This window comes from Pseudomonas sp. 86_A (assembly GCF_017491705.1).
Taxonomy (GTDB): domain Bacteria; phylum Pseudomonadota; class Gammaproteobacteria; order Pseudomonadales; family Pseudomonadaceae; genus Aquipseudomonas; species Aquipseudomonas koreensis.
Genome location: NZ_JAFGYS010000001.1, coordinates 188849 through 244463, shown reverse-complemented (window position 1 = coordinate 244463; position 55615 = coordinate 188849). Strand labels below are relative to the sequence as shown.

At 60.5% G+C, this 55615-nt stretch carries 54 protein-coding genes (2 of these 54 cut by a window edge); 30 read left to right on the top strand and 24 right to left on the bottom strand.

Features of this window, described 5'->3' with window-relative positions; all coding sequences use genetic code 11:
• Together J5M57_RS01125 and moaA are read right to left on the bottom strand one after the other, a co-directional pair.
• Positions 1–885 carry the 5' portion of a bestrophin family protein gene (locus J5M57_RS01125; protein WP_103368906.1) on the bottom strand. The gene continues 15 nt to the left of window position 1, outside the view, so the window shows 885 of its 900 coding nt (coding positions 1–885); its start codon is at positions 883–885; its stop codon lies off the left edge, out of view.
• Between the two features lie 35 nt (positions 886–920).
• Positions 921–1919 (bottom strand): GTP 3',8-cyclase MoaA, encoded by a 999-nt coding sequence (gene moaA, locus J5M57_RS01120; protein WP_169841329.1) that lies wholly within the window; start codon positions 1917–1919, stop codon positions 921–923.
• A gap of 357 nt (positions 1920–2276) precedes the next feature.
• Here moaA and J5M57_RS01115 point away from each other — a divergent pair, with 357 nt between their 5' ends.
• From J5M57_RS01115 to J5M57_RS01100, 4 genes are all read left to right on the top strand, one after another.
• Positions 2277–4598, top strand: a complete 2322-nt coding sequence (locus J5M57_RS01115) for an FdhF/YdeP family oxidoreductase (protein WP_207849845.1) — start codon at positions 2277–2279, stop codon at positions 4596–4598.
• A 107-nt stretch (positions 4599–4705) separates the two neighbouring features.
• Positions 4706–6109 carry a cytochrome ubiquinol oxidase subunit I gene (locus tag J5M57_RS01110; RefSeq protein WP_095136770.1) on the top strand — a complete coding sequence of 468 codons (1404 nt, stop codon included), beginning with the start codon at positions 4706–4708 and terminating at the stop codon, positions 6107–6109.
• A 3-nt stretch (positions 6110–6112) separates the two neighbouring features.
• Positions 6113–7129, top strand: a complete 1017-nt coding sequence (cydB, locus tag J5M57_RS01105; RefSeq protein WP_169841330.1) for a cytochrome d ubiquinol oxidase subunit II — start codon at positions 6113–6115, stop codon at positions 7127–7129.
• Positions 7116–7271 (top strand): DUF2474 domain-containing protein, encoded by a 156-nt coding sequence (locus J5M57_RS01100; RefSeq protein ID WP_169841331.1) that lies wholly within the window; start codon positions 7116–7118, stop codon positions 7269–7271. The genes cydB and J5M57_RS01100 overlap by 14 nt, the downstream gene beginning before the upstream one ends.
• Positions 7272–7911: 640 nt before the next feature.
• On the opposite strand, the gene J5M57_RS01095 is transcribed toward J5M57_RS01100, so the two are convergent.
• Positions 7912–8763 carry a CAP domain-containing protein gene (locus tag J5M57_RS01095; RefSeq protein WP_207849844.1) on the bottom strand — a complete coding sequence of 284 codons (852 nt, stop codon included), beginning with the start codon at positions 8761–8763 and terminating at the stop codon, positions 7912–7914.
• A 199-nt stretch (positions 8764–8962) separates the two neighbouring features.
• Between J5M57_RS01095 and J5M57_RS01090 the strand changes: the two genes are divergently transcribed.
• Positions 8963–9583 (top strand): cell wall hydrolase, encoded by a 621-nt coding sequence (locus J5M57_RS01090; protein ID WP_207849843.1) that lies wholly within the window; start codon positions 8963–8965, stop codon positions 9581–9583.
• Here J5M57_RS01090 and J5M57_RS01085 read toward each other — a convergent pair.
• Positions 9580–10467 (bottom strand): LysR family transcriptional regulator, encoded by an 888-nt coding sequence (locus J5M57_RS01085; RefSeq protein ID WP_207849842.1) that lies wholly within the window; start codon positions 10465–10467, stop codon positions 9580–9582. The genes J5M57_RS01090 and J5M57_RS01085 overlap by 4 nt on opposite strands.
• Positions 10468–10570: 103 nt before the next feature.
• Here J5M57_RS01085 and J5M57_RS01080 point away from each other — a divergent pair, with 103 nt between their 5' ends.
• Positions 10571–11959: an MFS transporter gene (locus J5M57_RS01080; RefSeq protein WP_207849841.1), complete on the top strand. Its 1389-nt coding sequence runs from the start codon at positions 10571–10573 to the stop codon at positions 11957–11959.
• On the opposite strand, the gene J5M57_RS01075 is transcribed toward J5M57_RS01080, so the two are convergent.
• The gene (locus J5M57_RS01075; protein WP_207849840.1) at positions 11907–12620 is read right to left on the bottom strand and encodes a murein L,D-transpeptidase catalytic domain family protein; all 714 of its coding nucleotides are present in this window, start codon (positions 12618–12620) and stop codon (positions 11907–11909) included. The two genes, J5M57_RS01080 and J5M57_RS01075, sit on opposite strands and share 53 nt — an antisense overlap.
• A 149-nt stretch (positions 12621–12769) precedes the next feature.
• Here J5M57_RS01075 and J5M57_RS01070 point away from each other — a divergent pair, with 149 nt between their 5' ends.
• The 3 genes from J5M57_RS01070 to J5M57_RS01060 all read left to right on the top strand — a co-directional run bounded on the left by J5M57_RS01070 (position 12770) and on the right by J5M57_RS01060 (position 17172).
• Positions 12770–14386, top strand: coding sequence for a L,D-transpeptidase family protein (locus J5M57_RS01070; protein WP_207849839.1), 1617 nt, complete (start codon positions 12770–12772; stop codon positions 14384–14386).
• Between the two features lie 196 nt (positions 14387–14582).
• The gene (gene glsB / locus J5M57_RS01065; protein WP_027611723.1) at positions 14583–15491 is read left to right on the top strand and encodes a glutaminase B; all 909 of its coding nucleotides are present in this window, start codon (positions 14583–14585) and stop codon (positions 15489–15491) included.
• A gap of 178 nt (positions 15492–15669) precedes the next feature.
• Positions 15670–17172 (top strand): aldehyde dehydrogenase family protein, encoded by a 1503-nt coding sequence (locus J5M57_RS01060; RefSeq protein ID WP_207849838.1) that lies wholly within the window; start codon positions 15670–15672, stop codon positions 17170–17172.
• Between the two features lie 128 nt (positions 17173–17300).
• Here the strand turns inward: J5M57_RS01060 and J5M57_RS01055 are convergent, their stop codons facing one another.
• From J5M57_RS01055 to cynS, 3 genes are all read right to left on the bottom strand, one after another.
• Entirely contained in the window at positions 17301–17960 is a 660-nt protein-coding gene (locus J5M57_RS01055) for a carbonic anhydrase (protein WP_207849837.1), read from the bottom strand.
• Between the two features lie 12 nt (positions 17961–17972).
• A complete protein-coding gene (locus J5M57_RS01050) occupies positions 17973–18209 on the bottom strand; it encodes a DUF2790 domain-containing protein (RefSeq protein ID WP_083368747.1) in 237 nt (78 codons plus the stop codon).
• Between the two features lie 80 nt (positions 18210–18289).
• Positions 18290–18757 (bottom strand): cyanase, encoded by a 468-nt coding sequence (gene cynS / locus J5M57_RS01045; protein WP_064588016.1) that lies wholly within the window; start codon positions 18755–18757, stop codon positions 18290–18292.
• 120 nt (positions 18758–18877) lie between these two features.
• Between cynS and cynR the strand changes: the two genes are divergently transcribed.
• Positions 18878–19756, top strand: coding sequence for a transcriptional regulator CynR (gene cynR, locus J5M57_RS01040; protein WP_207849836.1), 879 nt, complete (start codon positions 18878–18880; stop codon positions 19754–19756).
• A gap of 185 nt (positions 19757–19941) precedes the next feature.
• Here the strand turns inward: cynR and J5M57_RS01035 are convergent, their stop codons facing one another.
• The 3 genes from J5M57_RS01035 to J5M57_RS01025 all read right to left on the bottom strand — a co-directional run bounded on the left by J5M57_RS01035 (position 19942) and on the right by J5M57_RS01025 (position 23405).
• Positions 19942–20271, bottom strand: coding sequence for a hypothetical protein (locus J5M57_RS01035; protein ID WP_085602835.1), 330 nt, complete (start codon positions 20269–20271; stop codon positions 19942–19944).
• Positions 20272–20782: 511 nt separating this feature from the next.
• Positions 20783–21286, bottom strand: a complete 504-nt coding sequence (locus J5M57_RS01030; protein WP_207849835.1) for a GNAT family N-acetyltransferase — start codon at positions 21284–21286, stop codon at positions 20783–20785.
• Between the two features lie 187 nt (positions 21287–21473).
• Positions 21474–23405, bottom strand: coding sequence for a DNA topoisomerase III (locus J5M57_RS01025; protein ID WP_207849834.1), 1932 nt, complete (start codon positions 23403–23405; stop codon positions 21474–21476).
• Between the two features lie 276 nt (positions 23406–23681).
• Here J5M57_RS01025 and J5M57_RS01020 point away from each other — a divergent pair, with 276 nt between their 5' ends.
• Together J5M57_RS01020 and J5M57_RS01015 are read left to right on the top strand one after the other, a co-directional pair.
• Positions 23682–25088: a serralysin family metalloprotease gene (locus tag J5M57_RS01020; protein WP_207849833.1), complete on the top strand. Its 1407-nt coding sequence runs from the start codon at positions 23682–23684 to the stop codon at positions 25086–25088.
• A gap of 149 nt (positions 25089–25237) precedes the next feature.
• On the top strand, positions 25238–25606 hold the full coding sequence (locus J5M57_RS01015) for a DUF427 domain-containing protein (protein ID WP_207849832.1): 369 nt from the start codon (positions 25238–25240) through the stop codon (positions 25604–25606).
• A 166-nt stretch (positions 25607–25772) separates the two neighbouring features.
• Here J5M57_RS01015 and J5M57_RS01010 read toward each other — a convergent pair whose 3' ends face one another.
• Complete coding sequence (locus tag J5M57_RS01010) at positions 25773–27395, bottom strand: MFS transporter (protein WP_064588008.1); 1623 nt, start codon at positions 27393–27395, stop codon at positions 25773–25775.
• A 139-nt stretch (positions 27396–27534) separates the two neighbouring features.
• On the bottom strand, positions 27535–29187 hold the full coding sequence (locus tag J5M57_RS01005) for a GMC family oxidoreductase N-terminal domain-containing protein (protein WP_207849831.1): 1653 nt from the start codon (positions 29185–29187) through the stop codon (positions 27535–27537).
• A gap of 133 nt (positions 29188–29320) precedes the next feature.
• Between J5M57_RS01005 and J5M57_RS01000 the strand changes: the two genes are divergently transcribed.
• From J5M57_RS01000 to J5M57_RS00975, 6 genes are all read left to right on the top strand, one after another.
• Positions 29321–30205: a LysR family transcriptional regulator gene (locus J5M57_RS01000; RefSeq protein WP_064588006.1), complete on the top strand. Its 885-nt coding sequence runs from the start codon at positions 29321–29323 to the stop codon at positions 30203–30205.
• A 181-nt stretch (positions 30206–30386) separates the two neighbouring features.
• Positions 30387–30734 (top strand): metalloregulator ArsR/SmtB family transcription factor, encoded by a 348-nt coding sequence (locus tag J5M57_RS00995; RefSeq protein WP_207849830.1) that lies wholly within the window; start codon positions 30387–30389, stop codon positions 30732–30734.
• A gap of 25 nt (positions 30735–30759) precedes the next feature.
• Positions 30760–31230 (top strand): arsenate reductase ArsC, encoded by a 471-nt coding sequence (locus J5M57_RS00990; RefSeq protein WP_207849829.1) that lies wholly within the window; start codon positions 30760–30762, stop codon positions 31228–31230.
• A gap of 9 nt (positions 31231–31239) precedes the next feature.
• Entirely contained in the window at positions 31240–31935 is a 696-nt protein-coding gene (arsH, locus tag J5M57_RS00985) for an arsenical resistance protein ArsH (RefSeq protein ID WP_169841346.1), read from the top strand.
• A 102-nt stretch (positions 31936–32037) separates the two neighbouring features.
• Positions 32038–32877 (top strand): AraC family transcriptional regulator, encoded by an 840-nt coding sequence (locus J5M57_RS00980; protein WP_207849828.1) that lies wholly within the window; start codon positions 32038–32040, stop codon positions 32875–32877.
• A gap of 68 nt (positions 32878–32945) precedes the next feature.
• Positions 32946–33524, top strand: a complete 579-nt coding sequence (locus J5M57_RS00975; RefSeq protein ID WP_169841347.1) for a LysE family translocator — start codon at positions 32946–32948, stop codon at positions 33522–33524.
• Here the strand turns inward: J5M57_RS00975 and J5M57_RS00970 are convergent.
• The 7 genes from J5M57_RS00970 to J5M57_RS00940 are packed head-to-tail and all read right to left on the bottom strand — an operon-like array spanning position 33495 to position 39816.
• Complete coding sequence (locus J5M57_RS00970; RefSeq protein WP_207849827.1) at positions 33495–34889, bottom strand: ATP-binding protein; 1395 nt, start codon at positions 34887–34889, stop codon at positions 33495–33497. The two genes, J5M57_RS00975 and J5M57_RS00970, sit on opposite strands and share 30 nt — an antisense overlap.
• Complete coding sequence (locus J5M57_RS00965; RefSeq protein WP_169841349.1) at positions 34886–35548, bottom strand: response regulator; 663 nt, start codon at positions 35546–35548, stop codon at positions 34886–34888. The genes J5M57_RS00970 and J5M57_RS00965 overlap by 4 nt, the downstream gene beginning before the upstream one ends.
• Positions 35549–35559: 11 nt before the next feature.
• Entirely contained in the window at positions 35560–36204 is a 645-nt protein-coding gene (locus tag J5M57_RS00960) for a tetratricopeptide repeat protein (RefSeq protein ID WP_064588000.1), read from the bottom strand.
• Positions 36201–37010: an SDR family oxidoreductase gene (locus tag J5M57_RS00955; protein ID WP_207849826.1), complete on the bottom strand. Its 810-nt coding sequence runs from the start codon at positions 37008–37010 to the stop codon at positions 36201–36203. Before J5M57_RS00955 ends, J5M57_RS00960 begins: the two co-directional genes overlap by 4 nt.
• Positions 36997–37671 (bottom strand): iron-containing redox enzyme family protein, encoded by a 675-nt coding sequence (locus tag J5M57_RS00950; protein ID WP_169841350.1) that lies wholly within the window; start codon positions 37669–37671, stop codon positions 36997–36999. The genes J5M57_RS00955 and J5M57_RS00950 overlap by 14 nt, the downstream gene beginning before the upstream one ends.
• Positions 37668–39149, bottom strand: coding sequence for an AMP-binding protein (locus J5M57_RS00945; RefSeq protein WP_207849825.1), 1482 nt, complete (start codon positions 39147–39149; stop codon positions 37668–37670). The genes J5M57_RS00950 and J5M57_RS00945 overlap by 4 nt, the downstream gene beginning before the upstream one ends.
• Complete coding sequence (locus tag J5M57_RS00940) at positions 39139–39816, bottom strand: thermostable hemolysin (RefSeq protein ID WP_083368765.1); 678 nt, start codon at positions 39814–39816, stop codon at positions 39139–39141. The genes J5M57_RS00945 and J5M57_RS00940 overlap by 11 nt, the downstream gene beginning before the upstream one ends.
• 207 nt (positions 39817–40023) lie before the next feature.
• Between J5M57_RS00940 and J5M57_RS00935 the strand changes: the two genes are divergently transcribed.
• The 12 genes from J5M57_RS00935 (at position 40024) to J5M57_RS00880 (ending at position 49358) form a co-directional block, all read left to right on the top strand.
• On the top strand, positions 40024–40572 hold the full coding sequence (locus J5M57_RS00935; RefSeq protein ID WP_083368766.1) for a cytochrome b: 549 nt from the start codon (positions 40024–40026) through the stop codon (positions 40570–40572).
• A gap of 189 nt (positions 40573–40761) precedes the next feature.
• Positions 40762–41673: an SEL1-like repeat protein gene (locus J5M57_RS00930; protein ID WP_207849824.1), complete on the top strand. Its 912-nt coding sequence runs from the start codon at positions 40762–40764 to the stop codon at positions 41671–41673.
• Between the two features lie 64 nt (positions 41674–41737).
• Complete coding sequence (locus J5M57_RS00925; protein ID WP_207849823.1) at positions 41738–42616, top strand: tetratricopeptide repeat protein; 879 nt, start codon at positions 41738–41740, stop codon at positions 42614–42616.
• A gap of 107 nt (positions 42617–42723) precedes the next feature.
• On the top strand, positions 42724–42936 hold the full coding sequence (locus J5M57_RS00920; RefSeq protein ID WP_064587993.1) for a DUF4287 domain-containing protein: 213 nt from the start codon (positions 42724–42726) through the stop codon (positions 42934–42936).
• 13 nt (positions 42937–42949) lie between these two features.
• Complete coding sequence (locus tag J5M57_RS00915; protein ID WP_207849822.1) at positions 42950–43429, top strand: GNAT family protein; 480 nt, start codon at positions 42950–42952, stop codon at positions 43427–43429.
• A gap of 191 nt (positions 43430–43620) precedes the next feature.
• Positions 43621–44220 (top strand): GIY-YIG nuclease family protein, encoded by a 600-nt coding sequence (locus J5M57_RS00910; protein WP_207849821.1) that lies wholly within the window; start codon positions 43621–43623, stop codon positions 44218–44220.
• 52 nt (positions 44221–44272) lie between these two features.
• On the top strand, positions 44273–44794 hold the full coding sequence (locus J5M57_RS00905) for a GNAT family N-acetyltransferase (protein ID WP_207849820.1): 522 nt from the start codon (positions 44273–44275) through the stop codon (positions 44792–44794).
• Between the two features lie 507 nt (positions 44795–45301).
• Positions 45302–45664 carry a DUF6124 family protein gene (locus J5M57_RS00900; protein ID WP_064587989.1) on the top strand — a complete coding sequence of 121 codons (363 nt, stop codon included), beginning with the start codon at positions 45302–45304 and terminating at the stop codon, positions 45662–45664.
• A 140-nt stretch (positions 45665–45804) separates the two neighbouring features.
• Positions 45805–47346 (top strand): DUF2235 domain-containing protein, encoded by a 1542-nt coding sequence (locus J5M57_RS00895; protein ID WP_207849819.1) that lies wholly within the window; start codon positions 45805–45807, stop codon positions 47344–47346.
• A complete protein-coding gene (locus J5M57_RS00890) occupies positions 47346–47999 on the top strand; it encodes a DUF2931 family protein (protein ID WP_207849818.1) in 654 nt (217 codons plus the stop codon). Before J5M57_RS00895 ends, J5M57_RS00890 begins: the two co-directional genes overlap by 1 nt.
• Positions 48000–48010: 11 nt before the next feature.
• Positions 48011–48670 carry a DUF2931 family protein gene (locus J5M57_RS00885; protein WP_207849817.1) on the top strand — a complete coding sequence of 220 codons (660 nt, stop codon included), beginning with the start codon at positions 48011–48013 and terminating at the stop codon, positions 48668–48670.
• Positions 48671–48701: 31 nt separating this feature from the next.
• Positions 48702–49358 (top strand): DUF2931 family protein, encoded by a 657-nt coding sequence (locus J5M57_RS00880; protein ID WP_207849816.1) that lies wholly within the window; start codon positions 48702–48704, stop codon positions 49356–49358.
• Between the two features lie 287 nt (positions 49359–49645).
• Here J5M57_RS00880 and J5M57_RS00875 read toward each other — a convergent pair whose 3' ends face one another.
• The 4 genes from J5M57_RS00875 to J5M57_RS00860 form a co-directional block, all read right to left on the bottom strand.
• Entirely contained in the window at positions 49646–51601 is a 1956-nt protein-coding gene (locus J5M57_RS00875; RefSeq protein ID WP_207849815.1) for a UvrD-helicase domain-containing protein, read from the bottom strand.
• Positions 51594–53900 carry an ATP-dependent endonuclease gene (locus J5M57_RS00870; protein ID WP_347709575.1) on the bottom strand — a complete coding sequence of 769 codons (2307 nt, stop codon included), beginning with the start codon at positions 53898–53900 and terminating at the stop codon, positions 51594–51596. Before J5M57_RS00870 ends, J5M57_RS00875 begins: the two co-directional genes overlap by 8 nt.
• A 208-nt stretch (positions 53901–54108) precedes the next feature.
• Entirely contained in the window at positions 54109–55218 is a 1110-nt protein-coding gene (locus J5M57_RS00865) for a DNA alkylation repair protein (protein WP_207871949.1), read from the bottom strand.
• Positions 55219–55220: 2 nt separating this feature from the next.
• A protein-coding gene (locus tag J5M57_RS00860; RefSeq protein ID WP_207849810.1) for a glutathione S-transferase crosses the window boundary here: on the bottom strand, positions 55221–55615 show its 3' portion. It continues 211 nt past the right edge of the window; the window shows 395 of its 606 coding nt (coding positions 212–606); its start codon lies off the right edge, out of view; it ends in the stop codon at positions 55221–55223.

Here is a 55615-nt window from a genome sequence, read left to right as displayed (position 1 = left end):
GTCAACCGGCAGCAACATCGGCGGCAGGTCGGTTTCGCCCAGTTCGCTGAGAATGTCACGCTCGATGGTGCGCACCAGCGAGTCGGTCGCCAAATCGTTTTCGTCGCGGCCGAACGGGTCTTCCAGTTCATCGGCAATCGCATCCAGACCAAAGAACGTGTAGCTGACAATCGCCGTGAACAGCGGGGTCAGCCAGCCCAGCGGTTCGGCCATGGCGAACGGCAGCAGGATGCAGAACAGGTAAATCGTGCGGTGCAGCAGCAAGGTGTAGGGGAAGGGCAGCGGGGTGTTCTTGATCCGTTCGCATACCGCTTGTGCCTGAGTCAGGCTGGTCAGGTGATTGGCCAGCAGCATGTAGCGCCACTCGCTCAGTTCGCCGCTTTGATGCAGATCCGAACACTGCTGGCCGACCTGCTGCAGAATCCGTCCGCTGTAGTCCGGCACCTGCGCATCGTGTTGCGGGGTGATCCACTTGCTGCTGGCCGCCGCTTCGCTTTCCCGGCGCAATCGCGCATTCAGCGCATGAGCAAACCCGCAGAGGTTGAGCAGCAACGGCTTGCGCTGCGCCGATTCGCGGATGACATGGGTTTCGCGAATCACCGAACGGATGTGCACCAGCACATCCCCCCAGGCCTTGCGCGCTTCATACCAGCGGTCGTAGCAGGCGTTGTTGCGAAAATTCATGAAGATCGACAGCGACAGCCCGAGCAGGGTGAACGGCGTGGCGTTGACCTTGGTGAAGTTGCTCGGATGGAGCATTTCAATCAGCACGATGGCAGAAGCCAGCAGGGTGACCATCAGGGTGCGCAGGGCGATGCGTTTGGCAATCGACCCCTTGAGGGTGAAGAGGATGGCGAATTGGTTGACCTTGGGTCTGATGATCATGCTGGGCGATCCCGGTTACGCAGGGTGAGGGCGGCTCAGCCGCCGGTCATGTTCATGAAGCGCACGACCTGAACGTCGTCGTTCACTTCGAAATTGTGCCGATACGGCTTGAGTTTCATCGCTTCGATGATGGCCTTCTCCAGCCGCTCTGGTTGCCCCGGATGAGCGCGCAGCACGGCTTTGAGATCCACCGAATGCTCGTTACCCAGACACAGTAGCAGGCGCCCCTCGACAGTCAGCCGCACCCGGTTGCAAGTACCGCAGAAATTGTGGCTGTGCGGCGAGATAAAGCCCAGACGAATGTCTGGCGCCTCGGCCAGCCGCCAGTAGCGCGACGGGCCTTGGGTCGATTCGGCGGAATCGATCAGGGTGTAGCGCTCGGCGATTTTTTCGCGCACCTGGGCGCTGGAGAAAAACGACTCCGCGCGGCTGTGTTCGCTGATGATCCCCAGCGGCATTTCCTCGATGAAGGAGACGTCGAGCTGGCGGTCGATGGCGAAGCTCACCAGATCGTTGATCTCCTGATCGTTGCGCCCCTGCATCACCACCACGTTGAGTTTGGTTCGGGTGAAACCGGCCTTGCGTGCCGCATCGATGCCGCTGATCACCTGCGCCAGATCACCGGTGCGGGTCATTTGCTTGAAACGATCCGGGTCGAGGCTGTCGAGGCTGATGTTCAGCCGCTTGACCCCGGCGTCGAACAGCGGCGCGGCGAGTTTGCCCAGCAGCGAGCCATTGGTGGTCATGCACAGTTCACGCAGGCCGGGCAGGGCGGCGATCTGCTCGCACAGCTTGACCACGCCCGGACGAATCAGCGGCTCGCCGCCGGTCAGGCGAATCTTGCGCGTGCCCAGCGCCACGAAGCTCTGCGCCAGTTGATAGATCTCCTCCAGCGTCAGCACTTGCTGGCGCGGCAGAAACTGCATGTCCTCGGCCATGCAATACACGCAGCGGAAGTCGCAGCGGTCGGTGACCGACATGCGCAGATAGTCGACGCGGCGGTTGTAACCATCGATCAAGACACGCTCTGACATGACAGCCTCGCAGGAGTGATAAGTCCGCATTTACGAACCAGGTTGCCGCAGGTTATGGGCAACTTCAGATCTCGTCCAATCACTGTTTATGACTGCTTGATTGAGCGCGTCGATGATCAATTATTTTCTCTGGAAAGTTACCGCCTTAGTTCCGCAACGCCCCGTAAATAAAAGGTTTTTCGCCGTGATAGAGGGTTTCGATAATGTGGTCATAAATAGCGATTAGACAATGTTTTGTAACGGTTCATATCCTTGCTCCGGCAACTGAAACGACCACTTTATTGCTGTGCAAAGTCGGCCGTCGCTGTTTAACCAAGATCAGGTTCATGCCTGTGTGCATCGTCATGGAGATGTCCCATGTCACAAGTCGACCGTTACAAACCTTACAAGGGTGCCGCTGCCGGTTGGGGGGCTGTGATCAGCCTGACCAAGAGCTGGCTGGGCAGTGAAAACGCCCTGAAAAACATCCGCGCCATGCTCAAGACCAACCAGAACGGCGGCTTCGACTGCCCGGGCTGTGCCTGGGGTGAAGCGCCCGGTGCGAGCATGCTCAAGTTCTGCGAGAACGGCGCCAAAGCGGTGAACTGGGAGGCGACCGGGCGCTTGGTCGATCCGGCGTTCAACAAGTACACGGTATCGAGCCTGGCCGAGCAGAGCGACTACTGGCTGGAATATCAGGGCCGGCTGACCCACCCGATGCGTTACGACGCGCGGGTCGACCGCTATGTGGAAACCACCTGGGAAGATGCGTTCGCGCTGATCGCCGAACATCTCAAGGGCCTGAAATCGCCGCACGAGGCCGAGTTCTATACCTCGGGCCGGGCCAGCAACGAAGCGGCGTTTCTCTATCAGTTGTTCGTCCGCGCCTACGGCACCAACAACTTTCCCGACTGCTCGAACATGTGCCACGAAGCCAGTGCGGTGAGCATGGGCGAGACGCTGGGCGTGGGCAAGGGCACCGTGGTCTACGAGGATCTGCATCATGCCGACGCGATTTTCGTCATCGGCCAGAACCCCGGCACCAACCACCCACGGATGCTCGAACCGCTGCGTGAAGCGGTGAAACGCGGCGCGCAGGTGGTGTGCATCAACCCGCTGAAAGAACGTGGCCTGGAACGTTTCCAGAACCCGCAGAACCCGCTCGAGATGCTCAGCAACGGTTGGGAAGCGACCAACACCGCGTACTTCCGCCCGGCGCTGGGTGGCGACATGGCGATGATTCGCGGCATGGTCAAATTCCTTCTGCAGTGGGAGCGTGAAGCCCAGGCCAGCGGTGGCGAACCGGTGTTCGACCATGCGTTTATCGCCGAGCACACCTCGGGTCTGGACAGCTACCTGGCAGAAGTCGACGCCACGACTTGGGAGCACATCCTCGAGCAGTCCGGCGTGCCGTTGCACGACATCGAACTGGCGGCGCGCATGTATGGCCGCGCCAAAAGCGTGATCATGTGCTGGGCCATGGGCCTGACCCAACACGTGCACTCGGTGCCGACCCTGCAGGAAGTCATCAATCTGCAACTGTTGCGCGGCAACGTCGGCCGTCCGGGCGCCGGCCTGTCGCCGGTGCGCGGTCACAGCAACGTGCAGGGCGACCGCACCATGGGCATCAATGAACTGGCGCCGAAGGAGCTGATGGACGCGCTGGAAAAACGCTTCAACTTCAAAGTGCCGCGCATGCACGGCCACAACACCGTCATGGCGATTGGCGCGATGGAGCGGGGCGAAGCCAAAGTGTTTATCGGTCTGGGCGGCAACTTCGCTCAAGCCACGCCGGACACCCCGCGCACTCACGAAGCGATGCGCAAACTCGACCTGACCGTGCACATTTCGACCAAGCTCAACCGCAGCCATCTGGTCACCGGAAGCGACGCATTGATCCTGCCGTGCCTCGGTCGCACCGACATCGACATCCAGGCCGAAGGCCCGCAAGGCGTGACCGTGGAAGACACCTTCAGCATGGTGCACTTGTCGTTCGGTCAACTGAAGCCGAAGTCGGCGCACTTGAAATCCGAGCCGGCGATCATTGCCGGAATCGCCGCCGCCACGTTGGGCAAACACCCGATCGACTGGGAGTGGGCGGTGGGCGACTACGGGCGCATTCGCAACCTGATCGGCGATGTGATTCCGGGCTTCGAGAACTTCAACGAAAAACTGCTGACCCCGGGCGGCTTCCACCTCGGCAACGACGCCTCGGATCGGGTCTGGAACACTGAGTCGGGCAAAGCCCAGTTCACCCCGTGCGTGCTGCCGGAACACCTGATCAGCGAAGGCGTGCGCAACCTGCCGGTCAAGCCGGATCTGATCCTGCAGACCATGCGCTCCCACGACCAGTACAACACCACGCTGTACGGGCTCGACGACCGTTATCGCGGGGTCTATGGCATGCGCGACGTGATCTTCGCCAACGAACAGGACATCCAGCGACTCGGTTTCGAACCGGGACAGAAGGTCGATCTGGTGGCGCTGTGGGATGACGAGCGCGAGCGTCGGGTCAGCGGTTTCACCCTGATCGCCTACGACATTCCGCCCGGTCAGGCCGCGGCGTACTACCCGGAAACCAACCCGCTGGTGCCGCTGGAAAGCTACGGCGACCGGACCTACACGCCGACCTCGAAATTCGTCGCGATTCGCCTCGAAGCGGCCAAGGTCAGCAACCTGATCCCGTCGTCGCTGGCCTGACCCGCTACCTATAAAAATTCATAGCAATTTGACTGGCTGCAGGCGTTCGCGCCTGGCGGTGGCCCGGCGACGTGCTGCCGCTTTTCAGCCTGGATGAGGACATCATCATGCTCAACATGGAGGCACTGGACCTGGCGCGAATTCAATTCGCGTTCACGGTTTCGTTCCACATTATCTTCCCGGCGATCACCATCGGCCTGGCGAGTTTCCTCGCGGTACTCGAAGGCCTGTGGCTGAAAACCCGTGACGACACCTACCGCGATCTCTACCACTTCTGGTCGAAGATCTTTGCCGTCAACTTCGGCATGGGCGTGGTCTCGGGGCTGGTCATGGCGTACCAGTTCGGCACCAACTGGAGCGGGTTTTCCGACTTTGCCGGGAGCATCACCGGGCCGTTGCTGACCTATGAAGTACTGACGGCGTTCTTCCTTGAGGCAGGTTTCCTCGGGGTCATGCTGTTCGGCTGGAACCGCGTCGGCCGTGGCTTGCACTTCTTTGCTACGGTGATGGTCGCTATCGGCACGTTGATTTCAACGTTCTGGATTCTCGCCTCCAACAGCTGGATGCAGACGCCGCAGGGTTTTGAAATTGTCGACGGGCGGGTGATGCCACTGGACTGGCTGGCGATTGTGTTCAACCCGTCGTTTCCGTTCCGTCTGGCGCACATGGCGATTGCCGCGTTCGTCGCCACGGCCTTCTTCGTGGGCTCGTCGGCGGCCTGGCATTTGCTGCGCGGCAACAATACCGCGCCGGTGCGCCGGATGTTTTCCATGGCGTTGTGGATGGCGCTGATCGTGGCACCGATTCAGGCGGTGGTCGGTGACGCCCACGGCTTGAACACCCTGGAACATCAACCGGCAAAAATCGCCGCCATCGAAGGCCACTGGGAAAACGCCGACAACGGCCCGACGCCGCTGGTGCTGTTCGGCATCCCCGACATGCAGGCGGAGAAGACCAAATATGCGCTGGAGATTCCGTACCTCGGCAGCCTGATCCTGACTCACAGCCTCGACAAGCAGATCCCGGCGCTCAAGAGCTTCCCGAAAGAGGACCGGCCGAACTCGACCATCATCTTCTGGAGCTTCCGCGTCATGGCTGGGCTGGGCATGTTGATGATCCTTGTCGGTGTGCTCGGTCTGGCGCTGCGCCGTGGCGGCAAGCTCTATCAGCATCGCGGCTTCCAGCGTCTGGTATTGCTGATGGGGCCGAGCGGGTTGATCGCGTTGCTGGCCGGCTGGATCACTACCGAAGTCGGGCGTCAGCCGTGGGTGGTTTACGGCCTGATGCGCACCCATGACGCCGCGTCGCACCACTCGGTGGCGCAGATGAGCACCTCGCTGTTGCTGTTCGTGGTGATCTACTGCTCCGTGTTCACCGTGGGCATCGGCTACATGATGAAACTGGTGCGCAAGGGCCCGCAGCCCCATCACGAACATCCGCCGGAGGGCGATCAGTTGCAGACCCCGCGCCGGCCTATTTCGGCGGCTACCGCCCCGATGAAGGAGCATTGAGTCATGGGTATTCAAGGTATCGATCTCTCGTTGATCTGGGGTGTGATCATCGCCTTCGGGGTGATGATGTACGTGATCATGGACGGCTTCGATCTGGGCCTGGGCATCCTGTTTCCGCTGATCCTGGATGAGCAGGAGCGCGACGTGATGATGAACACAGTCGCCCCGGTGTGGGACGGCAACGAAACCTGGCTGGTGCTCGGTGGTGCGGCGTTGTATGGCGCCTTTCCACTGGCCTACGGGGTGATTCTGGAGGCGCTGTACCTGCCGCTGATCCTGATGCTCTGCGGGCTGATTTTCCGTGGCGTGGCGTTCGAGTTTCGCTTCAAGTCGTCAGCGCAAAAGCGTCACTGGTGGGACAAGGCGTTCATCGGCGGTTCGCTGCTGGCGACGTTCTCCCAGGGTGTGGCGATCGGCGCCTACGTGTCGGGCATTCCCGTGGTGAATCGGCAGTTTGCCGGTGGCGGCCTGGACTGGCTGGCGCCGTTTCCGCTGGTGTGCGGCGTCGGTCTGGTGGTGGCGTATGCGCTGCTGGGCAGCACCTGGTTGCTGGTCAAGACCGAAGGCATGCTCGAGTCGCGGATGCGTCTGTTCACCCGGCCGCTGGCGTGGTTGCTGACGGCGATGGTGGTGGTGATTGGCACGTGGACACTGAAGTTGCACCCGGAACTGGCCACTCGCTGGTCGACCAGCGGACACCTGATGGTGTTCGCCGGGTTGGTGGTGCTGGCGCTGCTGGCGTTGTTCGGGCTGCTGCGCACCTTGCGTCAGCGTCACACCCACTGGCCGTTCGTGTTCACTCTGGTGTTGATGCTGCTCGGTTACATCGGCCTGGCGCTGAGCATCTGGCCGAACATCATCCCGCCCTCGGTGAGCCTGTGGGCGGCGGCGTCTCCGCCTTCGAGCCAGTTGTTCGCCTTGATCGGCGCACTGTTCATCCTGCCGGTGATCCTGATGTACACCTTCTGGAGCTACTACGTATTCCGCGGCAAAGTGAGGATTGGCGATGGCTACCATTGATTCGCGTGAGGTCAAAACCAGCCGCTGGTACCAGCGTCTGGGCTGGTTGTTGCTGATTTGGCTGGGCAGCGTAGTGTCACTCGCCGTGGTGGCGAGTCTGCTGAAACTGGCAATGTATGCAGCGGGAATGAGAACCCACTAACCCTGAAAAACCGGAGCCATGGCTCCGGTTTTTTTGTGCCCGCAATTCTGAACATCGCAGATGTCCCCTGTGGGAGTGGGCTTGCTCGCGAAGGCGTCCGCTCAGTCGACATCGATGCTGAATGTGCCGGCCCCTTCGTGAGCAAGCCCACTCCCACCCTTGATCGCGGCCAGCGCCGAAATCTTCATTCAGCGACAATCCCCTGTGGGAGCGGGCTTGCTCGCGAAGGCGTCCGCTCAGTCGATACCGATGCTGAATGTGCCGGCCCCTTCGTGAGCAAGCCCACTCCCACCCTTGATCGCGGTCAGCCCCGAATCCTTCACCCAGCACCTATCCCCAGTGGGAGCGGGCTTGCTCGCGAAGGCGTCCGCTCAGTCGACATCGATGCTGAATGTGCCGACCCCTTCGTGAGCAAGCCCACTCCCACCCTTGATCGCGGCCAGCCCCGAATCCTTCACCCAGCACCTATCCCCAGTGGGAGCGGGCTTGCTCGCGAAGGCGTCAGGCCAGTCGACATCGATATTGAATGTGCCGACCCCTTCGTGAGCAAGCCCACTCCCACCCTTGATAGCGGCCAGCCCTGAATTCTTCATCCACCACCAATCCCCACATCGGATCTTCGGTGTTTTCTGAAGGGCTGTTACTGCGCCCCAAACATCGCCGTCCAGTAAATCCCGGCGCTGCTCTTCGGATCGGTCGCGTAGGCGGCACCGAGTTCCTTGTATTGCGGGTTCATCAGGTTGGCGCAGTGGCCGGGGCTGGCGAGCCAGCCGTCGACGACCTTGCGTACGGTGTCTTGCCCGGCAGCGATGTTTTCGCCGACCAGTTGCCCGCTGTAGCCGGCCAGTTCCGCGCGGTCACCGGGGGTGCGGCCGTCGCGGTCCTTGTGGTCGAAATAGTTGTTGTTGGCCATGTCCCGGCTATGGTCCTGGGAGATGCTGCCCAGGCTGGCGTTCCAGGCCAGTGGTGCGGCGGCGGTAAAGGCTCGGCCGCCGCATTGGCGCGGCTGGGCGCGGGCGGCGTTGAGTTGTTCGAGCAACTTCTGGCCTTCGCTCTGCGCATCGCCCAGCTTCGCCGAGAGCAGCGGGCGCGCCAACACGATGCGCCAGTCGCGATCGGCGCGGCTGACGCCGACATCGACGAACTGCGGATCCAGCACCACCTGACAGAAACTTTCCTGAATCGCTTGCATCGCCGACGCCGCATCACGCGGACCGTTGAGGGTGATCGCCTGCACGTTGACCATCGGGTAGCTGGCGCTGGCCATCGCCTGTTGCAGATCGACCGCACCGGCGGCCGGCAGTCTCAGCCGTGGGTCGGCCGACAGCGGTGGCAGCTCGTTGGAGGCCTGGCTGCCACAGCGCTGCGGTTGGCTGCGGTAGGCGTTGATCGACTCGATCAGTTGCGACTCGTCGGCAGCCAGGGCCGAGGCGGCCACGGCCAGCCCCACGGACAGCGCGGCAAAACGCAAAACGGATGGCATGAAACGCATGGAAATCTCCCTTGAGCGGAATGCGCTCATGATGCGCGAAATGGCCCGGGGGAATGCAATGTCTTTTTCTTCATCGAGCCGGTTTTTCTGCGGAACATTGCGCGAGTATTTGCCGTCTACACTCTCCGAAGGCCCCGGGAACCGGGCGTCTCCCCCACGAAACACCTTGCCCGGAACGGGCGTTGCCGGAAGAACAGACATGGGATTGAAATGGTTGGCTGGCTGTTTCGCATTAACCCTGATGGCCGGTGTGGTGATGGCCACCGATCAGGCCCCGATCAAGGCCAAGGCCGAAGAGAAAGCCCAGGTGCTGGAAGAAAAAGCCGCCGACAACGTCAGCGCGGCGCCGGCACCCAAATCCGAAGCGATCACCCCCACTGAAGTGCAGGCGGTCGACCCCGCCGGCACTGCGCCGCTGGACGATCCGATCACCTGCCTGGCGCGCAGTATCTATTGGGAAGCCAAAGGCCGCGATACGTCGGAAATGGAAGCCGTGGCCAGCGTGGTGATGAACCGCCTCGGCCACGACGGCTTCCCCAATTCCGTGTGCGAAGTGGTCAAGCAAGGTTCGGAAACCAAGAGCTGCCAGTTTTCCTGGTGGTGCGATGGCAAGGCGGATCAGGTCAAGGAGGACGCCGAATACACCTTGGCCAAGGATATCGCCGGCAAGGCACTCAATCGCCAGTTGCCGGATCGCACCCGTGGCGCGCTGTATTTTCATGACCGCAACGTGCACCCGAGCTGGGCCAGGGAATACCGCAAGACCGCCAGGGTCGGCAAATTCCTGTTCTACAAACCCGCCGGCGGCGATGCGCGCTAGACGCAGACTTCGCGTACACAGTTGCGCAACCAGCGGTGCGCCGGGTCAGCGTCCATGCGCGGGTGCCAGAGCATCGACACGCTGATCGGCGGCATCTTGAAGGGCAGGGAGAAGCTGTGCAGGCCGGTGCGCAGCTTGTTGGTGTGACGCTGCGGAACGGTGGCGATCAGGTCCGATTCGCGGACCAGCGTCAGCGCGGCAGAAAAGCCGCCGAAGGAGGTGACGATATCTCGCGTCAGCCCCAGGGCGAGCAACGCCTCGTCCACCGGACCGCTGCTGCGCCCACGGCGTGAGATCAGAATGTGCTGGCCGCCGGCAAAGCGTTTGCTGCTGATCTTGCCCGTACTCAACGGATGCCCCTCGCGGACCACGCCGATCCAGTGATCCTGAAACAGGATGCGGCTGTGCAGCGCCGGGTCGGTGCTGTCGTCGACCACGCCGGTCTCCAGGTCCACCCGACCTTCCCGCAGCAGTGTGCTGTCCTTGTCGGCTTTTTGCACAAAGCGCAGGCGCACGCCGGGTGCCTCTTCAGCGATGCGCACCAGCAACGCGGCCGCGAAGGTTTCAACAAAGCCATCGGTGTTGCGCAAGGTGAAGGTGCGTTGCAACTGGCCGGGGTCGAGAATCTCGGCGGGACGCAGCGCCGCCTCGGCTTCCTGCACCAGGCCACTGACACGCTCGCGCAATTCCAGCGCCCGCGGCGTCGGCACCAGGCCACGACCGGCGCGTACCAGCAACGGATCGCCAGTGGTTTCGCGCAGCCGGGCGAGGGCGCGGCTCATGGCCGACGGGCTCAGCCGCAGACATTGCGCGGCGCGGGCGACGCTGCCTTCACGCAACAACACGTCGAGGGTGATCAACAGGTTCAGATCCGGTGCACTCATGACATGGCGTTCCATGCAGGTATCAAGTGCAAAGCATGCGTCTTGCGCCTGGCGTTGTCGAGACTCAGGCTATGCCGTCTGACCTTTGCACCAGGAGCGCCCGATGCCCGGATCCCCCTTGACCCCCCAAGCCCGCTGGGCGCTGACCAGTCTGGCGCTGTCGATGTTGATGCCGTCGCTGGACACCAGCATCGCCAACGCCGGGTTGCCGACGTTGGCCACGGCGTTTGACGCGACGTTTCAACAGGTGCAATGGATCGTGCTGGCGTACCTGCTGGCAGTCACCACGTTGATCGTCAGTGTCGGGCGTCTGGGCGACGGGGTCGGGCGGCGGCGACTGCTGCTGATCGGGATCGGCATTTTCACCAGCGCTTCGCTGTGCTGTGCACTGGCCCCGGGGCTGGGCTGGTTGATCGGCGCCCGGGCGGTGCAAGGGCTCGGCGCGGCGATCATGTTCGCCTTGACCGTGGCGTTGGTGGCGGATGCGGTGCCCAAGGCGCGGGCGGGCAGCGCGATGGGGTTGCTGGCAACCATGTCGGCCACCGGCACCAGCCTCGGGCCGTCGCTGGGTGGTCTGCTGATCGCGCACGTCGGCTGGCCGTCGATCTTTGTCCTCAACGTGCCGTTGGGCCTGCTCAATGCGTGGCTGGTTTATCGTTATTTGCCGGCCGATCGCCCGGCGAAATCAGCTGCCGCGTTTGATTACTTCGGCACCGTGGTGCTGGTGTTGACGCTGGCGGCCTATGCGCTGGCGATGACGCTCGACGGCTATACCCTGCTGTTGCTGCTGCTCAGCCTGTGCGGGGCCGGGGTGTTTGTCGCGGTCGAGATGAAAGCCCGGGCGCCGCTGATTCGCTTGTCCTTGTTCGCCGATGCGCGACTGAGCAGCAGCCTGGCGCTGACGTTGCTGGTGACGACGGTGATGATGACCACGCTGGTGGTCGGGCCGTTTTACCTGAGCCGGGGCTTGGGACTGGGCAGCACCGTGGTCGGTCTGGCGTTGTCGGTCGGGCCGCTGCTGGCGGCGTGCGGCGGGGTGCCGGCGGGGCGTCTGGTGGATCGCTTTGGCGCACAGCGCGTGGTGCCCGGCGCGTTGCTCGGGTTGGCCGGTGGTTGCAGTTTGTTGGCGTTGTTGCCGATGAATCTCGGTCTGCCGGCGTATCTGCTGCCGATGGCGGTCATTGCCAGCAGTTACGCGTTGTTCCAGGCAGCGAACAATACCGGGTTGATGGCGACGGTCAGTCAGGACCAGCGCGGCGTGGTCTCGGCCTTGCTCGGGCTGTCGCGCAATCTGGGCTTGATCACCGGCGCGGCGGTGATGGGGGCGGTGTTTGCCTTCGCCACAGGAAACCCGACGCAAGCCCCGGCCGAGGTCATCGGCAGCGGCTTGCACAGCACGTTCAGTGTGGCGGCGGCGCTGATGGTCGTGGCTCTGATCGTCAGCTGGCGTGGGTACTCAAGATACTCGCCACCTGCTGCGGCTGGCAGTTGAGGTACGGCGAGGATTTCAGCCAGCGCTGGTCCGGGTACCAGGAGAACATGAACTGGCCGTCCTTGAGTTTGTCGATCACCTGCTTTGCCACTTGCGGGCGTACCGCCGGGCAACCCTGGCTGCGCCCGATGCGCCCCTGACGTTTGCTCCACAGCGGATTAACGTAGTCGGCGGCATGGATCACGATCGCCCGGTCGCGGGCCAGGTCATTGAAGCCCGGTTCCAGACCGTCCATGCGCAGCGAATAACCGTGAGTGCCCTCGTAGCTTTCCTGAGTGCGGAACAGGCCGAGGCTGGACTGGTAACTGCCTTCGCGGTTGGAAAACTGGGTGGCGAAGTTTTCCCCGGAATTGGAGCCGTGGGCGACCAGGTCGCGCAGCACCAGTTTCTTTCTGCTCAAATCGAAGATCCACAGCCGGCGGGCGGTGGAGGGCTGCGAATAGTCGATGATCGCCAGGTGTCGGGACGGTTTCGCGCCGTTGTTGACCGCGCATTGCATGGCGTTCAAGGCACCTTTCAGCGCTTGGGGATTGAGTTCCGGCGCGGCGTGGGCGAGGCTGGTTAAAAGAACCGGCGATGGTTTGCCGGCGGCGAAAGCGGGGCTGCTCACCACGACGAGGGTCGCGGTGGTCAGCAGAAGTCGGCGCAAAAACGTCAACATGTATAAAGAGTCCTCACTTGCTACTTATTTGGCACTTTGGCTCCTGACTCCCAGTCATACCCACAGACCCCTGATTCGGGCCTGACTGTTCAGCGCACCTGATGTAATGTTGACCGTCATCGAGACGGCCACGGATTGGAGTAAAGCAGTTGTTCAAAAAGTACGCATGCTACTTGAGCATTTGTTTGCTCGCTGCGCCGTTTGTCGCTTGTGCCGATGAGCCGCTGCCGCCGTTGCAGACCCTGCCGACGCCGCCGGCACCAATGCCGGTCGAACCGCAAAGCCCGCTGCAGGCGGTATTGATCGGATTGCCCCAGGCATGCCCGGCGATTGCCGCGCACCTGAGTGCTCCGGCGCTGGCGCAGTTGCAGGCGTTCTACCAGCAGCAGGACTGGCTGCCGGTGTGGGCCAGCGAGTCGGGCCGTTTGCCGGCCTTGCGCGGGCAATTGCAGCTGTTGGCCGATGACGGACTCAATCCCCAGCGCTACCCGGTGGCGCTCAATCCGCCGCAGGACGGTGAACTGTGCGCCGATATCGACATCACTCGCTATTACCTGCAAGCCCTGCAGGACCTGCATTACGGGCGCCTGCTGCAGTCGCATTTCGAGCCGCTGTGGCATGCCGATGACACCCCGCGCGATCGCCAGGCCGAATTGCTCGCCATCGCCGTGCCCGGTCTGCACGACATCAAGGCCGCGTTCGATCTGGCGCGGCCGCGTCTGGCGCAGTACCAGAGCCTGCGTCATCTCTACGCCAGCCAACGGCAACAAGCCTTGCCGCATTGGCAGGCGGTCGGCAACGGTCCGTTGCTGCGCCCGGCCATGGAAGACAAGCGCGTGCCGGAACTGGCCCAGCGCCTGTACAACGAAGGCTATCTGACACATGCCATCGGCACCCCCGGCAATGCCTATGAAGGCGTGCTGGTGGAGGCGGTGAAAAGTTTCCAGGCCAACCATTCGTTGCAGGCCGACGGCGTGGTCGGGCCGGGAACGATTGCCGAGCTCAACATCAGTCCTTTGACGCGCCGCGAACAATTGCGCGTCAACCTCGAACGCTTCCGCTGGATGGCCCAGGACCTGGAGCCCGACGGCTTACTGGTCAACGTCGCTGCGGCCGAGCTGACCCTGTATCAGGGCGGCAGAGCGGTCTGGCAGACCCGCACCCAGGTTGGTCGCGCCGAACGGCAGACCCCGCTGCTCAAATCCCGGGTCACGCGCCTGACCCTGAACCCGACCTGGACGGTGCCGCCGACCATCTGGAAAGAAGACAAGCTGCCGGCGATCCGCAAGGACCAGACCTTCCTCAGCCGCCAGAACCTGCAAGTGCTCGACGCCCACGGTCAGCCGTTGGCCGCAGCGGACATCGACTGGGACAACCCCGGCAATATCATGCTGCGCCAGGACGCCGGACCGCGTAACCCGCTGGGGCAGATCGTCATCCGTTTCCCCAACCCGTTCGCCGTGTACCTGCATGACACGCCGAGCAAAGCCCTGTTCGACAAAGGCCCGCGCGCCTTCAGCTCCGGCTGTGTCCGGGTCGAGCACCCGATGCAATTGCGTGACCTGCTGCTGACGTCGGCGGAACGCGCCCGCACCGACACCTTGCTCGCCACCGGCAGCACCCACGAATTCCGTCTGTCGGCACCGGTGCCGATCCTGATGACCTACTGGACAGCGCAGGTGGGCAGTGACGGGCAGGTGCGCTATGCGCCGGATATCTACAGCCGTGACAGCGCGCTGCTGGCGGGGCTGGACGGGGCGCACTGAACCCCAGTCATCCATATAACCCTGTAGGAGTGAGCCTGCTCGCGATAGCGGTGTATCAGACAAGATCTGCTTCACAGACACACCGCTATCGCGAGCAGGCTCACTCCTACAAAGGTTCTGTGTGATTCCGCAAGCGTGTGCAGCGTCTAGCCCCAGTGTCCCCGCAATCCCATGGGGCGAGACTTCGGAACCCGGCATGCAAGCGCTGTTGAACGAGATTCTTGACGCAGTCCGGCCCCTGATCGGGCAGGGCAAAGTGGCTGACTACATTCCCGCCCTCGGCACCGTGCCGGCCAATCAACTGGGGATCGCGGTGTATGGCAATGACGGCGAAATGTATTGCGCCGGCGACGCCGAGACGCCGTTCTCGGTGCAGAGTATTTCCAAGGTGTTCAGCTTGGTGCAGGCCATCGAGCATTCCGGCGAGGCGATCTGGGAGCGCCTGGGCCACGAGCCGTCGGGCCAGCCGTTCAACTCGCTGGTGCAGCTGGAATTCGAACGCGGGCGTCCGCGCAACCCGTTCATCAATGCCGGGGCGCTGGTGATCTGCGACATCAACCAATCGCGCTTCGCCGCGCCGGCCTTGTCGATGCGTGACTTCGTGCGGCGCCTTTCGGGCAATCCGCAGGTGATCGTCGACGGCAAGGTCGCCGAGTCCGAATACCAGCATCGCGCCCGCAACGCGGCGATGGCGTACCTGATGCAATCGTTCGGCAACTTCCACAACGACGTCGAAGCAGTGCTGCGCAGCTACTTCAGCCACTGCGCGTTACGCATGAACTGCATCGACCTGGCCCGGGCGTTCTGCTTCCTCGCCAACGATGGCTTCTGCAAGCACAGCGGCGAACAGATCCTCACCCGTCGTCAGACCCAGCAGGTCAACTCGATCATGGCCACCAGCGGGCTGTACGACGAGGCCGGCAACTTCGCCTATCGCGTCGGTCTGCCGGGCAAGAGCGGGGTCGGCGGCGGCATCGTCGCGGTGGTGCCGGGGCAGTTCAGCGTGTGCGTGTGGTCGCCGGAACTCAATGCCGCCGGCAACTCGCTGGCGGGGATGGCGGCGCTGGAGATGCTCAGTTCGCGGATTGGCTGGTCGGTGTTCTAAAAAACACCGCGATACCTGTAGGAGTGAGCCTGCTCGCGATAGCGGTGTGTCATTCAATATGACAGCGTCTGACACACCGCTATCGCGAGCAGGCTCACTCCTACAGGGGATTGTGTTGCCTGGGAGAGTGCTGTTCCTATACATTTTCCGGCCGCCCCTCATTTGGTGAATCCGCTTCATGTCTCTCGCGCTCGAACGTCTAATCGCTGGCACGCCGATCCCTTTCGCTGGTAACCGCGTGACCGTGGTCAGCCCTGAACTGGCCGCGCGCTTTCAGCCCGGTGACCACCTGCTGGTGGAGCAGGTGAGTGGCGAGTTGTTGCTGATTCCGGTGGTCGATCAACAGGCCGCTGCCATTGCCATCGAGCGTGCGGCGAGCGCTTTTACCGCGCTGTCGGCGGTGCCTGACGAGGCCATCAGCCGCTTCTTCGATCTGTTCGCCCAACGTCTGGAAGCCGCGGATTGCTGGGCCTTGATCGAAGCGGCGAATCTGGCCGACATCGAACGCGCCAAGGCCCGTGGCCGCTCCACCACCCGATTGCTCGCCGACGAGCGCATGCGCCGCGACATGATCGCCGGCCTGCGCGCCTGGCGGGATGCGCCGGCCACGCGCGGCAAGGTCATCAGCAGCGTCGAGCATGACGGCTGGAAGGTCGAGCAAGTGGTGTCGCCGCTGGGCATCGTCGCCTTCGTGTTTGAAGGGCGGCCGAATGTCTTCGCCGACGCCGCCGGGGTCTTGCGCACCGGCAACACCGCGGTGCTGCGCATCGGCAGCGACGCGTTGGGCACGGCGCAAGCGATCGTCACTCACGCCTTGAATCCGGCGCTGGCCGATGCCGGTCTGCCGCCGGGTGCGGTGTCGCTGGTGGAGAGCGTCAATCACGCTGCCGGTTGGGCGATGTTCGCCGACCGGCGTTTGTCACTGGCCGTGGCCCGAGGTTCGGGCCGCGCGGTCAGCCAGTTGGGCAGCATCGCCCAGCAGGCCGGCACGGCGGTCAGCCTGCACGGTACCGGTGGCGCGTGGCTGATTGCTGATCGTGACGCCGACGCCACGCGCTTCGCCGCCGTGGTGCGCAACTCGCTGGATCGCAAAGTCTGCAACACACTGAACGTGTGCCTGATTCAACGTGATCGCGCTGCCGAACTGGTGCCGCTGTTCCTCGACGCCTTGCAACAGGCCGGCACCGCGCGTGGGCAGGGCTGCAAATTGCACATCGTCGAAGGCAGCCAAAGTTGCCTGCCGGCTGAGTGGCTGAACGCGACGGTCGAGGTCTACCGCGCCGAGGGTTATCAAACCGAAGCCCTCGCCGAAGCGCTGGCGGAAGCTGAACTGGGCCGCGAGTGGGAATGGGAAGAAACCCCGGAGGTCAGCCTGATGATCGTCGACGATCTGGATCAGGCGATTGCGTTGTTCAACCGCTACAGCCCGCAGTTCACGGTGTCGCTGATCAGCGAGGATGCTGCTGCGCAAGAGCGGTTTTACAACGCGGTGAACGCGCCGTTTGTGGGTAACGGGATTACCCGTTGGGTGGACGGTCAGTACGCGCTGAACAAGCCGGAGCTGGGTCTTTCGAACTGGGAGAGCGGGCGCTTGTTTGCGCGCAGTGCGATTCTGTCGGGGGATGGGGTGTTCACGGTTCGTAGCCGCATGACCCAGGTGGATCTCAGCGTAAAACGCTGATGTGAACACCAGACCTGTGGCGAGGGAGCTTGCTCCCGCTGGTCTGCGCAGCGGACCTGAAAAGGCGAGGGCCGCTGCGCGCCCCAGCGGGAGCAAGCTCCCTCGCCACAGGGATGCAGTGTTTTCCTTCAAGCTGCTTCGGTGGTGTTTGCCTGCACCGCGCAAGTCGCCGGCTGCTCAGCCAGCGGTACAAAGGTGCGACGATCCGCCGCCAGCGCATCGATCGATCCCGTCTCGATGTCATACACCCAGCCGTGCAGGTTCAGCAGGCCTTTCTCCTGGGCCAGGCGCACGCTCGGGTGGGTCTGAATGTTCGCCAGTTGCGCGATCACATTTTCCCGCACCATCGAACTCAACCTGGCCGCGTCATTGGCATGCGCTCGCGCCTCGTTCACCACTTTTGCCGACTCGGCATGTTGCAGCCAGCCGCTGACCGCAGGCAGATGGTCCATGCATTTGCACTGGGCAATCGCGGTCATCGCGCCGCAATCGGAGTGGCCGCAGATCACGATGTCAGTCACCCCCAGCACCGCCACCGCGTACTCCACCGTCGCCGACACCCCGCCCGGGTGCGGGCTGTAGGACGGCACGATATTGCCCGCGTTGCGGATCACAAACAGTTCGCCGGGCTCTTGCTGGGTCAGCAGCTCCGGTACCACGCGGCTGTCGGAACAGGTGATGAACAAGGTCCCTGGCTGCTGGGTCGTCGCCAGGTGTTTGAACAGTTCGGTGCGTTGCGGGAAGGCTTCGTTCTGGAACTTCAGGAAACCGTCGATCAGGCTTTTCATGGTGTAGTCCTCTTAGTTCGAGCAACCGTTGCCGAATTCGCTGTATTGCAGAATGTGTTTGCCACCGTTGCTGTCCAGATACGTCATCTCCACCGGCACCACGCCGCAGACGTCGGCAACCGGGGTAATGCTCACGACTTTGGCGATGTCCAGCTGCATGCCGTAGCGGTAGGCGACGGCGCCTTCATCGGCGTGGGCCTGAGCGGACAGGCCGGCAAGCAGGGCAAGGGCCAGCAGAATTTTTTGCATGGGGCAGCCTCCAGACGTATTGGGATCGGGTTGCAATGAGAGTGTGGGGTGGCCCGCCCCTCGAGGCGGGCCGGGATGGATCAGAACGGACGCAGCGGCAGGAACTTGCCGTCGAGGGTGACCACGGCGCGGGAACCGCCTTCCGGGTCTTCGACTTTCTTGATGTCGAGCTTGAAGTTGATGGCGCTGATGATGCCGTCGCCGAACTGCTCGTGCACCAGGGCTTTGAGGGTGGTGCCGTAGATCTGGATCATCTCGTGGAAGCGGTAGATGGTCGGGTCGGTCGGGACGCCGCTGAGGCTGCCGCGCAGCGGGATGATCTGCAGGGCGGCAACGGCGTCGGCGTCCAGTTCAAGTTTGTCGCCGACCACTTGCGCGGCGTCTTGCGGCAGCGGGTGCTGGCCGAGCAGGGCAGCGGTGACGTAGGCCAGGCTCAGGCCGGTGTTGTCGGCCAGGTCCTGCCAGGACAGACCTTTGCGGGCCTTGATGTCGAGAATGCGGGTGGTCAGGGCCAGGCTGGCATCGTTGTAGGCGTGGGACTGTTGCATGGTGTCACTCCTTTCAAGGTGGGCTTGCTGTGTGGGAGTAATCTTCTGCCGATTGATCCATAGCGTCCAAGACCGATATACAATGCTTTGCATAAGCCCTGCCTATAGATGGTGAATCACATGCTGTTGCGACATTTGCGTTATCTGCTGGCCGTGGCCGACCACGGCGGGTTCACCCGGGCGGCGGAGGCGTTGCACGTGTCGCAGCCGACCCTGTCGCAACAGATTCGCCAACTCGAAGACACCCTGGGGGTGGCGCTGTTTGATCGCACTTCGCGCACGGTCAAAGCCACTGATGCTGGCGAGGCCTACATCGAATGCGCGCGGCGGGTGCTGGTGGAGCTGGAGGCAGGCAAGCGGGCGTTGCATGACGTGAAGGATCTGTCGCGCGGCACCTTGCGCCTGGCCATGACCCCGACGTTCATGGCCTATCTGGTCGGGCCGTTGGTGCGTGATTACGCGGCGCGGTTTCCCGGGATTCACCTGCAGATTTTCGAGCTGTCGATGGACGACATCGAAGCGGGACTGGCGGACGACTCGCTGGACATCGCGATTGCCTTTACCCCGGTGCGCCACCCGGACATCGAGTGCATCCCGGCGTTTACCGAAACCCTGGGGGTCATGGTCGGGCGCGAGCATCCGCTGTACGACAGCACCGCGGTGCTGACATCGAGTGATCTCGCGCAACTGGATTTCGCCTTGCTGGCACCGGATTTCATCACGCGGTTATCGATCGATGAGTATTTCCGTCAGCAGGGGATTACGCCGCAGGTGCGGATCGAGGTGAACTCGGTGAGTACGTTATTGGAAATGGTGCGTCATTCGCCGATGGCGACGATGTTGCCCGAGGCCATTGCGACCGAGGACCGGGCACTACGCAGGCTGCGGATCGAGAACGAAGCGCCGCAGCGTGGGGCGGCGTTGTTGCGGCGCAGGAATAATTATCACAGTGCGGCGGCAGTGGCATTCATGAATCTGGTCATGGAAATGAAAATCTAACTAACGACACATTCACCCTGTAGGAGTGAGCCTGCTCGCGATTGCGGTGGGTCATTCAATACTGAAGTGCCTGATCTACCACTATCGCGAGCAGGCTCACTCCTACAGGTTATGTGTTGAGTTCTTGATGTAAAAAGGGCCTGCTTCTTTTGGAAGCAGGCCCTTTCAATTATTGAAGTTGTAACTCAGTAGAACCGGTCAATCACCCGAACTTCATTCTTGTTCTGCATCGAATCCCACGCCTGTTTCAGCGTCTGCAGGACATTGCCGATGAAGTCTTTGTCGGCTGCGGCTTTCTTGCCGACATAACCGTGGCCGCGGCGGTACATCTTCAGGCGGGCCAGCAGGTTCTGATTGTTGCGGTCGAATTCTTCTTCACCCGCGTGGGGCGACAGGCAGTCGATATGCACCTGACCCGACTTGCTGATCCAGAGAATGTGGCTGTCGTGGCTGTCTTTTTGCGCAGCGAACATACGAGCCAGTTCTTCGATAGTAGGTTGATTGTTCAGATTCATAATGTTTGCCCCTTGACCAGTTTGGTGATCTTTCAAAGTTGATTCGCTAATACAGGTAGCCCATCGGTTAGTTGATCCCTGGCACCGAAACCAGGACGTCAGCGGTCGCCCGTGAGAAGTACGGGGTCATGCGTCTGTTGCATGTAGTCGTGTTGAATAACTGCTACGCAATAGCGTCACAACGAGGAGAAGCAGCGAAAACCGGGAGGCTCCATGACGACGTTTTCAGAGTCGACCACAAGCGTCTTGAGAATTTTCGCCAGCGCTTCTCGTCCTTGTACTGGACGTTCAGGCCAGGTCAGCTTCTTCAATCTGCCTTGTGGGCAGCGTGTATCCGGAAAAAACAACTCGGCGGTCAGACGAGTTTGCTCAAGCGTGTTACCGATGTTCCCGATCGGGGAACGTCTTCATCATGCAAAAGCAAAACGGTGCCGTCAACGGTTTTGTAGTGATTATTTTTGTTCACTACATATTGTCGGACAAAGCTGTTTTGGAATGAGAAAAGTTCCGCTCAGGCAACGGGCGTGGGGGCGTGCAGCACGTAGACGGTGCACGGGTAACCGTCCACTTCGCGTGGCTGGCAGGTGAAGGCGCCAGCGCTTAATTCGGGGATCAACCTGGCCCAGAAGCGCTGCGCCGGCAGGTTGGCGTCGATGTGGAAAATCTGCCACCGACCGGGCAATCGGCTCAAGAGGGCAGAGACGACAAACTGCGCGACGCCTTGGCCACGAAAGCGTCGGGCGAGGAAGAAGTAGCTGATGTTGTGTTCGGCATCGTCGATGTGGATGTCGTTGTCGACGATCACGAACCCGGCGATTTCACCGTCGACGCGGATCAGGAACGGTTGGGTGGCCGGGTGGCGCCAATAGTCGTCTTTGAGGTGAACACTGAAGAAGCCATGCTCGGCGATGTTCAGCGGCAGCCATTGGCTGAAGTCGTGCATGTAGAACTGCATGAGGTTTTCGATGGTTTGCAGTTCGTCGCGCTGGGCGGGGTGCAGTTCGATGGTGGGCATGGTCAATGAACTCCAAAAGGGAGACTTAAGAACCCTGTGGCGAGGGAGCTGGCTCCCGCTGGGGCGCGAAGCGGCCCTAAAGCCTGCAATCGCGATGTTTCAGATAGACCATAGTTGCAGGTTTTGCGACTGCTGCGCAGCCGAGCGGGAGCGAGCTCCCTCGCCACAGGAGCTCAGCTGGTTTGAGTTATTTGGCGGTACGCTTGGTCGCACTGGTGGTTTTACTGCGCGTCGATTTGCGTTTTTTCTTCCACGGCGCCGCAGCCTTGCCAGCGGGAGGCGGGCCGCTGATGGTCAGGCTCAGTGCGGAGCAACGTGTGACCTGCTTGCTCATCCACGCCGCCTGTTTGGTGACGAATTCTTCCAGGCTCATCTCGCCGCTCTGCACCATGTCCAGCGCCTGCTCCCAAATGGCGGTGGTGCCGGGGTCGGCGATTGCCCGGGGCACGGCGTCGATCAGGCTGAAGGCGGCGGGGGTCGCGGCCAGTGCCTTGCCGTTTTTCAGCAGATAACCACGGTCCAGCAGACCTTGAATGATCGAGGCGCGGGTGGCTTCGGTGCCGATGCCGGTGGTGTCCTTGAGCTTCTGTTTCAGCAGTGGATCTTCCACCAGTTTGGCGACGTTCTTCATCGCCTTGATCAGGTCGCCCTCGGTGTAGGGCTTGGGCGGTTGCGTCCACAGGTCCTTGAGGTTCACGCCGGCCACGGCGCAGTCGATGCCCTGGCTCAGCGTCGGCAGGGTTTGCGGGGCCGGTGCTTCACGGCCCTTGGCCGGGGCGAGGGCTTCGGGCAAGGCGCGTTTCCAGCCCGGCTCGATGATCTGCTTGCCAACCGCGCGCAGGGCTTCACCGGCGCAATCGAAATCGGCCTGGGTGCGATCGTATTCATGGTTGGGCAGAAACTGCGCCAGGTAGCGGGCACGAATCAGGGTGTACACCGCTCGGTGTTTGCCGCTCAGGCGCTCGAGATTTTTCGCCGCCGCCGTGGGGATGATGCCGTGGTGGGCACTGACCTTGGCATCGTTCCACGCCCGCGAGCGGCGCTGCGGGTCAAGATGACCGTTCAGTGCTTCAAGGCCAGGATCGGCCTGGCGCAATGCCGCGAGTATCGCCGGTGCCTCGCTGTGCTGGCTCAGCGGCAGAAAGCCGCAATCGCTGCGCGGGTAGGTGATGACCTTGTAGGTTTCGTAGAGCGCCTGGGCGATGTCGAGGGTTTCCTGAGCGCCGAGGCCGAGCTTCTTCGAGCAGACTTCCTGCAGGGTGCCCAGGTCGAACGGCAGCGGCGCCACTTCGCGCATGCGTTCGGTGCGCAGCTTCACCACCTTCGCACTGGCGGCATTGCTGATTGCAGCCGCCGCTTGCTGCGCCAGCGCCTGATTCAGACAGCGGTCCTGATCGTCGCAAACATCGCCGGGTGCACGCCATTGCGCAGTGAACGGCGTGCCGTTGTGCAGCAGTTGCACATCGATCGCCCAATACGGCACCGGCACGAAATCGGCGATGCTGCGGTCGCGATCCACCACCAGTCGCAACGTCGGGGTCTGCACCCGACCGACCGGCAGCACGCCCTGATAGCCGGACTGACGGCCCAATAAGGTGAAGAGGCGACTCATGTTCATGCCGATCAGCCAGTCGGCCCGCGAGCGCCCCAGCGCCGAGTGATAGAGGCTGAAGGTTTCCGCCCCCGGCTTGAGTGCGGCCAGGGCCTTGCGGATCGACGCCTCGTCCAGCGCCGACAGCCACAAGCGGCGGATCGGCCCGCGATAGCGGCAGTGCTCGACCAGTTCCCGGGCAATCATCTCGCCCTCACGGTCGGCGTCGGTGGCGATGATCAGCTCGCTGGCTTCGCCCAGCAGGCGCTTGACCGCTTTGTACTGGCTGGCGGTGCGCGGCTTGACGGTCATTTTCCACTTGTCCGGGATGATCGGCAGATCCGCCAGCACCCAGCGCTTGTAACGCGCGTCGTAGGCGTCCGGCGGCGCTGTTTCCAGCAGGTGGCCGATGCACCAGGTCACCGTGACGTCCGTTCCCAGCCAGCAGCCGTCGCCCCGACGCTTGGCGCCGAGCACGGCCGCAATGTCTTTGGCCTGGGAAGGTTTTTCACAGAGGTACAGCCGCATAACCACCGTCGTCGATCAGTTCACTGGAGCTGCACAGAATGGCTGCTGTTGGCGCCCGGGGCAACTTTTATCTGTATGGATATACAGATAAAAGCGTTGCCGGGGATGACCGGTATTTCCGGGACGCCATGCACCACTATCGAGAAATCGAATGGTGCGCCGGTTGCCGGGCATGGCAGGTTCAGCGGGCCTTTTTAGAAACGCGAGCGACAGGACGATCTCGCCAGAAGATCGCCGTCTCTGCGCACACTGAACTCTGACACAAGGAAGTCCACCATGGCTCAAGCCAAAGCGAAAACCAGCAGCGCCTACGACGAAGTGAATGCCTTCAGCCATCTGTATGACCGCGGCGTCGGCCTGGTCAACGGCAAACCGTCGTTCACCGCCGACCAGGCAGCCGACGAAATCCTGCGCAAAAACCTGTCGTGGCACGACAAGAACGGCGACAGCAAAATCTCCCTGACCTACACCTTCCTGACCGAGAAGCCGGCGAACTACAACCCGAATCTCGGCAACTTCAGCCAGTTCAGCGCGCAGCAAAAGGCTCAGGCCATACTGGCGATGCAATCCTGGGCCGACGTGGCCAAGGTGACGTTCACTGAAGGCAAGGGCGGCGACGGCCACATGACCTTCGGCAACTACGACGTCAGCACCGGCGGCGCGGCGTTCGCCTACCTGCCGAGCGGCGGCAGCTACGACGGCCAGTCGTGGTACCTGATCAACAATCAATATCAGGTCAACAAGACCCCGGACACCAACAACTACGGGCGGCAGACCCTGACCCACGAGATCGGCCACACCCTCGGCCTGTCGCACCCCGGCGCCTACAACGCCGGCAATGGCAGCCCGACCTACAACGACGCCAAATACGCCGAAGACACCCGTGGCTATAGCCTGATGAGCTACTGGAGCGAAGCCAACACCGACCAGAACTTCAGCAAGGACGGCAGCGGCGCCTACGCCTCGGCGCCGTTGCTCGACGATATCGTTGCGGTGCAGAAACTCTACGGCGCCAACTATGAGACTCGCGCCGATAACACCACCTACGGTTTCGGCTCCAACGCCGGGCGCGATTACTACAGCGCGACATCGGCGTCGTCGAAACTGGTGTTCTCGGTGTGGGACGGCGGCGGCGATGACACTCTGAACTTCTCCGGCTTCACCCAGAACCAGAAGATCAACCTCAATGAAGGTTCGTTCTCTGACGTCGGCGGCTTGGTGGGCAACGTGTCGATTGCTTACGGCGTGACCGTGGAAAACGCCGTGGGCGGTTCGGGCAATGACTTGCTGATCGGCAATTCGGCGGTTAACCATCTGTTCGGCGGTGCCGGCAACGACATCCTCTACGGCGGTGGCGGCGCGGATGTGCTGTGGGGCGGCGAGGGCGCAGACACCTTCGTGTTCGGCGCGGCCAGCGACTCGACCGACAACCAGCCGGACTGGATCATGGATTTCAAGAGCGGCGTGGACAAGATCGACCTCTCGGGCATCGCCGCGTTTGCCACGGGGGCGGCGTCGCTGAACTTCGTCAGCAGTTTCACCGGCCACGCGGGCGATGCGATCCTGACTTACTACGCGCAGAACGGTCAGACCGGGCTGCTGGTCGATCTGACCGGGCAGGGGCAGGTTGACTTTGCCGTGGGTGTGGTGGGGCAGGCGGTGGCGACTGACATTGTTGTCTGATGCCTGAAGAGCGGCCCTCACCCTGACCCTCTGCCAGTGGCAGAGGGTCAGGGTGAGGGGCTTCTGGCCGTTCGGCTGCAAAATCGCCCTGACCTGACCCTATGGGCTATACCTGATCCGGTCTCTGCGCCGTATTCAGGAGAAACCTCATGAGCACCACCGGTCTCAACCCCGTCATCACCCTCGAACAACTCCCCGATTGCCTGCTAGTGAAATTCCACGGCATCCAGGTCGCGGCGTCCTCTCACGTGCTGGTCCTCAAAGAGGCCAACTACCCGCCGGTGTACTACGTCCCCCGTGAGGATATAGACGAGAAATACTTCGCCCGCACCGACCACACCAGTTACTGCCCGTACAAGGGCGATGCCAATTACTTCAGCCTGCAAGTGCCGGGGCATGAGGGGGCGAACGCGGTGTGGACGTACGAGAAACCGAAAATCTCGGTTGAACAGATCAAGGACTATGTGGCCTTTTATCCGGATCAGGTGAAGTTCGAGGTGATCGAGGCTGACGCGTAAATTCAGCCAAACCATCATTTGTGGCGAGGGAGCTTGCTCCCGCCGGGCCGCGAAGCGGCCCCCAATCACCGCAATTGCAGGGTTTGCGACTGCTACGCAGTCGAGCGGGAGCAAGCTCCCTCGCCACAGGTAAGCTCAGTCCTTATAGGTGGTGGTCAGCTCGCATTCAGTTCTTGTCCAGATCGATATTCTTCGTCTCACGCAGACAGATCATCCCCACCACCAGGCTCACCCCGGTAATCAGCACCGGGTACCACAGCCCATAGAAAATATCCCCGGTGTACACCACCAGCGCGAACGACACAGTGGGCAGGAACCCGCCGAACCAGCCGTTGCCGATGTGATACGGCAGGGACATCGAGGTGTAGCGGATGCGGGTCGGAAACAGTTCGACCATCAGCGCAGCCAGCGGGCCGTAGCACATGGCCGAGATGATGATCAGCGCGACGATCAGGGCGACGATCATCGGCTTGTTGATCTGTTGCAGGTCCGCCTGTTGCGGGTAGCCGGCGAGGGTGACTGCGCCGCGCAGGGCAGACTCATCGTAGCCGTCGATCTTCATGTCGCCGATGCTCACCTGAACGCCGCTGCCGGCCGGGGCGGCGGCGCTGGTGTAGGGCAGGCCTTGCTTGACCAGGAAGGTCTTGACCTTGTCGCACGGGCTGTCGAATTTGGCCTTGCCCACCGGGTCGAACTGGAAGGTGCAGGTCGCCGGATCCGCCAGCACGGTGATCGGTGCCTGACGGCTGGCCTGATCGATCGCCGGGTTGGCGTAGTGGGCCAGGGATTTGAAGATCGGGAAGTACAGCGCCGTCGCCAGCAACAGGCCGAGCATCAGCACCGGTTTGCGTCCGACCTTGTCCGACAGCCAGCCGAAAAAGATGAAGAACGGCGCGCCGATCACCACGCTGATGATCAGCAGACTGTTGGCCACCGCCGGGTCCATTTTCAGGAACTGCGTGAGGAAAAACAGCACATAGAATTGCGCGGCGTAGAAGGTCACCGCTTGCCCGGCATTGATGCTGAACAGCGCGATCAGCACAACCTTGAGGTTTTCCCATTTGCCGAAGGATTCGCGGATCGGCGCCTTCGAGGCTTTGCCTTCCTCTTTCATTTTCAGATAGGCCGGCGACTCGTGCAGGCTCAGGCGAATCCAGGTGGAGATGCCCAGCAGCACGATCGACAGCAGAAACGGAATGCGCCAGCCCCAGACTTCGAACTGATCGCCGGTGAAGTAGCGGCAACCGAGCACCACCAGCAGCGACAGCAGCAGGCCGAGGGTGGCGGTGGACTGAATCCAGCTGGTGTGGAAACCGCGTTTGCCGATCGGCGCATGCTCGGCGACGTAGGTCGCGGCGCCGCCGTATTCACCGCCCAGCGCCAGACCCTGGAGCATGCGCAGCACCACCAGGATGATCGGCGCGGCGATGCCGATGCTGGCGTAGGTCGGCAGCAGGCCGACGCAGAAGGTCGCGATGCCCATCAGGATGATGGTCGCGAGGAAGGTGTATTTGCGTCCGATCATGTCCCCCAACCGACCGAACACCAGCGCCCCGAACGGCCGCACGATAAACCCGGCGGCGAAAGCCATCAGCGCGAAGATGAACGCGGTGGTGTCGTTGACCCCGGCGAAGAACTGCTTGCTGATCACCGCCGCGAGGGCGCCGTAGAGGAAGAAGTCATACCACTCGAACACCGTCCCCAAAGACGAGGCGAAGATGACTTTCTGCGTGGCATTGCTGGTGCTGGCGCCGCTCGCGGCGTCCAGCGGCTGAGCGTGTTCTGACATGTCGGTATCCCTCACAGTGATTGTTTTTGTTGTTCCACTGGTGTTGCGTGTCCGGGTGAAGCCTTGAATTAAACGCGGTCCCCTGTAGGAGTGAGCCTGCTCGCGATAGCGGTGTATCAGCCAACGCAGATGTTGAATGTTATTCCGTCATCGCGAGCAGGCTCACTCCTACAGGGGTTGTGTTTACAACATTGGGATTGAGGATCAGCTGTGCCGCCTTCTCGGCAATCATCAGCGTAGGCGAACAGGTGTTGCCCGAGGTGATGCGCGGCATGATCGAGGCGTCGGCGATGCGCAGGCCCGGTACGCCATGCACGCGCAGTTGCGCATCGACCACCGCGTCAGCGTCCTGGCCCATGCGGCAAGTGCCGACCGGGTGAAAAATCGTCGTGCCGATTTTTGCCGCGGCTTCGTGCAGTTGCTCCTCGCTTTGCAGGCTGGCGCCGGGCAAGTACTCGACCGGTTTGAACGCTTGCAGGGCCGGGGCGCTGACGATGCGGCGGGTCAGGCGGATGGCGTCGGCGGCCACGCGCAGGTCTTCGGGATGGCTGAGGTAATGGGGTTGAATCAGCGGCGCGGCTTGCGGGTCTGCCGAGCGGATGTCGATCCGCCCACGGCTCTGTGGGCGCAGGTCGCACACCGACGCGGTGAACGCCGGGAAACTGTGCAGCGGCTCGCCAAAACGCTCCAGCGACAATGGCTGCACATGGTATTCGAGGTTGGCCGAAGTCTGCTCCGGCCCGGAACGGGCAAACGCCCCGAGCTGACTCGGCGCCATCGACAACGGCCCGCTACGGTCGTACAGGTAACGCAGGCCCATGCCCATCTTGCCCCAGACGCTGCCGGCGATCTGATTCAGGGTGCGCGCGTTTTGCAGTTTGTAGATCAGGCGCAGTTGCAGGTGATCCTGCAGGTTGCCGCCAACCCCCGGCAATTCATGAATCATCCCGATGCCGAGGCCTTCCAGCAACGAACGCGGGCCGATCCCGGAGCGCTGCAGAATGCCCGGCGAGCCCACGGCGCCGGCGCAGAGGATGATCTCCTTGCGCGCCGTGAAGCTTTGCACCTGGCCTTCGTGACGTGCGCTGACCTTCGACGCACGACCGTTTTCCAGCAGCACCCGATCCACCTCGACCCCGGTCAGCACGGTCAGATTGGCCCGGTCACGAACCGGTTTGAGAAAAGCCTTGGCGGCGTTCCAGCGCACCCCGGCCTTCTGGTTGACCTGAAAGTAACCGCAACCCTCGTTGTCGCCCTGATTGAAGTCATCGATGCTGGCGATGCCGCTTTGCTCGGCGGCGCTGCGGAAGGCGTCGAGAATCGGCCACGACAGGCGCTGTTGCTCGACCCGCCATTCGCCCTGGGCGCCGTGAAATTCGGCAGCGCCGGCAAAGTGGTTTTCGCTTTGTTTGAACAGCGGCAGTACGTCGTTCCAGGCCCAGCCCGGATTGCCCTCGGCCGCCCAGCCGTCGTAGTCGCCGGCCTGGCCGCGCATGTAGATCATGCCGTTGATGGAGGAGCAGCCACCCAGCACTTTGCCGCGCGGGTAGCTCAGGCTGCGGCCCTGCAGGCCGGGTTGTGCTTCGGTCTTGAAGCACCAGTCGGTGCGCGGGTTGCCGATGCAGAACAGATAACCGACGGGGATGTGAATCCACGCATAGTTGTCGCGTCCGCCGGCTTCGAGCAGCAAGACGCGCTGCTGTTTATCCGCCGACAGCCGATTGGCCAGCAAACACCCGGCAGGGCCGGCGCCGACCACGATGTAGTCGTATTGCTCAAGGGAAGTCTGCATTCCCTGACCTCGCTTTTTGTTTTTATTGTCGGACACTCTAGTTGTTAGCTTTCGTCAAAAGAATGTTAGTTTTTGCGCAGCCGCTGTGCGTTTTCAAACAGCCGCAACTGACCTTAGCTGACAAGGACCTGCCATGTTCGACTGGAACGACCTGCGGTTTTTTCTCGAACTGCAACGCAGCGGTCGCCTGCTCACCGCCGCCCGGCGCCTGAACACCACCCATGCCACTGTTGCCCGGCACATCGAGGCCATCGAAAAAAGCCTCGGCACCGCGCTGTTCGTCCAGCATGCGCAGGGCTACGAGATGACCCCGGCGGGGGAGGCGCTGCTCAAGCACGCCGAAGCGATGGAAAACGTCGCGCTGCTGGCCCAGGAAGAAATCACTCAGTCCACTGCGCCGCTGGGCAAGATCCGCGTTGGCGTCACCGAAGGACTCGGCGTCAAATTTCTCGCCAGCCGCATGATCGGCCTGTTTGAACGCTATCCGGGACTGGAAGTGGAACTGGTCGCCGTGCCGCGCTTCGTCAGCATCCTCAACCGCGAGGCGGAAATCAGCATTCATCTGGAGCGCCCGGCCGCCGACATGCTGGTCACGCGCAAACTCACCGACTACCGGCTCGCGCTCTACGCCAGCCAACGCTACCTCGACAACGCGCCGCCGTTGCGCAGCCGCGAAGACCTTGGGCGGCACGCGTGGATCGGTTATGTGGATGATCTGCTGTTCAGCCAGGAACTGATGTTCCTCAACAGCTTCTGCCGCAGCCCGCGCGTCGTGTTCCACAGCACCAGCGTCATCGCCCAGCAGGAAGCGGCGCGTTCGGGGTTGGGCATTGCTGTGCTGCCGTGCTACATGGCCGCGTCCGATCCCGATCTGGTGCCGTTGTTGCCAGACGAGGGCATCGAGCGCAGCTACTGGATCAGCACCCGGCGCGAGTTGCACAAATCGGTGCGGCTGCGGGTGGTCTGGGATTATGTGGTGGGGTTGTGCGAGGCGGAGCAGGGGTTGTTGCGGGGATAGTCCTGACAACAAAAAAACCTGTAGGAGTGAGCCTGCTCGCGATAGCGGTGTGTCTGTGAAACAGAAGTCGTCTGATACACCGTTATCGCGAGCAGGCTCACTCCTACAAGAGGTCGCATTCGGGGTTGAATAATATATGGATGTCCGTATATTCGGTTTTCCATATGTTTGAGTCCGCCCCATGCTCACCCCCACCGAACTCTTCAAAAGCCTGGCCGACGAAACCCGTGTCCGCGCCACCCTGTTGATTGCCGAGCAGGGTGAGCTGTGTGTCTGCGAGTTGATGTGCGCCCTCGATGACCGTCAGCCGAAAATCAGCCGCCACCTGGCGCAACTGCGCAGCAACGGTTTGCTGCTTGATCGCCGTCAGGGCCAGTGGGTGTATTACCGACTCAATCCGCAGTTGCCGGACTGGGTGCACGAAATCCTGCACGTCACCGCCAAGGCCAACGCCGATTGGCTCAAGGACAATGCCTGTCGCCTGCAGAACATGGACGGCCGTCCTGGCCGCGAAACCGCCTGCTGCTGAACCGTTCATTTTTCCGGAGCCACCGATGCGAGTCCTGTTCATGTGCACGGCCAACAGTTGCCGCAGCATTCTTTCCGAAGCGTTGTTCAACCACCTCGCGCCGCCGGGTTTCGAGGCGCTGAGTTCCGGCAGTTTCCCCAAGGGCCAGGTGCTGCCGCGCAGCCTGAGCACCTTGCAGCAGGCCGGGATTTCAACCGAGGGCTTGTCCAGCAAAGGCAACGACGCCTTTGAAGGCAACCCGCCGGACATCGTCATCACCGTGTGTGACAAGGCCGCCGGCGAAGGCTGCCCGGTGTATTTCGGCCCGGCACTGAAAAGCCATTGGGGGCTGGAAGATCCGTCCGATGTGCAGGGTGACGAAGCGGCCATCGACGCGGCGTTCCGTACCACGCTGGCGCACATCGAGCGACGCTGCAAAGCCTTCCTCGACCTGCCGTTCAATCGCCTCAGCCGCACCGAACTGAAAACTGCGCTCGATGACATCGGCGCGCTGTAAGGAGGATCCATGTCAGAGCATTTGCCCAATCTCGACCTGAGCCTGTTCGAGGGTCGAACCATCACGCCTGATCAGCACAAACCACGGATTCTGTTGCTCTACGGCTCGACCCGCGAACGCTCCTTCAGCCGTTTGCTGGTGGAGGAGGCCGCGCGCTTGCTGGAGCACTTCGGTGCTGAAACCCGGGTGTTCAATCCGTCCGGTTTGCCGTTGCCGGACGATGCGCCGGTCGATCATCCCAAGGTCCAGGAACTGCGCGAGCTGGTGTTGTGGTCGGAGGGCCAGGTCTGGTGTTCGCCGGAGCGTCACGGCGCGATGTCGGCGGTGTTCAAGGCGCAGATCGACTGGATTCCGCTGGAGCTCGGCGCGGTGCGTCCGACCCAGGGCAAGACCCTCGCGGTGATGCAGGTCTGCGGTGGTTCGCAGTCGTTCAACGTGGTCAATCAATTGCGCGTGCTGGGGCGCTGGATGCGCATGTTCACCATCCCCAATCAGTCCTCGGTGCCCAAGGCCTACATGGAATTCGACGAGGCGGGGCGGATGAAACCGTCGCCGTTCTATGACCGCGTGGTCGATGTGATGGAAGAGCTGGTCAAGTTCACCGTGCTGCTGCGTGACCGCCAGGCATTTCTGGTGGATCGCTATTCCGAACGCAAGGAAAGCGCCGAGCAGTTGATGGCGCGGGTCAATCAGCGCTCGATCTGAAACGCCGCGCCACGCGTTCATCGGTCGGGCAATGCACAAACGTTCTAGCCGTTCAGGGGCATTTGTGGATTACTGACCCCAGCCCATCAGCGTATTCAAGCCATGAGTAACTGGATCGACCTTGCCCACGACCGGGAAACCGGCATCGAAACCCTGCACGCGCATTTCGCCGGGCACGCGCACGCCTACGATCCGCATTGGCATGAGACCTACCTGATCGGCTTCACCGAGCAAGGCGTGCAGCGCTTCAACAGCCGTCGGGCACGGCATGACAGCACCCCGGGCAAAGTCTTCATGCTCGAACCCGGGGACATTCATGACGGCGATGCGCCGAGCCCGGACGGCTTTACCTATCGCATGCTGTACCTGCAACCGGCGTGGCTCGAACAGGCGCTGGACGGCCTGCAACTGGACGGCTGCGCTGGCGGCTTGCCGGGCATTGGCACGGTGCTCAACGACGATCCCGAATTGGCCCGCGCCACGCTATTCGCGTTCAACTCGCTGCATAAACAGGACGTGCGCATGGTCCGCGAAGTGGCGCTGGATGCGCTGCTTGAACGCCTGGCGCTGCACCTCTATCGGCGCCCGCAACCCTGCGCCAATTTGCGTGCACCGCTGATTGCCCGCCAGGCCCGGGACTACCTGATGGCCTATCACGAGCAGGACATCAGCCTGCACACCCTCGCCGAAGTTTGCGGCACCGATCGCTTTCGTCTGACCCGCGCTTTCAAGGCTGCTTATGGCCTGGCGCCGCACGCGTGGTTGATCCAGTTGCGCCTGACCCGTGGCCGGCAATTGCTCGCTGCCGGGGTGCAACCGGTGGAGGTGGCGAGCAGGCTCGGGTTTGCCGACCAGAGCCACTTGGGCCGCTGGTTCGTGCGCGCCTATGGCATCACCCCGGGCGTCTATCAGCAACGCGCGATCGGCACCTTTCGCCGCTGAACAAACGTTCAAGACCGCAGCTTTATGCAACCGCCACAGTAGGCCCTGACTTTCTACAGGGCCGTGCCATGCTTGCGTTCATTCTCTTTGCCTTCGTTGCCTCGATCACCCCGGGGCCGACCAACCTGATCGTCCTCAGCACCAGCGCCCGACGCGGCTGGCGGCCGTGCCTGCCGATCATTCTCGGTGCGGGAGCGGGCGCCGCGTCACTGGTGTGGGTAGCCGGTGCGGGGGCCAGCACGCTGATGCTGCCCGGCGTGCGCCCGGTGATCAGTGCGCTGGGGATGTGCTGGATGTTGTGGCTGGCGTGGCAGATTTTCACGGCGCCGGCCACCGCCATCGATCCCGCCGCCGGCGAGGAAAAGCCCGAACTGGGCCTGCTCGGCGCCGCGCTGTTGCAATGGGTCAACCCCAAGTCGTGGATGATGGCGATTGCCGTGATCAGCGTGTTCACCGCGCAGGGGCAGGGCTTGAATGCGTTGTGCCTGGCGTTCTTTCTGGTGTCGTTGCCGTGTCTGGCGCTGTGGGCGCTGCTCGGTCGGGGCGCGGCACGCTGGCTGAGCAATCCGGCGCAGTTGCAGTGGCTGAACCGGATCCTCGCGGTGCTGCTGGTGCTTTCATCCGCCGCTGCGCTGCTCCACAGCTAAGCTGAGCGGCACCGACAACGTTGCGCACAACCCACCTTCAGCCCGGTTGACCAGGGTAATCCGCCCACCCAGGCGCAACGCGATGGTGTTGACGATGGTCAGCCCCAGGCCCGCACCGTTGACGTTGCCGCGGCTGTAAAAGCGTTCGAACAACCGCGCCCGGTCCGCCTCGTCGATGCCCGGGCCCTGGTCTTCGACCTTCAGCAGGCACCAGCCGTCGGCCTCGCTCAGCTTGACGGTGATCACGCCGTTCTCCGGGGAGAAGTTGGCGGCGTTGGTGATCAGGTTGCTCAGGGCGATGTCGATGGCGGCGGTGCTGGCCATGACGTGCAGCGCTTGCTCGCTGTCTTCGAAGGCCAGTTCCAGGTGTTTGCTCAGCAGCCACGGCGTCAGTTGCACGAGGCTGTTGCGCACGGTTTCGCTGAGGTCGATGCGTTGCAGCGGCGGCGGGTTGGATTTCGGTTCCAGGCGGGCCATGGTCAGCAACTGGTTGACCAGACGGCTGGCGCGGTCGACGCCAGAAATCAGAAACTGCAAGGACTCGCGGCGCTCCTGTTCGGTGCCGGCCTCCAGCAGGTTTTGCGCGTGCACCCGCAGCACCGCCAGCGGTGTGCGCATCTCGTGGGCGGCGTCGGCGATGAAGCGCCGTTCGCGGCCGAGCACTTCCTGGATCTGCGCGAGCATGCGGTTCAGCGCCGCCTGCATCGGTTCCAGTTCGCTGGGCAGCGGGGTCAGTTGTAACGGCTCAAGCGAGCCACTGTGTCGGGCACGCAGGGTCGCGGCCATGTTCGCCAGCGGCTTGAGGCCCCAGCCGATGGCCAGCCAGACCATTGCCGCGAGAATCAGACTGCCCAGCACGTTCGGCCACAGCGTGTGGCGCACGATGCGGTCGACCAGATCAGTGCGGACATCATCGCGTTCGCCGACCCAGATGCGCAGGCCGTTCTGCGGGTCTTCCAGCATGAAGGCGCGCCAGTGCCGGTTATTCAGATCCACCACATCGCTGAAGCCCGGTTGCGTCGGCGGCGCGGTAAACGACGGGGCACTGGCGGTGTGCACCAGCACTTCTCCCTTGGGGTTCCACACCTGGAAAGCGATCTTGCTTTCGTAAGGGTGACCGTCAACCCGCGGCTTGGCTTCGCTGAGCGCCTGATTGAACGCCTGATACAGTTGCGAATGTTCCTTGCTCGCCAGCGGCATGCGCATCACGCCCTGCAACAGGCGCGCGTTTTGCGCCAGTTGCGCGTCGTAGACTTCGGCGATTTCGTGGTTGCTGTCGTGCAGGTTGAATACGCTGAGCACGGCCAGACCGGTGAGCAGCAAACCGATGATCAGCGTCAGCGTGCGGCGCCGGATCGAGGTCATCGACGCTCCTCCACCAGATAACCCACACCGCGAATGGTGCGGATCAGGTCGGTGGAGAATTTCTTGCGCAAGTGATGGATGTGCACTTCCAGGGTGTTGCTTTCCGCCTCCTCGTTCCAGCCGTACAGCAACTGGATCAGTTGATCACGGGTCATCACCCGGCCCGGCGGCGACAGCAGTTCATGGAGCAGCTGATATTCCTTGGGCGTCAGGGCGACGGGCTGCCCCTGATAACTGACTTGCTGAGTCCCGGGGTTGAGGCTGATACCGGCGTGTTCGATCAGCGCCTGAGCGCGGCCGGCACTGCGCCGCAACAAGGCGCGCAGGCGCGCCTTGAGTTCGGCGAGGTCGAACGGTTTGACCAGGTAATCGTCGGCGCCGGCGTCCAGCCCGGCAATGCGGTCTTCGGTGGCATCGCGGGCGGTGAGGATCAGCACCGGCAGGTTCGACCCGTTGGCGCGCAGACGGCGCAGCACTTCGAGGCCGTCCATGCGCGGCAGGCCCAGATCGAGCACCGCCACGTCAAAGGTTTCACTGAGCAGCGCATGCAATGCGCTGCTGCCGTCCTTGAGCCAGTCGACGGTGTAGCCCTCGCGGCCCAGCGCCTGATGAATGCCTTCACCGAGCGCGACGTCATCCTCAATCAGTAATAAACGCACGCGGACTCCTGTCAGTCGAGTTTCTTGTTCACGTCCACCAGCAGGGCGGCGATCTCTTTCCGGCGCCCGGCATCAGCGGTTTCCCGGCCTGGGCGCGGCGCGGCTTGCAGCGCTTTGAGCAACGCAGCCCTGGCTTCAGCGTAGCGCTTCTGACGGTAGAGGTGATCGCCCCAGAAGTACAGGCTGTCGATGCCGTCCGGGTTCAGTTGCAAGGCTTGCTTGAGCAGTTGCTCGGCCTTGTCGCTGTCGCCGAAACCGATCGGCCAGCCCGGGACGCGATCATACAGCGCCGCCAGGCTGGTGTAGGCCGAACCTTGCAGAGCCTTGGGGTCGAGCGTCAGGGCTTTTTCCAGATCAGCCTTGGCGTCCTTGGCCTTGCCCAGCGCGCCGAGCCCGCCCTGGGCGCCGGCCCAACTGCTGGTGACAATGCCTTTCCAGATCCACGCTTCGGCCACCGCCGGACGCTGGGTGGTGAAAGCGCTGGCGTCGGACGCCAGCTGCTCGAACGCGGCGGCGCGTTGCTTTTCTGCCACTTCATATTGGATGTGCGCCCAACTCTGCTGGATCCCGTTGAGGCGCTGCTGATCGGCCGGTTCCAGCGCCCAGACGCTTTGGCTGAGGGCGACGAACAACAGGCATGCGCTAAGTTTTTTCATGGCTTCAGAGACTCGTTGTCGGGTTTTTCACTGAGGCGGCGAATCAGCGGCAGTTGCTTGCGCAAGCCTCGATCCACCAAGTGCGGCAGCAGGTTGTTGAGGCGCACGAAAAAGCGCTCCGGCCAGCCCAGGTACAAGTCGCGACGGTCGCCGGCAATCGCATGGACCACCGCCGAGGCCACGGTTTGCGGGTCATCGACGTTGGACTTGAGCGCATCGTTCAAGGCTTGCGCCGCCGCGCTGTTCATCGATGTGCGGGTGGCCCGGGGCGCTACATACAGCACGTTGACCCGGGTGTCGGCCAGTTCCCGGCGCAGCGCTTCGGAGAAACCGCGCAGGGCGAACTTGGTCGCGCAATAACTGGCGTAACCGGCGTAGCCAATCGAGCCGTAGGTGGAGCCGACATTCACCACCATGGCGCTGTCGGCCTCTTTGAGCAGCGGCAGCAGCAGTTTGGTCAGGCAGATCGGCGCACTGATGTTCACCGCCAGCATCGCGTTGATCTCGCTGTCATCCAGCTGCTCGAGCATGGCGAAGTGGTTGACCCCGGCGGCGTTAATCAGCAGGTTGATGCCGCCGATGGCTTCGGCGGCGGCCAGCACTTTGCGCCGGTCGCTGAGGAAGGTCAGGTCGGCGGCGATCCAGCACAGGCTGTCGGGGTAGCGCGCCAGCAGCGGCGCCAGCGCCTCGTCATGCCGCGCCACGGCCAGCACCTTGGCACCGGCGGCGCACAAGGCCTCGGTAATCGCCATGCCGATGCCGCCACTGGCACCGGTCAAGACTACCCGTGCGTCACGCAGCTGCATGTTGAGTCTCCGCGTCACGCGGCAGGCCACGGAACATGTCGGTGTACAGGCGATAGACGACTTTCGAGGCGTGGATCACTGCCGCCTGGTCCTGCGGATCTTCCAGCTGATTCATCAGTCGGCGATAGGTTTGCATGTGCTCGATGTCCAGCGAACCGTGCGAGTTGAGGTAGCTGAACGCGGTGTCCGGCAGCGCCAGACGCTCACGAATGCTGCCTGCCGCGTGGGTCGCCAGGGCGATGCTGGTGCCTTCGAGCACGTTGACCATGCCGAACAGGCCCACCGGGTTGCCGCGCGCGATCAGGTCGTAGAGAAAACTCACCATCAGTTCGATCGGCAGCGAAGGCTGGCCGTCGCGCACCGCATCGCGATCACCGCCACACGCAGCGATGTCGTTGAGCACCCAGTGCTCATGGCCGTATTCATCTTCGATGTACTCGGCCACCGCTTTGCGCAGCCATTCCAGGCGTGTCGGCAGGCGTGCACCGCAGGCCATCATCAGCGGCACGGTGTGGCGCACGTGGTAGTACGCCTGCGCGAGAAACGCCCGATAGCTGTCGAGGCTGACCTTGCCTTGCAGGGCATCGAGGATGATCGGCAAGTTGAACAGCTCATGGCGTTCCTGTTGCGTGGCTTCTTGCAGGGTGTCGAAAAAACTCATGATGCGGACTCCTCGGAAACAGCGGATTCAGTCAGTTGGGCGTGGTACTGCGCGACGATCGCTTCGCGGCGCGGGCGGCCATTGGCGGTGAGCAAACCATTGCTGGCGGTGAACGGTTGCGGCAGGCGTGTCCAGCGATGAACCTGGGCGTAATCGGGCAAGGCTTCGTTGGCTTCAGCGACCGCCGCTGCCAGCTCCGCGTCGCTGCAATCGGCGCGGTGCGGCCAGAGCAGGGCGTGGTTGTGCGGCAGGGCCTCGCCGTAGACGAAGGCCTGGGCGATGTGACGGCGCTGGGTCAGTTCGGACTCGACCCATTCCGGGTTGACGTTGCGTCCGAAACTGGTGACGAACTGGTGCTTCTTGCGGCCCTTGAGGTAGAGAAAACCTTCCGGATCGAACTCGCCCAGATCACCGCTTGGCCACCATTCCTCGGCGTACGCTGTGTCGCCCAGATAACCGAGCAGGGTCGAGCCCTTGATCAGCACTTCACCGTCCTCGGCCAGGCGCACTTCAACGTGCGGCAGCGGCTGGCCGACGCTGCCCGGACGCCGCGCGCCGGGGCGATTGAGGCACACCACCGAGGCGCACTCGGACAAGCCGTAACCTTCAAACACCGGCAGACCGACACGCTGCGCGCGGTGCAGCAAATCCTCCGACACCCGCGCCCCCCCTACGGCGGCGAAGCGCAGTTTTTGCGGGTCGAAGGCCTTCTGCTCGGCGGCGCTGACCAGTAACAACAGCAACTGCGGCACCAGGATCAGACTCTCCGGCGCCCGTCCGGCCAGATAGCCCAGCAGGTGCGGGACATCGACGCCGCTGGCGCCCTGGATGCCCAGGGTTTTCTGGCTCGGCAGACTCAACGTCGCACCGGCGTACAGCGCGGCGTAGCAGCCGAGGTTTTCCAGCAGAATCGCCAGTGGCAACAGCGCCAGATGATGCTGCGGATCGGTGGACTTGCTCGCCTGCTCCAGCTCCCGCGCCACGCGCAGCAGACTGTCGGCACTCAGGCACACGCCTTTCGGCGTGCCGGTGGTGCCGGACGTGAAAGTCAGTTTGGCGGTGCCGGCCGGCATCCGACTCGGGCCATCGAACGTGCGGCACCAGAACTCGCCACGTTGTTCATAGCCGGCGGCGAGCAGTTCGGCTTCCAGTTCAGGTTCGGCGATCACTCGTTCGGCCTGGCTTTGCGCCAGACAATGAGCGCGTTGCGCCGGGCTGAAAAACGGCGGCAGGGTCACGCAGGTCAGGCCTTCGAACAGCACGGCCAGATCCCACAGCATCGCGTCGACACCGTTATCCAGCGCCAGGCCAATCACCTGCGCCTGTTCATCGCGCAGGCGCTCCTGGCGATACAGCACCTCGGCGTACAGCGTGGCGTAATCGAGCTTTAGCGTGTCGCCCCACAGGGCGGTGGTGTTGTCATTGCGCCGGGCATGGTCGCGCAAGGTTTCCTGGAAGCGTTGCAGCTCAAGCAACATGGCAGGCTCCTTCAATCGAACCCGGCAGACCCAGGCGGGTAAACAGGCCGATATTGCGCAGATGGATGAAGCCGGCGCGGATGTTGCCGACATGCACCCAGGGTTTGCTTTCGTAATAACTGCCCCAGTGTTGACGCTCGTCACCCAGTCGTTCCGGGTCGGCGGCGCATAATGTCACTGGCTTCAGACCGAGCCGATGGAAGCTGTTGACCAGCCCGATGTTGCCGGTGAACGTCACCCATTCCAGGCCGCCCATCGCCAGCAGGTAGGTGATGGCGATGATGCTCAGCCGCGCACTGCCGGTGTCGCTGGCGGCGAGGTTGCCGACCTCGACAATGGCGCTGCGCTCAACCGCACGATCCGCCGCCGCACTGATCAAGGGTTCGATCGGCTCATCCAGGTAGCGCTCCAGAAACAGCGGCTGCAGATGCGCTCGGCGCACCCCGGCCACCGCACACAGTTCGCCGTCGCCGTTGTGCATGCCGAACAGCTCGGGCATAAAGTGTCGGATGTCAGCGCCGTGGGCTTTGCGAAAACGTTGCTGGATGAAGGCTTCGAAGGTCTCTCGCAGCGCGTCGTCGGGCAGCGCGCCGGTCAAGGTCATCTGCGGCGTTTCGGCTTGACCGAAGCGCAGGGGAAGGGGGATGTTCCAGTCGAATTCGGGCATGGGCAGAACGCCTCCCTCAATGGTTTGAGCGGAGTATCGAAGGCATTTCTTAACGAAGTCTGAAGGTGAAAAAATGTTAACGAAGCAGTCTGTCTTCAGACTGTCTTAAGGCTGGGCGGGCAGGGTGGCACCGTCGGTTCGCCCGGCACCGGATCGAGGCGGTCGAACGAATCGACCGTCGCTCACGACACTATCGAGGCGCTAATCATGACCCGCGACAACGCCGTACCGCGTTATGGAAAACTGTCAATTACGTTGCATTGGCTGATGCTGGCGCTGTTCGTCGGCGTGTATGCCTGCGTCGAAATCAAGGGCTTCATGCCCAAGGGCAGCGAAGCGCGCGGCCTGCTGATGGGCTTCCACGGCCTGTTCGGCACGAGCATTTTCGTCCTGGTCTGGGTGCGCCTGCTCGGCCGCCTGAGCCCACGCCCGCCGATCACTCCCAAGCCACCGGCCTGGCAGACCGGCATCTCGCACCTGATGCACCTGGCGCTGTACGGGCTGATGATCGCCACGCCGATCCTCGCCTGGCTGATGCTCGCCGCCGCCGACAAACCGTTCCCGTACTTCGGCTTCCACGTCCCGGCGCCGGTGGCGATCGACCCGGACTTCGCCAAACAACTCAAGTACTGGCATGAAACGCTGGGCAGCGCGGGCTACTGGCTGATCGGCCTGCACGCGGCGGCGGGGCTGTTTCACCACTACTGGGTGCGGGATAACACGCTGGTGCGGATGTTGCCGGGCCGTACGGATTAACCTTGATCCACCTGTAGGAGTGAGCCTGCTCGCGATAGCGGTAGACCCGTCAGCATGAGTGTCGACTGAACAGACGCCATCGCGAGCAGGCTCACTCCTACAAGTTTTGTGGTGTGTTCAAGTAATCGACGCTTCAGGTTTTGCACCTGCCTGCCGATGAAATCTGCACGATTTCAACGGATGCCGTTCATGAACAAGGTTGTTGCTCTACTGGCGCTTACCGCCCTCGTCGCAGGCTGCAAATCCAACAGTTCTTATACCCAGGTCGCAGATTTTCCCGCTCTGCGTTGCTTCGCCTACTGGGATGATAAAGCCATCACCTCGCTGGAAGTCAGCTATATCCGCGACCTGAGTCAGAACGGTAACCTGCCGTGCACGATCATGCTGGGCGACCTGTACGAGAAGGGGCGCGGTGTACCGCAGGACTTTTCCAAAGCCAAGGCCCTCTATCAATCCGTAGCCGATAAAGACGCCAGCGCCTACGGTCAACTTGGGCGCATGGCCGAAGAAGGCATCGGCGGGCCGGTCAATGACACCGATGCGCGGCAGTTTTATCAGCGTGCCGTGAGCAAGCCCGAGCAGCAGCGCAGTGAAGCCAAACTGGCCAAATACATGGAGGACGGGCGCGGTGGCCCGCAGGATCTGCAAGGTGCGCTGACGCATTACTTCAACGCCACGCAGTATCTCGGTGATGACGCGTGGCAAGGCATCGAACGCCTGCGCGCCAAAGGCTTGCCTCTGACGATCGAGCAGCAACAGCGCTATAACAATCTCTTTGTCAGCAGCGTGCAAAGCGGCCTCAAGAAACGGGTCGCCGCCATAGAGAAGACTCTAGAGAACAACGTCAATTCGACGTCTGCCACCAAACCGGTGCAAGTACAGCTGGAGCACACCCCCGGCGCATTGGCCCCGGTGGTTTCGATACGGCAAAGCTCGGGCGATAGCGCCCTTGATCAAAGAGTCATGCAGGCCTTCAGCGATTATCGCTTTCCCGGTGACCCGATCATGCCACCGGGCCAGAAGAGCTATCAGGCGATCCCGGTCGTCAGGACCGACGGCAAGAGTCCGCGGCAGCGATTTGACGAGAGCAGAAAGAACTGAGTCTTCCCTCGATTGAATCAGCTCCAACCGTGGCACCTTAAAGCGATATGAACGGATGACACTCATGAACAAGGCAGTTGCTATTCTGGCCCTCACGATCCTCGTTGCAGGCTGCAAAACCACTCCACCCACTCCTCAGGAAGCAAGCCTCACCGGCACTCGCTGCCTGCTGTTCGCCAAGGTGAGTGACCTTTCCGCTGACCGCGTCGACTACATCCGCGATGCCAGCAACAACGGCAACCTCAACTGCAAGCTTGCGCTCGGCGCTTTGTATGAGTTTGGTCGTGGCGGTTTATCGCCGGATGTGCGCAAGGCGCGCTCCCTGTATGAGTCTGTCGCTACGGTGGACGGCGCCGGTTATGAGCAACTGGCGCGCATGGCCGAGGAGGGCCGCGGGCAGGCGCCCGACGCTGTCGAGGCGCGACGGCTTTATCAGTTGGCGCTCGCACACCGAGAGAGCGCCAAGAGTGAGTTCGCGCTGGCCCGGTTGATGGAAGAGGGCCGAGGTGGCCCGCAAGACCTGTCCGGGGCACTGACGCATTACCTCAATGCCACACAGCAAATCGATGACCAGGCGTGGGTCGGCGTGCAACGAGTCCGCGCCCAGGGGTTGACCCTGACTGCCGAACAGACACAGCGCTACAACGAAAAATGGTACGACGCTGTTAGCACCAGTCTCGCAAGTACGGTGTACGACACCGAGTTGCTGTTGAACAGACAGATCAAACCCGGCACCGCTAGTAAACCGGTCACGTTGGAGGCGAAAGGCAAACCCGGTTCGCTGGTGCCGCAACTCACCTTGGTCGAAAGTTCTGGCAATCACGACGTGGACCAGGCCGTACTCAAGGCCCTCAGCGAATACCGCTATCCCGCGCTGCCGATCCTCAAAGCAGGGCAGGAATCGTGGTCATCCGAATTCCCGGTGAAGGTCGGCGTGAACTGATCGGGCTGGCCGGGCCACTTGCCGGAACAGCGTCCCGCGTCCACTCTATGACCTGCCGACAAGGAGCGTCCGCCGACCCTCCGTCGTCACCCAAGGGAGCTGGCAGCATGAGCGAAGACAACAAGGTAAAAGGCCCGGCGTCGTACTTTCCCGCTATCGAAAAGAAATACGGCCAGCCTATCGAGCACTGGCTGAACCTGCTCGCCGGCATCACCGACAAGAAGCACATGGAGCTGGTGGCGTGGCTCAAGGAGGAACACGGCATGGGCCACGGTCATGCCAACGCCTTGGTTGCGCATCATCTGACGGTTAAAAAGTGAGGGCAGGGCAGCGATGAATTTCTCCCACCGGCCAGTGACGGCCGACGACGTCAAAACGATCTGCAGCTTTCCGCAAGGCGAACAAGAGCTGTTCTTCATGTTCCCGAAAGCGAGCTTCCCGCTGACGGAAGAGCAGATGCACACCGCGATCAGTCAGCGCTTCGACTCCACGGCTTTTCTGGCCAACGGCGAGTTCGTCGGCTTCGCCAACTTCTACCGTGCCGAGCACGACGGCGTCTGCTGCATCGGCAACGTCATCGTCGCGCCATACGCCCGGGGTCAGGGTGTCGCTCGCTACATTGTCGAAACCATGACCGCCGTCGGCTTCGAAAAGTATCAGGCCAGGGAAGTGCAGCTGTCCTGCTTCAACGAAAACACCGCGGGGTTGCTGCTTTACCCAAAACTCGGCTTCGTGCCGTTCTCCATCGAAGAGCGTGCTGCGCCGGGTGGCAGGCGTGTGGCGCTGATCAACATGACGCGTGGCCGAGAATAGTCATCCCCCAATCCCTGTGGGAGCCGGGCTTGCCCGCGATGGCGTTCGTCCGGTCGGACTTGCTCGCAAGTCTTGCGCGGAACCTGTGGGAGCTGGCCTGCTAGCGATTGCGTCACGTCAGTCGACGCGTCAAGTGTTGAGGGATGTGCTAATCCGGTCTCGTAAATGATTCATCAACAAAGCGAACAAGAATGGACACATTGAAAGAAGAGTCGCGAGCAGTAAAGGTGGCAGCGGCTTGGCAGTCGCTGACCAAGCAGATGCTCAATGCAAAAGCGGTGCACCGGATCGAGCATCTGGTTTCCAGGCATCACCCTGTCAACGTACCGTCGAGTGCAGGAGTGTATGCATTCTGGTGGATGGGCTGCCGTGAGCTTCTCATGAGCGCTAATCGGCATATTATTCTGAAGGGGCCGGGAGGCTCTGATGTCGATGTGCGCTACCACGACTGGTGGCCGGCAGACGCACCGTACCCGTGTTTGTATGTCGGTAAGGCGACCGATTTAAAGCGTCGGCTGAGGGAACACCGTTTGCCTGGTACACCTGGTCGCGCGCACCCACCGTTAACTCAGAATAATAAGGCCAAGCCTCGAACAACCTCATGCCAGTTGCGGTTTGGCATCGAACACGTTTTTCCTCGGGAAACTGATCCCCTGACATTGATAAACAACAACATCGGGTTTTCCTGGTGCGATGACTTTCCGGATAACGCGGTCGCTGAGCGTTTCTTTGCCGAAGACAAACTGGTTGGGCACCTTCGGCCCTGGTTCAACATCGATTCAGAGCGGTGATGTGCGATGAGGGGCTCTTGCCCCTTGTTGAGACTTTTCAAAGGGTTTGATGATGTCAGAAGCAACCGCACGCTTGACCTACCGACGCCCAAAGCCAGCAGACCTGCCCACCGTTTTCAGCATTTTCGGCGACCCACAAAACAACCTGTTCAACCCCGCCGGCCCCATGACCGACGTCGCCCAGGCCGAAGCACTGCTGAATCGCTGGCTGCAACACTGGGAAACCCACGGCTACGGATGGTGGGCAATCAGCAGCGCACAAGCCCCTGAGCAGATCCTCGGATTCGCCGGCATCGCCGCCCACGACTACCTGGGCAAACAGGTTATCAACCTCGGCTATCGCTTCGCCGTCCAAGCGTGGGGCCACGGCTACGCGACAGAGGCCGCACAAGCCGCGCTGACCCACGCCTTCGATCATCTCGAGTTGCCTGAAGTCTTCGGCCTGGTCAGGCCCGATCATGTGGCGTCCATCCGCGTTCTGGAGAAAATCGGCATGCGCCGTATCGATGAGCTGGACGACGTACCCGGCAAAGCCCCCAGCCTGATATTCCGCATCCAACGAGATGCGTGCTGACTCGACCACATCCCCCTTGTAGGAGTGAGCCTGCTCGCGAAGACGCCAGCCCGGCCACCATCAATCTCAACCGAGCCCAAAATCCCTGTGGGAGCTAGCCTGCTAGCGAAGACGCCAGTCCATCCACCCCATCAACCGCTGACCGAAATAAACAGTAAAACCACCACTGTTTAAACGAAGCCTTCCGTAACCCCCTACGCCCTACAACGTCTTGCGCCATCGCCTACGACTACGCCAGAATCCGCCGGCTTGTGCGTCTAGGTCGCGGGTTCTATCGTCTGTCGGTCACTGAAAAACAGTGATCGGGTTTGGTAGCCCTGAGTTCTCGTAGATTGCATAAGCATCATGCTCCGCAGTGCCTGTCCGGCACGGCTTTATGGTGGTCATGCACAGGGCGTCTTCGGGCGCGCCGGTTTTCTACGTCCCGGTCTACCAACCTGCGCATGGCCGCCACCCTCGTTTGGTAGCGAGAGTGATGGCTCCCTTTTTTGACGTAGGAGCTTCACCATGATCAAACCAACACCCAACCCCCCAGAAACCGACCTCGCATCCCCCTACGAATCTCTCGATTCCAAAAAGCTCAACGAAGCCGCCGAGCGCGCCCTCGACCACTACCTGTCCCCGGCCACTCAAATCATGGCCAGCCCCCATGAACCCCAACCCATGTTCCTCGCCAACCCGAAGTGCGACACCGAATCCCTGCTCGCCAACGCCAGCGAAACCCTCGGCTGCGCCAGCGAAATGCTCAACAACTTCGCCGCCATGCTCGACACCTCTCACCGCAAAACCGCACTGGGCATCGCCCAAGTCGTCATGCTCGGCGAACTCGCCGTAAACCAGGCCCTCGACAACGTCGAAATCGCCCACTGACCACCCCGGTGCGACGGGCCCGAACCCTCGTCGCACCACACGGTCTCAACCGCGCTGGCACAGGGCCACGCCTTGCGCCTCGAGCCCTCGGCTGGCACCCTTCGGCCCGTTCTTCAAGGATCAGAACAAGGAATCAAGGATTGAGTGGCTACGTTCCCAACCCCCCGAAAAACTACCGCTACGAAGAAGCCAAACCCGTCGATATTCATGCCCAGCGTTGGGCGGAATATGAGAAGCACGGGAAAGAGCCTGCGCGCGAGCCTGAGAAAATCGGCATTGCGTTGAGGATTGGGGTGTTCTTTGATGGTACTGGCAACAATGCGAATAACACGGCGGCGGGGCTGCTGTGTGGTGCGCAGCATCCGATTGCGCCGCAGGATATTCCTGCGAGTTGCATGCCTTACATGAGTGATCCGGATAGCAGTTATGGCAACGATGTCAGCAACGTGAAAAAGCTGAGCGAACTGTATGAGGCACGGCGATTCGCTGAGGGGGAGGGGCCACGAAAGAAAGCTTTCGGTATGGTCTACGTCGAAGGCATAGGCACCCGTTCAGGTGAAGAGGACAGTAAATTCGGCGCCGGTACAGGACGTGGCGAAACCGGTGTTGCCGGGCGCGTCCAATCTTCTTTCGCGTTGATCGAACAGCGTATCACTGAGGTATTGGATAAAAATCCCGATAGTGAAATTGCTTCGTTGACCTTCGACACGTTTGGCTTCAGTCGTGGTGCGGCAGCCGCTAGACATTTCGCCAATGAGATCGTGCGTGGCAAACAAGGTCCTTTGGGCGAGATTCTCCGCAGTAAGTCCGATGCCCTCAGTTCGACGTTTGTCGATCAATACCACGGCGACATCAACATGGGCTTCATTGGTTTGTTCGACACCGTACCGTCGATTGCTGGATGGTCCAATTTAGGCAACGTCAAAAGTGCAGTGGCAACGGGCATCAAACTTTACCTCGACCGACGTTATTTCACCGACGTTGTGCAGTTGGCTGCGCGGGATGAATGCAGGGCTAACTTTGCTCTCAATCGAGTAGCGATGGATCATCCGGAAATAGTCTTGCCAGGAGTGCATTCTGATGTGGGTGGGGGTTACCTCGAGGAGGCTGAAGAATGCGTGCTCGTTAGCCCAATGCAAACGCTAGAAGTGGGTAACTACGCGGATGTCACCACCACATCGATCTACCAGGATGCGGTCAATGTCAGAAACCAGTGGTTAGCTAGCGGCTGGCCTTCCGAAATGCTGGAAGTCGTTACGCCACCTCCTTTACTGATGCCGATCAGCCCTCAGGATCGACTGAGTCCTCGTGTCAAACGAGTCTATGCCGCCGTTCAACTCAAGCGTCCGGTGAGTGGATTGCTGTCGAGAGTGAGCCTGCGCGTGATGCATCAACTGGCCAAAGCCAAAGGCGTTCGTTTCGAGGACATTCCCGAGACGCCAGACTTTGCCGTTCCTGAAGAACTTCAGCCTATGTGTGATCGTTTTGTCTCCGGCGACTACAGCACCACGCCAGAGGAGGAGCAAATGCTCAAACTCAAGTACATTCACACGTCTGCCAACTGGAACCATCCGCTTGGAAGGAGAGATGGGAGTGGCATCAGAGCTGTTTACATTAACGCCCCCACGGAAGATGCAATCCGGGTAAAACACCCTCACGTACCTGATTGGACGCTTTGGTAATGAAGCTATTTGCAGCCCTGCTGTGCACGCTCTTTGTGGCCGGTTGTAATGCCCATCCGCTTTCAGCAAAGAACGACCCTAAATCTCCATGGTGGGAACTCGGTTTTACCGAACCTAACTACATGAAGGTCTGGGTTGAAGACAGCGCCGTGGAAGATATAAAGGGCAAGACGTTTCTACGCACTGGCGGTGGAACCGCATCGGGCGGGCAGCCTGAAGACGGTACAGAATCGGCCCGAGGTTGGGATGGAGTGGGTGCATCCGCCAAAGCAGTGGTAGGCGCTGATCTCCCAAAACGAATCTTCGTTCGCTGGCAATCCATCGTGGAGCCTCAGACCTATCGCGCATGGGTGGAGATACCCGAAGAAGCCAGACAATTGATGCTGACCTCAGTCAACCAGCGCTGTGCGAAAACCCCAGACCAAAAAGCCACCTATATATCTTCGGTCTACTTGGGATTGGCTCCCGGAGGTATCGTACAAGTGTGGGTTAGAGACTCCTGCCACCATCCAATCAAAGTGGCAAATGCTAAAGCTGAAATCGAACCGTTAGGGCCGAGTCAGGGAAAAACCCAAGGGCGGTACGCATATCCGGTCAGTGAAAAGTCCAAGCGATATATCGATAAGTTCGGCATCCCTTATGGGAGTTGGTAATCCTTAAGTCAATGAAACAACTCATAACGATACTTTGCGTTTTGCTGATCACAGGATGCCAAGCGGCTGATCCACTCTCAGCCAAAAATGACCCGAAGTCCGAATGGTGGGAGCTGGCGTTCATTGAGCCGGACTACATGAAGGTTTGGGTTGAAAACAGTTCTGTTCAAGACGTTAACAACAGAATTTTCTACAAAACCGGCGGCGGCACTGCTGCTGGGGGAGAGCCTGAAGATGGAACAGAGTCAGCCCGAGGGTGGACAGGCGGAGTTGGCGGCAGCGGAAGGAGGGTGGTGGGAGCAGATCTGCCCGTCCGCATCTGGGTCCGTTGGCAATCAATCGTTGAACAGAAAACCTGGCAAGCATGGGTAGATATTCCAGAGGAAGCCCGAAAGTTGATGGTGACGTCCGTCAATCAGCGCTGCCCGCGAACTCCCGATCGGGAAGCAAGATTCATGGCATCGGTGTATCTCGGGCTGGCTCCCGGTGGTGTCGTGCAGGTTTGGGTAAGGGACTCGTGTAATCACCCGGTCAAGGTCGCTCGAGCACAGGCCGAAATTGAGCCGCTAGGCCCTAGCCAAGGGAAGGACGAAGGACGTTACGCTTATCCGGTGAGTGAAAAGGCCAAGCGGTATATCGACAAGTACGGCATTCCATATGGAAGTTGGTAGTCGTGAAAAATAATTGAATGGATCATCTGTAATGAAAGCAACGATTGCACTGCTGGGCGCTTTATTGTTGTCCGGCTGCCAAAGCAGTGGCCCAGAAACAGGCGAAAATGACCCTAAATATCCATGGTGGGAATTAGTGTTCGTTCAGCCGAATTACATGAAGGTCTGGGTAGAGGACAGCTCCGTTCAAGACATCAATAACAGAGTCTTCTTTAGAGCTGGCAAGAGCACTGCAGCCAGCGGAGAACCCGATATCAGCACAGAGTCTGCCCGTGGTTGGGGGACGGTGTCGGGGAGCGGGATGCCTGTGACAGGCGCCGATCTTCCAAAACTGATCTTTGTCCGCTGGCAATCCATAACAGAACAAAAAACCTACAAAGGCTTCATCGAAATTCCGGAAGAGGGCAGGCAACTGATGGTGAAGTCAACACACCAGCGTTGCCCGGAAACACCGGAGAAAACTGCTCGCTTTATGGCGTCACTTTACGTGGGGCTCGCTCCCGGCGGCGTACTCAAAATATGGGTTAGAGATTCATGTCGAAAACCGGTTGAGATTTCTCGCGGTCAAGGAGAGATAGAGCCTCTGGGGCCGGAACAAGGGAAGCACGGTGGTCGTTATGCCTATCCGGTAAGTGAGAAGGCTAAGCGGTATGTCGAAAAGTACGGCATTCCGTATGGGAGTTGGTAGGCGACACTTCGCTTGCCTGTCTTTCAGGGCGTTTGTCCGTCACCTTTTTGACAGCTACCGCGTCAACGCTGAGCTCAACGAAGGTTCGCTTTCGGCCAGAAGCGGTCACTCGAAGTTGTCTATGAACCTGGGGCGATTCAGAGCGCCAAGGCTTATTGATCACGGTAAAGCGATATTAATTAGCGAGCGCCATGTGCGGTTGCCTCAGAGTTCACGGCGTGCTCGCCGTAAAGAATCTGAATGAGGCAGCGGAAATTCTCTTGCACGATCATCAAAGCGAGAATCGCTTATGCTGCCCCGAAAACTGCTCCAGTGTGGATTGCTTTATCTTCAAAAAGACCAAGCTGACGTATGTGAGCCTCTGCCCTCTCAGGGTCAACCGTGAAAAGCACTACAGCCAAGTCTTTTAGCGCCCTTGTGCAACTCACATAAAAAAGACGGCGCGTTCGATCCACTGTTGTTTCTTCACCCGCCTCTATATGTTTTCTGTCGGTATCTGATAGCTCTTTAAGGCCTAAGTATTTTTCGTAGGAGAATTGGAAGTGGCTACTTTCAGCGTCATCTAAGACCACAAGTACCCTGTCGAACTCAGCACCTTTTATGCCTTGCTGAGTCCAAAAAGGTGAGCGTTCCGAGATGTAGTTATGGTAAGGCAAAAGCTGGCTTGCGGGACACGCTAGAAAAGCATCCATGGAGACCATTTCCTTTTCGGACTCATCGTCTTCTTGAGAGTCGTCGTCATCGTCCTCGCCCACTTCGGGCCCGGGCTGAACAGGCACAGTTGCACTTGGGTCCAAATACGATACCAATCTTGGGTCGAGGATCAGTAACTCAGAGGCATGCACTTGTTTCAAAAGGTCGCCGATCGTTGCATCCGAATTCCCCGCTATGCCTGCTGCGATCAAAGCAACAAGTTCGCCGAGTACTTTAAGGCGCTCCGCCACACTCGCTTGGCCAAGGGATTCTTTATCAAGAAGAAGTGAGTAGGCTCGGATCAATCGCATTACTTCAAGCTGTCGACCATTGGTATGAGCGATAGCGATCGGAATCAAAAATTTTACACAAGGCGAAATAGGCCATGCAGATCCGTCTAAAAAGCCATCTTTGAACGCTGAGGGAGCTTTGGAGTTGAGCGCAGCGTAGAGGGTTCCAAATCCTAAGCGCCTTGCGGCCATCTGATGAACAATGACGAGTAGCTTTACCCACGCGTGGTCGTCATCACCCAGACGCCAATGATCATCTCCAGTAAATGCCGCCATCCATTCGCGTACTCGAATCAAATTCGCGTCGCGTGTATCGTCTGCGGGCAAAATGAACAGGTGAGCCGAACCTTCAGGAGTTTGAACAATGCCGTCAGGCCCCAGCCGTTTGCCAGGGATTTGAACGAGGTCATCACCGTCACGACGAATTGCATTCGCGAGATTCAGAACCTTAGATGAGCACCGGAAATTTTCAGGTTTAGGAATGTCAGCCCAAGTAGGCTCTGCTTCAACCTGTCCAGTACCTGTAGCGTAGATTCTTTGCATCGGATCGCCAAAGAAGCCAAGGCAAAGTGTGACTCCGGGCTCGCGCTCGACGGTCTTCAAAGCTTCCACAACCTCGGTGGTCGTATCTTGGCTCTCGTCCACAAATACGAACGGGAATTGGCGCGCGAGAAGGGCTCGGAAGAGAGGGCGTTCGGCAATGAGAAAGGGGACGAGTTTCAGAATGTCGTCATGACCTAGAATACCCTTTGCGTAGTTGCTCCCTGTACCGTATCGGAATCCTTTGACGGCAGAGATGCGCCCGGACTGCCGATGCAGGCGATCTAAGTCTCGGCTGTCCTTGTCCTTCGTGCGCTGTTGAACCTTAGGGCCATAGGTTGCCCGTTTTATTTCAAGGGCCTCAATTTTTTCCACTATGCGTCCCGCTACCCAGGCGCGAATGTCATTCTGGAAAGGCTTAGCCAACAGCCACAGGAAACTGTGGATTGTCGAGACATGAACAAGGGGGTCACTTCCGACGTCCCTCCAAATTTCTCCAGCCGCAATCTCTGTGTAGGTAATGCAGGCAACGCGCTGACGAGTCTTCTTCAGCTTTTCACCATGCATTTGGATGACCGATGAAAGTCCTTTGATCAGCGAAGTGGTTTTTCCGGAACCCGCACCAGCCTTCATGATAAAGCTACGTGGTGGAACGTTTCCAAGGCAGTCTCGCAAGTCGATGTCGGCCTGAGTATCTGGCTTGTTCGCTCGGCTACTCATGCTCGTCTCCTATCGCAGCATTTTCTTCGGCGATGAGAATGGCGTCTGGCAACACGGTCTCGAGTTCGATCCGTATTTCGTCTTTCAGCCATACAAGCCCATCATGTATGTAAGTCGGTACATTCCAAGAGTTCTCGTCTTCAGTGAGAACGGCGAGAGCGAATTTTGTTTTATCGAAACTCTTCCGCGAAACCTTCTGATGAAGGCCTTTGGCAAGAGCCGCAGGGCCAGCGATTTCACCCTTCACAATCAGGCCTAAAGGTTTCCTCGCTATAGCCTGGGACCAGTCCGGGTTTTCGAGGCCGAAATCTTCTTCTAGCGTACGCCCGCAGAGGGTTTCGGTGACCCCGTTCCAAGTGATAGCCCGTTCACTCTGATAAGCAACGCGAACTTTCGCATCGTCTTCGAGCACGTGAGTTTTGTCCGCATCCGATGCGTTACGCAGGTCTTCGATTGTGAGCTTTCCCGGAAGCCATTTAATAAGGGTCTGATTCGAAGTTGCTGCGTCTGGCGCACTAGGTAAACAAGCCTTGCCATATTTCTTCTTAGGTGCTGGGACTATAGGTTCAAGTGCTGGATCTTGCAGGTTTTCCGCAGGCTGTCCTGGGGCATCGACGTCCGCGTCGGCTGGAACATCAAACTCTTCGACTTCATCGTCTTCATCGGCCGCCTGAGCAACGAGAGCAACACTATCAATATCGGTGATGATAAGTGTTGTGAGCCCGAGAAACTCGATGAGCGACTGGAAACGGTGTCCAAAGGCACCACCCACCTCCAAAATACATAGACATGCTGAACGGAGAGTCTTCGCGCTTTTCCTAATCATGACAGGTAGGAGCAATCTCTCAACGTTGCCCTCAACGAGAATGGCGGCATCTGAGAAAAATAGATCACAGTGTGTCAGCTTAAGATATCTTTCTAGGAAATCACGATCATCTGGCTGAGATTGGTAGAACGCCGATAAATTTAGTACTTCCGTCAACTGTTCGTTGCCGACCTTCTTGCGTCGGAAGTAGCGGATCGGTTTGAAACCTCTCTCGTAAAGGATGTGCGGGGAATGGGTTGTAATGACCATCTGACTGCCAAAAATACTTCCGTCATCGCTCTCTATATTCAGAAGTTCAAGAATATTTCGGATGAAGACCTGTTGGAGCTGGGCGTGTAGGTGGGCCTCTGGTTCCTCAACAAAAAGCAGGTGCAATGGAGGGCGATTGTCCATCGTCGCCCACCTAGCTTGGGAATCGAGAATTTCCACAACCATGTAGATCAAATTCTTGAATCCAAGCCCGTTATAACTATCAGGAAGGGTGGCCGTGTCTTCGCCATCTCCGATCTGGTAGTGAACCCGCGCGTCCTGACTCATGACGTGGGCGGGGTCTAGCGCTGACATTATCTTCAATCGCGGATTATTGACACCCGGATAGCCAAGCTTGGCGAGCCGATCAAGCGTCGGCTTGAATACGCCATCTAGGTGAATGTTGAGCGCTTGCTCAGAGTCGAACAGCGCCTTTAGGGCTATGTGATCGTCCTGCCTCTGATTAAGATTACGTTTGTAGAAACGGCTCAGACGCTTTGACAGATCTTCTGATCTTCCGCCAGCTTCCGGATTAGGATCAGCAAGGTGTCGTTGAGCACCCAGATTGTCGATATGAATAAGAGACTTTAGAATCGTTCCGCCGCCTGGCTCTCCTCCTAGTTCATCTGGGACATAATCACCGATCTCGCGGAAGTTCTCATCAAATTGCGAGCGATCTAAGATGAAGTAGCGCAGCTCGTATTCGCTTTTGAGCTCGCGCTGGAGATAGTCCGTCAGAGAACGCGGCCAAGGAACGTATTGCGATTCGGGCGGTAGTTCCGCTGTCTGCACAGTACCTTTGGCCTTAGCTTCTTGGAAATTTTGAATAAGGTTGATGGGGCTTCTAGCAGTGAGGGAAACTCGTATACCAACCTTGGTTCCTTCCCACGCTGTACTAGGGAGCAAGGGAATCACTAGATAGAGGTCTGGCGCTGCAACCTCGAACCAAAGATCAAGATCTATACTTGGAAGCGAGACCCCCCCAGGTAGTGGGCCGTCTAAGTCGATATTTGCAGCATCATCGAAATTCTTCCAGCATGAAGAGCTGAAATCATAGAGGCTAAAACGATCCCTTCCACCCGTCACGAATGCATGAATGGCCTGAGTTGCCGATGTTTTTCCGCTGTTATTCGATCCTACGAATATTGAGATATCGTCAGCCAACTCAATATGAGCATCCTTTAAACGTCGAAAATTTCTGAGACGATACGAGTGAAGATGCACAAAATCCTCCGCTGATTTTTGAAATCTATAACAAGCTGTATCTCCGAAATACATCAAGCCAGTGGCCGCTTTGCATTAGGGCGTGCAGGTTTTAAATCCCCCCCAGTGTAGTAGACGATTTGAGTGTCTGCTTTTGGCCGAAAGCAGCCCCATCCGTAATTCCCTATCAGTCCGAGTAATGCCAGATCAAAGGAATCTATTGGGATTGTCATATATCAGTGACGATCTCAAACGCAGCACTCCCCAAACCCTCCCCATTAACCATAACCCTCACCCCATGCCGCCCCACAAAATGCCTCCGCGTCGTAAAATCCTTAATCACCTGCCGCCGCCCCACAACCACCTCCCCAAACCCCGCCAATACCACCGTCTTCAACTTGAAAACCTTCCCCGAAACCCCGCCGTTCGCCTTCACATAGTCAATCGCATAATCAATCACCAACCGCTGTTCATGCGCCACCGTCGACTTCACCGTAAACGACAACGTAATCGCTTCCCCCAACCTCACCACCGCCGGCTCAACCCGCACGTCCAATAACTCAACCTCAGCCTTGGCCCCCGCACCGATCACCGTCAGCGCGCGGATATCTCCCTGTTTGATCAAACTGCGCAACGCATGCTTGGCAATCCACGCTGTGTGTTTGTTCTCCAGCGACCATCCTTCAATCGTGTCCAGCACCCACTCCGGATGCTCCTTGGTCACGTCATTCAGATGATTCGCCACGGACTTGCGCACGTACAAACTCTCGTCGGCTTTCAATCGGTCGAGGATGCCGGCGGCCAGTTGCGGGTTGGCTTGCACGGCTTCCAGGCGAAATGACCAGGGCAGGCGCGGGCGGGTGCCTTCGCTGGCGAGGCGGCGGACGTGGTGGTTTTCGTCTTGGGTCCAGTCGTGCATGAGTTCCAGCGAGCGTTCGAGGTCGCTGCGCAGGAAGTGGCGGATGGCGAATTCGGAGGAGCCGAAGGTGGTGAAGTATTTCAGCGCTTGCATCGAGGTGTCGAAGGCGTGGCTGCCGTAGCTGGCGACGTAGTGCGGCAGGCACATGCTGACGAATCCGCTGTTGAGGCGGGGGGCGAGTTCGCGCAGGACTTCGAGGGAATCTTCGTAGTCCAGTGGCAGCACGGCGTGCAGGCTTTCGCTGACGCGGGCCATGCGTTGCATCACCGACAATTCCGCCAGCCCTTGGTTGGCGTGCTTGAGAAACGCCTTGGCCTTGAACGCCGGGTACACGGCGCTCATCTCGGTGGCGATGTGTTGCAGGCGCTCGACGTTGAAGATTTCCTTTAGCGCCGGGGCGGCGGTGTCGGTGGTGCTCATGGTCAGGTCATCGGGGTGCTGACGAACGCTTCGAGGGTTTCGGCGTAGGCGGTGTATTGGGCGATGTGCGGGTAGCGGCGGGTGTCGATCTGGTCGGGGACGACGAGGTCGGTGAAGCTCCAGGCGACGGCGAGGCTGATGCCGGCCTGGGTGAGGGTGCCGTCGGTGGGCAGGCCGGTTTTTTCCAGTTCCTGTTCGAGGGCGGTGAAGGCGGCGGCGAGTTGGCCTTCGACGCGCTCGACCCACGGTTGGTATTGAACGTCGGCCGGGCGCAGGTTGCGTTCGTAATAGAGCTGCACGGCTTTTTCGCAGGCGGCGAGGCTGAGGCCGATCAGGCGCAGGGCGTGGGCGCGTTGTTTGAGGTCGGCGGGCAGCAGGCTTTTGCCGCTGACGGCTT

Excerpts from the sequence above, each read along its gene's own strand:
- moaA (WP_169841329.1), bottom strand. The coding sequence starts at position 1,919 with ATGTCAGAGCGTGTCTTGATCGATGGTTACAACCGCCGCGTCGACTAT.
- J5M57_RS01115 (WP_207849845.1), top strand. The coding sequence starts at position 2,277 with ATGTCACAAGTCGACCGTTACAAACCTTACAAGGGTGCCGCTGCCGGT.
- J5M57_RS01110 (WP_095136770.1), top strand. The coding sequence starts at position 4,706 with ATGCTCAACATGGAGGCACTGGACCTGGCGCGAATTCAATTCGCGTTC.
- cydB (WP_169841330.1), top strand. The coding sequence starts at position 6,113 with ATGGGTATTCAAGGTATCGATCTCTCGTTGATCTGGGGTGTGATCATC.
- J5M57_RS01100 (WP_169841331.1), top strand. The coding sequence starts at position 7,116 with ATGGCTACCATTGATTCGCGTGAGGTCAAAACCAGCCGCTGGTACCAG.
- J5M57_RS01095 (WP_207849844.1), bottom strand. The coding sequence starts at position 8,763 with ATGCGTTTCATGCCATCCGTTTTGCGTTTTGCCGCGCTGTCCGTGGGG.
- J5M57_RS01090 (WP_207849843.1), top strand. The coding sequence starts at position 8,963 with ATGGGATTGAAATGGTTGGCTGGCTGTTTCGCATTAACCCTGATGGCC.
- J5M57_RS01085 (WP_207849842.1), bottom strand. The coding sequence starts at position 10,467 with ATGAGTGCACCGGATCTGAACCTGTTGATCACCCTCGACGTGTTGTTG.
- J5M57_RS01080 (WP_207849841.1), top strand. The coding sequence starts at position 10,571 with ATGCCCGGATCCCCCTTGACCCCCCAAGCCCGCTGGGCGCTGACCAGT.
- J5M57_RS01075 (WP_207849840.1), bottom strand. The coding sequence starts at position 12,620 with ATGTTGACGTTTTTGCGCCGACTTCTGCTGACCACCGCGACCCTCGTC.
- glsB (WP_027611723.1), top strand. The coding sequence starts at position 14,583 with ATGCAAGCGCTGTTGAACGAGATTCTTGACGCAGTCCGGCCCCTGATC.
- J5M57_RS01060 (WP_207849838.1), top strand. The coding sequence starts at position 15,670 with ATGTCTCTCGCGCTCGAACGTCTAATCGCTGGCACGCCGATCCCTTTC.
- J5M57_RS01055 (WP_207849837.1), bottom strand. The coding sequence starts at position 17,960 with ATGAAAAGCCTGATCGACGGTTTCCTGAAGTTCCAGAACGAAGCCTTC.
- J5M57_RS01050 (WP_083368747.1), bottom strand. The coding sequence starts at position 18,209 with ATGCAAAAAATTCTGCTGGCCCTTGCCCTGCTTGCCGGCCTGTCCGCT.
- cynS (WP_064588016.1), bottom strand. The coding sequence starts at position 18,757 with ATGCAACAGTCCCACGCCTACAACGATGCCAGCCTGGCCCTGACCACC.
- cynR (WP_207849836.1), top strand. The coding sequence starts at position 18,878 with ATGCTGTTGCGACATTTGCGTTATCTGCTGGCCGTGGCCGACCACGGC.
- J5M57_RS01035 (WP_085602835.1), bottom strand. The coding sequence starts at position 20,271 with ATGAATCTGAACAATCAACCTACTATCGAAGAACTGGCTCGTATGTTC.
- J5M57_RS01030 (WP_207849835.1), bottom strand. The coding sequence starts at position 21,286 with ATGCCCACCATCGAACTGCACCCCGCCCAGCGCGACGAACTGCAAACC.
- J5M57_RS01025 (WP_207849834.1), bottom strand. The coding sequence starts at position 23,405 with ATGCGGCTGTACCTCTGTGAAAAACCTTCCCAGGCCAAAGACATTGCG.
- J5M57_RS01020 (WP_207849833.1), top strand. The coding sequence starts at position 23,682 with ATGGCTCAAGCCAAAGCGAAAACCAGCAGCGCCTACGACGAAGTGAAT.
- J5M57_RS01015 (WP_207849832.1), top strand. The coding sequence starts at position 25,238 with ATGAGCACCACCGGTCTCAACCCCGTCATCACCCTCGAACAACTCCCC.
- J5M57_RS01010 (WP_064588008.1), bottom strand. The coding sequence starts at position 27,395 with ATGTCAGAACACGCTCAGCCGCTGGACGCCGCGAGCGGCGCCAGCACC.
- J5M57_RS01005 (WP_207849831.1), bottom strand. The coding sequence starts at position 29,187 with ATGCAGACTTCCCTTGAGCAATACGACTACATCGTGGTCGGCGCCGGC.
- J5M57_RS01000 (WP_064588006.1), top strand. The coding sequence starts at position 29,321 with ATGTTCGACTGGAACGACCTGCGGTTTTTTCTCGAACTGCAACGCAGC.
- J5M57_RS00995 (WP_207849830.1), top strand. The coding sequence starts at position 30,387 with ATGCTCACCCCCACCGAACTCTTCAAAAGCCTGGCCGACGAAACCCGT.
- J5M57_RS00990 (WP_207849829.1), top strand. The coding sequence starts at position 30,760 with ATGCGAGTCCTGTTCATGTGCACGGCCAACAGTTGCCGCAGCATTCTT.
- arsH (WP_169841346.1), top strand. The coding sequence starts at position 31,240 with ATGTCAGAGCATTTGCCCAATCTCGACCTGAGCCTGTTCGAGGGTCGA.
- J5M57_RS00980 (WP_207849828.1), top strand. The coding sequence starts at position 32,038 with ATGAGTAACTGGATCGACCTTGCCCACGACCGGGAAACCGGCATCGAA.
- J5M57_RS00975 (WP_169841347.1), top strand. The coding sequence starts at position 32,946 with ATGCTTGCGTTCATTCTCTTTGCCTTCGTTGCCTCGATCACCCCGGGG.
- J5M57_RS00970 (WP_207849827.1), bottom strand. The coding sequence starts at position 34,889 with ATGACCTCGATCCGGCGCCGCACGCTGACGCTGATCATCGGTTTGCTG.
- J5M57_RS00960 (WP_064588000.1), bottom strand. The coding sequence starts at position 36,204 with ATGAAAAAACTTAGCGCATGCCTGTTGTTCGTCGCCCTCAGCCAAAGC.
- J5M57_RS00955 (WP_207849826.1), bottom strand. The coding sequence starts at position 37,010 with ATGCAGCTGCGTGACGCACGGGTAGTCTTGACCGGTGCCAGTGGCGGC.
- J5M57_RS00950 (WP_169841350.1), bottom strand. The coding sequence starts at position 37,671 with ATGAGTTTTTTCGACACCCTGCAAGAAGCCACGCAACAGGAACGCCAT.
- J5M57_RS00945 (WP_207849825.1), bottom strand. The coding sequence starts at position 39,149 with ATGTTGCTTGAGCTGCAACGCTTCCAGGAAACCTTGCGCGACCATGCC.
- J5M57_RS00940 (WP_083368765.1), bottom strand. The coding sequence starts at position 39,816 with ATGCCCGAATTCGACTGGAACATCCCCCTTCCCCTGCGCTTCGGTCAA.
- J5M57_RS00935 (WP_083368766.1), top strand. The coding sequence starts at position 40,024 with ATGACCCGCGACAACGCCGTACCGCGTTATGGAAAACTGTCAATTACG.
- J5M57_RS00930 (WP_207849824.1), top strand. The coding sequence starts at position 40,762 with ATGAACAAGGTTGTTGCTCTACTGGCGCTTACCGCCCTCGTCGCAGGC.
- J5M57_RS00925 (WP_207849823.1), top strand. The coding sequence starts at position 41,738 with ATGAACAAGGCAGTTGCTATTCTGGCCCTCACGATCCTCGTTGCAGGC.
- J5M57_RS00920 (WP_064587993.1), top strand. The coding sequence starts at position 42,724 with ATGAGCGAAGACAACAAGGTAAAAGGCCCGGCGTCGTACTTTCCCGCT.
- J5M57_RS00915 (WP_207849822.1), top strand. The coding sequence starts at position 42,950 with ATGAATTTCTCCCACCGGCCAGTGACGGCCGACGACGTCAAAACGATC.
- J5M57_RS00910 (WP_207849821.1), top strand. The coding sequence starts at position 43,621 with ATGGACACATTGAAAGAAGAGTCGCGAGCAGTAAAGGTGGCAGCGGCT.
- J5M57_RS00905 (WP_207849820.1), top strand. The coding sequence starts at position 44,273 with ATGTCAGAAGCAACCGCACGCTTGACCTACCGACGCCCAAAGCCAGCA.
- J5M57_RS00900 (WP_064587989.1), top strand. The coding sequence starts at position 45,302 with ATGATCAAACCAACACCCAACCCCCCAGAAACCGACCTCGCATCCCCC.
- J5M57_RS00890 (WP_207849818.1), top strand. The coding sequence starts at position 47,346 with ATGAAGCTATTTGCAGCCCTGCTGTGCACGCTCTTTGTGGCCGGTTGT.
- J5M57_RS00885 (WP_207849817.1), top strand. The coding sequence starts at position 48,011 with ATGAAACAACTCATAACGATACTTTGCGTTTTGCTGATCACAGGATGC.
- J5M57_RS00880 (WP_207849816.1), top strand. The coding sequence starts at position 48,702 with ATGAAAGCAACGATTGCACTGCTGGGCGCTTTATTGTTGTCCGGCTGC.
- J5M57_RS00875 (WP_207849815.1), bottom strand. The coding sequence starts at position 51,601 with ATGAGTAGCCGAGCGAACAAGCCAGATACTCAGGCCGACATCGACTTG.
- J5M57_RS00865 (WP_207871949.1), bottom strand. The coding sequence starts at position 55,218 with ATGAGCACCACCGACACCGCCGCCCCGGCGCTAAAGGAAATCTTCAAC.